The 57,671-nt window shown below is 39.7% G+C and carries 55 protein-coding genes (1 of these 55 only partly in view); 27 read left to right on the top strand and 28 right to left on the bottom strand.

Features of this window, described 5'->3' with window-relative positions:
• Both B4N43_RS20040 and B4N43_RS20035 read left to right on the top strand, forming a co-directional pair.
• Positions 1 to 415 carry the final stretch of a DUF4886 domain-containing protein gene (locus B4N43_RS20040; protein ID WP_244294465.1) on the top strand. The gene continues 476 nt to the left of window position 1, outside the view, so 415 of the gene's 891 nt are visible here — the last part of the coding sequence; the start codon falls outside the window, past its left edge; its stop codon occupies positions 413 to 415.
• 7 nt (positions 416 to 422) lie between these two features.
• The gene (locus B4N43_RS20035; RefSeq protein ID WP_145328157.1) at positions 423 to 923 is read left to right on the top strand and encodes a DinB family protein; all 501 of its coding nucleotides are present in this window, start codon (positions 423 to 425) and stop codon (positions 921 to 923) included.
• A 78-nt stretch (positions 924 to 1,001) separates the two neighbouring features.
• On the opposite strand, the gene sucD is transcribed toward B4N43_RS20035, so the two are convergent.
• Both sucD and B4N43_RS20025 read right to left on the bottom strand, forming a co-directional pair.
• Positions 1,002 to 1,874 carry a succinate--CoA ligase subunit alpha gene (gene sucD / locus B4N43_RS20030; protein WP_070564656.1) on the bottom strand — a complete coding sequence of 291 codons (873 nt, stop codon included), beginning with the start codon at positions 1,872 to 1,874 and terminating at the stop codon, positions 1,002 to 1,004.
• A gap of 90 nt (positions 1,875 to 1,964) precedes the next feature.
• A complete protein-coding gene (locus B4N43_RS20025) occupies positions 1,965 to 2,498 on the bottom strand; it encodes an RNA methyltransferase (protein ID WP_070564659.1) in 534 nt (177 codons plus the stop codon).
• A gap of 113 nt (positions 2,499 to 2,611) precedes the next feature.
• On the opposite strand from B4N43_RS20025, the gene rpsT reads away from it, so the two are divergent.
• Positions 2,612 to 2,866 carry a 30S ribosomal protein S20 gene (gene rpsT, locus B4N43_RS20020; RefSeq protein WP_046671646.1) on the top strand — a complete coding sequence of 85 codons (255 nt, stop codon included), beginning with the start codon at positions 2,612 to 2,614 and terminating at the stop codon, positions 2,864 to 2,866.
• 148 nt (positions 2,867 to 3,014) lie between these two features.
• Here the strand turns inward: rpsT and B4N43_RS20015 are convergent, their stop codons facing one another.
• Both B4N43_RS20015 and B4N43_RS20010 read right to left on the bottom strand, forming a co-directional pair.
• Positions 3,015 to 3,866, bottom strand: coding sequence for a 3-keto-disaccharide hydrolase (locus B4N43_RS20015; protein ID WP_075991192.1), 852 nt, complete (start codon positions 3,864 to 3,866; stop codon positions 3,015 to 3,017).
• A gap of 39 nt (positions 3,867 to 3,905) precedes the next feature.
• A complete protein-coding gene (locus B4N43_RS20010) occupies positions 3,906 to 4,739 on the bottom strand; it encodes an AraC family transcriptional regulator (protein WP_075991193.1) in 834 nt (277 codons plus the stop codon).
• A gap of 433 nt (positions 4,740 to 5,172) precedes the next feature.
• On the opposite strand from B4N43_RS20010, the gene B4N43_RS20005 reads away from it, so the two are divergent.
• Positions 5,173 to 6,669: a succinate CoA transferase gene (locus B4N43_RS20005; RefSeq protein ID WP_070564668.1), complete on the top strand. Its 1,497-nt coding sequence runs from the start codon at positions 5,173 to 5,175 to the stop codon at positions 6,667 to 6,669.
• Positions 6,670 to 6,810: 141 nt separating this feature from the next.
• On the opposite strand, the gene B4N43_RS20000 is transcribed toward B4N43_RS20005, so the two are convergent.
• Both B4N43_RS20000 and B4N43_RS19995 read right to left on the bottom strand, forming a co-directional pair.
• Positions 6,811 to 7,536 (bottom strand): DNA alkylation repair protein, encoded by a 726-nt coding sequence (locus B4N43_RS20000; RefSeq protein WP_286735979.1) that lies wholly within the window; start codon positions 7,534 to 7,536, stop codon positions 6,811 to 6,813.
• Between the two features lie 16 nt (positions 7,537 to 7,552).
• Positions 7,553 to 8,050, bottom strand: a complete 498-nt coding sequence (locus B4N43_RS19995; protein WP_070564673.1) for a DinB family protein — start codon at positions 8,048 to 8,050, stop codon at positions 7,553 to 7,555.
• Between the two features lie 315 nt (positions 8,051 to 8,365).
• Here B4N43_RS19995 and B4N43_RS19990 point away from each other — a divergent pair, with 315 nt between their 5' ends.
• The 4 genes from B4N43_RS19990 to B4N43_RS19975 all read left to right on the top strand — a co-directional run bounded on the left by B4N43_RS19990 (position 8,366) and on the right by B4N43_RS19975 (position 13,292).
• Positions 8,366 to 9,412: an alpha-L-fucosidase gene (locus tag B4N43_RS19990; RefSeq protein ID WP_286735978.1), complete on the top strand. Its 1,047-nt coding sequence runs from the start codon at positions 8,366 to 8,368 to the stop codon at positions 9,410 to 9,412.
• A gap of 83 nt (positions 9,413 to 9,495) precedes the next feature.
• Positions 9,496 to 9,903, top strand: a complete 408-nt coding sequence (locus B4N43_RS19985) for an EthD family reductase (protein WP_120335265.1) — start codon at positions 9,496 to 9,498, stop codon at positions 9,901 to 9,903.
• 184 nt (positions 9,904 to 10,087) lie between these two features.
• Positions 10,088 to 12,478 carry a PDZ domain-containing protein gene (locus B4N43_RS19980; RefSeq protein ID WP_286710365.1) on the top strand — a complete coding sequence of 797 codons (2,391 nt, stop codon included), beginning with the start codon at positions 10,088 to 10,090 and terminating at the stop codon, positions 12,476 to 12,478.
• 382 nt (positions 12,479 to 12,860) lie between these two features.
• Positions 12,861 to 13,292 (top strand): hypothetical protein, encoded by a 432-nt coding sequence (locus B4N43_RS19975; RefSeq protein WP_286735977.1) that lies wholly within the window; start codon positions 12,861 to 12,863, stop codon positions 13,290 to 13,292.
• Positions 13,293 to 13,381: 89 nt separating this feature from the next.
• Here the strand turns inward: B4N43_RS19975 and B4N43_RS19970 are convergent, their stop codons facing one another.
• The 8 genes from B4N43_RS19970 to B4N43_RS19935 form a co-directional block, all read right to left on the bottom strand.
• Complete coding sequence (locus tag B4N43_RS19970) at positions 13,382 to 14,674, bottom strand: hypothetical protein (protein WP_286735976.1); 1,293 nt, start codon at positions 14,672 to 14,674, stop codon at positions 13,382 to 13,384.
• Between the two features lie 268 nt (positions 14,675 to 14,942).
• A complete protein-coding gene (locus B4N43_RS19965; RefSeq protein ID WP_075991200.1) occupies positions 14,943 to 15,836 on the bottom strand; it encodes a discoidin domain-containing protein in 894 nt (297 codons plus the stop codon).
• Positions 15,837 to 15,858: 22 nt separating this feature from the next.
• Positions 15,859 to 17,691, bottom strand: coding sequence for a RagB/SusD family nutrient uptake outer membrane protein (locus tag B4N43_RS19960; RefSeq protein WP_286735975.1), 1,833 nt, complete (start codon positions 17,689 to 17,691; stop codon positions 15,859 to 15,861).
• Between the two features lie 50 nt (positions 17,692 to 17,741).
• The gene (locus B4N43_RS19955; protein ID WP_286735974.1) at positions 17,742 to 21,116 is read right to left on the bottom strand and encodes a TonB-dependent receptor; all 3,375 of its coding nucleotides are present in this window, start codon (positions 21,114 to 21,116) and stop codon (positions 17,742 to 17,744) included.
• Between the two features lie 217 nt (positions 21,117 to 21,333).
• A complete protein-coding gene (locus B4N43_RS19950; RefSeq protein WP_286735973.1) occupies positions 21,334 to 22,479 on the bottom strand; it encodes a FecR family protein in 1,146 nt (381 codons plus the stop codon).
• Positions 22,480 to 22,627: 148 nt separating this feature from the next.
• The gene (locus B4N43_RS19945) at positions 22,628 to 23,230 is read right to left on the bottom strand and encodes an RNA polymerase sigma factor (protein WP_070564694.1); all 603 of its coding nucleotides are present in this window, start codon (positions 23,228 to 23,230) and stop codon (positions 22,628 to 22,630) included.
• Between the two features lie 462 nt (positions 23,231 to 23,692).
• On the bottom strand, positions 23,693 to 25,096 hold the full coding sequence (locus B4N43_RS19940; RefSeq protein WP_286735972.1) for a M56 family metallopeptidase: 1,404 nt from the start codon (positions 25,094 to 25,096) through the stop codon (positions 23,693 to 23,695).
• Complete coding sequence (locus B4N43_RS19935; RefSeq protein ID WP_070564700.1) at positions 25,093 to 25,467, bottom strand: BlaI/MecI/CopY family transcriptional regulator; 375 nt, start codon at positions 25,465 to 25,467, stop codon at positions 25,093 to 25,095. Before B4N43_RS19935 ends, B4N43_RS19940 begins: the two co-directional genes overlap by 4 nt.
• A gap of 363 nt (positions 25,468 to 25,830) precedes the next feature.
• Here B4N43_RS19935 and B4N43_RS19930 point away from each other — a divergent pair, with 363 nt between their 5' ends.
• Positions 25,831 to 26,406 carry a 2,3-bisphosphoglycerate-dependent phosphoglycerate mutase gene (locus tag B4N43_RS19930; RefSeq protein WP_286735971.1) on the top strand — a complete coding sequence of 192 codons (576 nt, stop codon included), beginning with the start codon at positions 25,831 to 25,833 and terminating at the stop codon, positions 26,404 to 26,406.
• Positions 26,407 to 26,602: 196 nt separating this feature from the next.
• Here the strand turns inward: B4N43_RS19930 and B4N43_RS19925 are convergent, their stop codons facing one another.
• On the bottom strand, positions 26,603 to 27,262 hold the full coding sequence (locus B4N43_RS19925) for a metal-dependent transcriptional regulator (protein ID WP_075991207.1): 660 nt from the start codon (positions 27,260 to 27,262) through the stop codon (positions 26,603 to 26,605).
• Between the two features lie 116 nt (positions 27,263 to 27,378).
• Between B4N43_RS19925 and B4N43_RS19920 the strand changes: the two genes are divergently transcribed.
• Positions 27,379 to 29,694, top strand: coding sequence for a TonB-dependent receptor (locus tag B4N43_RS19920; RefSeq protein WP_286735970.1), 2,316 nt, complete (start codon positions 27,379 to 27,381; stop codon positions 29,692 to 29,694).
• A gap of 67 nt (positions 29,695 to 29,761) precedes the next feature.
• On the opposite strand, the gene B4N43_RS19915 is transcribed toward B4N43_RS19920, so the two are convergent.
• On the bottom strand, positions 29,762 to 30,286 hold the full coding sequence (locus tag B4N43_RS19915) for a hypothetical protein (protein WP_070564708.1): 525 nt from the start codon (positions 30,284 to 30,286) through the stop codon (positions 29,762 to 29,764).
• A gap of 224 nt (positions 30,287 to 30,510) precedes the next feature.
• Here B4N43_RS19915 and B4N43_RS19910 point away from each other — a divergent pair, with 224 nt between their 5' ends.
• Positions 30,511 to 30,966, top strand: a complete 456-nt coding sequence (locus tag B4N43_RS19910) for a hypothetical protein (protein WP_286735969.1) — start codon at positions 30,511 to 30,513, stop codon at positions 30,964 to 30,966.
• A gap of 21 nt (positions 30,967 to 30,987) precedes the next feature.
• Entirely contained in the window at positions 30,988 to 32,400 is a 1,413-nt protein-coding gene (locus tag B4N43_RS19905; protein WP_286735968.1) for an aldehyde dehydrogenase family protein, read from the top strand.
• A gap of 44 nt (positions 32,401 to 32,444) precedes the next feature.
• On the opposite strand, the gene B4N43_RS19900 is transcribed toward B4N43_RS19905, so the two are convergent.
• Positions 32,445 to 32,834 (bottom strand): response regulator transcription factor, encoded by a 390-nt coding sequence (locus B4N43_RS19900; protein ID WP_286735967.1) that lies wholly within the window; start codon positions 32,832 to 32,834, stop codon positions 32,445 to 32,447.
• Between the two features lie 487 nt (positions 32,835 to 33,321).
• Between B4N43_RS19900 and B4N43_RS19895 the strand changes: the two genes are divergently transcribed.
• Positions 33,322 to 35,835, top strand: a complete 2,514-nt coding sequence (locus B4N43_RS19895) for a cation-translocating P-type ATPase (protein WP_286735966.1) — start codon at positions 33,322 to 33,324, stop codon at positions 35,833 to 35,835.
• A gap of 61 nt (positions 35,836 to 35,896) precedes the next feature.
• On the opposite strand, the gene B4N43_RS19890 is transcribed toward B4N43_RS19895, so the two are convergent.
• The 4 genes from B4N43_RS19890 to B4N43_RS19875 are packed head-to-tail and all read right to left on the bottom strand — an operon-like array spanning position 35,897 to position 39,097.
• Positions 35,897 to 36,835 (bottom strand): glycerophosphodiester phosphodiesterase family protein, encoded by a 939-nt coding sequence (locus B4N43_RS19890; RefSeq protein WP_286735965.1) that lies wholly within the window; start codon positions 36,833 to 36,835, stop codon positions 35,897 to 35,899.
• A 3-nt stretch (positions 36,836 to 36,838) separates the two neighbouring features.
• Positions 36,839 to 37,354, bottom strand: a complete 516-nt coding sequence (locus B4N43_RS19885; protein WP_120335283.1) for a shikimate kinase — start codon at positions 37,352 to 37,354, stop codon at positions 36,839 to 36,841.
• Positions 37,355 to 37,359: 5 nt separating this feature from the next.
• Positions 37,360 to 38,547 carry a BT_3928 family protein gene (locus B4N43_RS19880; protein ID WP_120335284.1) on the bottom strand — a complete coding sequence of 396 codons (1,188 nt, stop codon included), beginning with the start codon at positions 38,545 to 38,547 and terminating at the stop codon, positions 37,360 to 37,362.
• 7 nt (positions 38,548 to 38,554) lie between these two features.
• Positions 38,555 to 39,097: a DUF1599 domain-containing protein gene (locus B4N43_RS19875; protein WP_088163452.1), complete on the bottom strand. Its 543-nt coding sequence runs from the start codon at positions 39,095 to 39,097 to the stop codon at positions 38,555 to 38,557.
• A 305-nt stretch (positions 39,098 to 39,402) separates the two neighbouring features.
• Between B4N43_RS19875 and B4N43_RS19870 the strand changes: the two genes are divergently transcribed.
• The 4 genes from B4N43_RS19870 (at position 39,403) to cysM (ending at position 42,370) form a co-directional block, all read left to right on the top strand.
• On the top strand, positions 39,403 to 40,200 hold the full coding sequence (locus B4N43_RS19870; protein ID WP_120335285.1) for a HipA family kinase: 798 nt from the start codon (positions 39,403 to 39,405) through the stop codon (positions 40,198 to 40,200).
• Positions 40,178 to 40,561, top strand: a complete 384-nt coding sequence (locus tag B4N43_RS19865) for a DUF3037 domain-containing protein (RefSeq protein WP_075991213.1) — start codon at positions 40,178 to 40,180, stop codon at positions 40,559 to 40,561. Before B4N43_RS19870 ends, B4N43_RS19865 begins: the two co-directional genes overlap by 23 nt.
• 121 nt (positions 40,562 to 40,682) lie before the next feature.
• Positions 40,683 to 41,492: a serine O-acetyltransferase gene (locus tag B4N43_RS19860; RefSeq protein ID WP_075991214.1), complete on the top strand. Its 810-nt coding sequence runs from the start codon at positions 40,683 to 40,685 to the stop codon at positions 41,490 to 41,492.
• Between the two features lie 5 nt (positions 41,493 to 41,497).
• Entirely contained in the window at positions 41,498 to 42,370 is an 873-nt protein-coding gene (gene cysM, locus B4N43_RS19855) for a cysteine synthase CysM (RefSeq protein ID WP_153847896.1), read from the top strand.
• A gap of 76 nt (positions 42,371 to 42,446) precedes the next feature.
• Here cysM and B4N43_RS19850 read toward each other — a convergent pair whose 3' ends face one another.
• Positions 42,447 to 42,806: a bleomycin resistance protein gene (locus tag B4N43_RS19850; protein WP_286735964.1), complete on the bottom strand. Its 360-nt coding sequence runs from the start codon at positions 42,804 to 42,806 to the stop codon at positions 42,447 to 42,449.
• 244 nt (positions 42,807 to 43,050) lie between these two features.
• Between B4N43_RS19850 and B4N43_RS19845 the strand changes: the two genes are divergently transcribed.
• Positions 43,051 to 44,025: a YeiH family protein gene (locus B4N43_RS19845; RefSeq protein WP_286735963.1), complete on the top strand. Its 975-nt coding sequence runs from the start codon at positions 43,051 to 43,053 to the stop codon at positions 44,023 to 44,025.
• On the opposite strand, the gene B4N43_RS19840 is transcribed toward B4N43_RS19845, so the two are convergent.
• The 3 genes from B4N43_RS19840 to B4N43_RS19830 all read right to left on the bottom strand — a co-directional run bounded on the left by B4N43_RS19840 (position 44,022) and on the right by B4N43_RS19830 (position 45,586).
• Positions 44,022 to 44,486, bottom strand: a complete 465-nt coding sequence (locus B4N43_RS19840; RefSeq protein ID WP_088160361.1) for a GNAT family N-acetyltransferase — start codon at positions 44,484 to 44,486, stop codon at positions 44,022 to 44,024. The two genes, B4N43_RS19845 and B4N43_RS19840, sit on opposite strands and share 4 nt — an antisense overlap.
• Positions 44,487 to 44,526: 40 nt before the next feature.
• Positions 44,527 to 44,985 carry a MaoC family dehydratase gene (locus tag B4N43_RS19835; protein WP_046673910.1) on the bottom strand — a complete coding sequence of 153 codons (459 nt, stop codon included), beginning with the start codon at positions 44,983 to 44,985 and terminating at the stop codon, positions 44,527 to 44,529.
• 169 nt (positions 44,986 to 45,154) lie between these two features.
• Complete coding sequence (locus tag B4N43_RS19830; protein WP_286735962.1) at positions 45,155 to 45,586, bottom strand: SRPBCC domain-containing protein; 432 nt, start codon at positions 45,584 to 45,586, stop codon at positions 45,155 to 45,157.
• 178 nt (positions 45,587 to 45,764) lie between these two features.
• On the opposite strand from B4N43_RS19830, the gene B4N43_RS19825 reads away from it, so the two are divergent.
• The 7 genes from B4N43_RS19825 (at position 45,765) to B4N43_RS19795 (ending at position 52,055) form a co-directional block, all read left to right on the top strand.
• A complete protein-coding gene (locus B4N43_RS19825) occupies positions 45,765 to 46,571 on the top strand; it encodes an alpha/beta hydrolase (protein ID WP_286735961.1) in 807 nt (268 codons plus the stop codon).
• A gap of 146 nt (positions 46,572 to 46,717) precedes the next feature.
• Positions 46,718 to 47,122, top strand: a complete 405-nt coding sequence (locus B4N43_RS19820) for a hypothetical protein (RefSeq protein ID WP_286735960.1) — start codon at positions 46,718 to 46,720, stop codon at positions 47,120 to 47,122.
• Between the two features lie 174 nt (positions 47,123 to 47,296).
• Positions 47,297 to 48,178, top strand: coding sequence for a DUF3347 domain-containing protein (locus tag B4N43_RS19815; protein WP_286735959.1), 882 nt, complete (start codon positions 47,297 to 47,299; stop codon positions 48,176 to 48,178).
• 11 nt (positions 48,179 to 48,189) lie between these two features.
• Complete coding sequence (locus tag B4N43_RS19810) at positions 48,190 to 48,621, top strand: hypothetical protein (protein WP_286735958.1); 432 nt, start codon at positions 48,190 to 48,192, stop codon at positions 48,619 to 48,621.
• Positions 48,622 to 48,633: 12 nt separating this feature from the next.
• On the top strand, positions 48,634 to 49,299 hold the full coding sequence (locus tag B4N43_RS19805) for a DUF3347 domain-containing protein (protein WP_286735957.1): 666 nt from the start codon (positions 48,634 to 48,636) through the stop codon (positions 49,297 to 49,299).
• Positions 49,300 to 49,303: 4 nt separating this feature from the next.
• Positions 49,304 to 49,768, top strand: coding sequence for a DUF2231 domain-containing protein (locus tag B4N43_RS19800; protein ID WP_286735956.1), 465 nt, complete (start codon positions 49,304 to 49,306; stop codon positions 49,766 to 49,768).
• 10 nt (positions 49,769 to 49,778) lie between these two features.
• Positions 49,779 to 52,055, top strand: coding sequence for a multicopper oxidase family protein (locus B4N43_RS19795; RefSeq protein WP_286735955.1), 2,277 nt, complete (start codon positions 49,779 to 49,781; stop codon positions 52,053 to 52,055).
• Positions 52,056 to 52,433: 378 nt separating this feature from the next.
• Here the strand turns inward: B4N43_RS19795 and B4N43_RS19790 are convergent, their stop codons facing one another.
• The gene (locus tag B4N43_RS19790) at positions 52,434 to 53,432 is read right to left on the bottom strand and encodes a beta-ketoacyl-ACP synthase III (protein WP_046673918.1); all 999 of its coding nucleotides are present in this window, start codon (positions 53,430 to 53,432) and stop codon (positions 52,434 to 52,436) included.
• 306 nt (positions 53,433 to 53,738) lie between these two features.
• Positions 53,739 to 55,172 (bottom strand): PLP-dependent aminotransferase family protein, encoded by a 1,434-nt coding sequence (locus tag B4N43_RS19785; protein WP_112373690.1) that lies wholly within the window; start codon positions 55,170 to 55,172, stop codon positions 53,739 to 53,741.
• 219 nt (positions 55,173 to 55,391) lie between these two features.
• Between B4N43_RS19785 and B4N43_RS19780 the strand changes: the two genes are divergently transcribed.
• On the top strand, positions 55,392 to 56,549 hold the full coding sequence (locus tag B4N43_RS19780) for an aspartate aminotransferase family protein (RefSeq protein ID WP_286735954.1): 1,158 nt from the start codon (positions 55,392 to 55,394) through the stop codon (positions 56,547 to 56,549).
• Positions 56,550 to 56,684: 135 nt separating this feature from the next.
• Positions 56,685 to 57,098, top strand: a complete 414-nt coding sequence (locus tag B4N43_RS19775) for an NUDIX hydrolase (RefSeq protein ID WP_088160369.1) — start codon at positions 56,685 to 56,687, stop codon at positions 57,096 to 57,098.
• A 14-nt stretch (positions 57,099 to 57,112) separates the two neighbouring features.
• Here the strand turns inward: B4N43_RS19775 and B4N43_RS19770 are convergent, their stop codons facing one another.
• Positions 57,113 to 57,640: a hypothetical protein gene (locus B4N43_RS19770; protein ID WP_112373688.1), complete on the bottom strand. Its 528-nt coding sequence runs from the start codon at positions 57,638 to 57,640 to the stop codon at positions 57,113 to 57,115.
• Positions 57,641 to 57,671 lie beyond the last annotated feature (31 nt).

Raw genomic sequence — 57,671 nt, 5'->3', positions numbered from 1 at the left:
TATATTGCATCAAACTTGGGCATATCAGAACGGTTCATCGCATGAAGGTTTTGTTCGTTATAACCGTAGCCAAGATAGTATGTATAGGGCTATTGCCAATACTTCGCAAGAGGTGTTTAACTGGGGTAATTTCGATCTGTTGATTCCTTCGGGTACAGCTGTTCAGAATGCACGTTCGAGTTTTGTGGGGGATAATTTTACACGTGATGGTTATCACCTAAATCTGAACTATGGACGTTTCGTTGCTGCCTGTACCTGGTATGAGGCGTTATTCCATGAAAATATACTGAACAATACATTTTTACCGCTCAAAGTAACCTATGTAGAGGGAGAAATTGCGCGAGCAGCAGCACATAAGGCAGTGGAATTCCCCTATGCTGTTACCGTATTAAAAGATTTTCAATTAATGAACTAGTATTTATATGAGTATCAAAAAGAGCTATTTGATCGAATTGGATCACGAAACAAAAAATACCAAACGTATTCTAGATCGGATACCGGACGATAAATTGGATTGGCGCCCGCACGAAAAATCGATGAGTTTGGGCGAATTGGCTGCTCATGTTGTCGAGTTACATAACTGGGTACACAAGGCAATACCAAAGGACGTATTTGATTTTAAAGTAGATTATAAGCCTCTCAAAGTATCCTCTGTCGAAGAGTTGAAAACAATCCTCACTCTTGGACTGGAAGAGAACAAGGCAACACTAGCGGATATCGCCGAATTGGATTGGTTTAATGAATGGGTGCTTAAAGCTGGGGACCATGAGATTGCCCGTTTGCCACGAGCGGGAGCGATACGTTTTATTGTCAATAATCATATCGTTCATCATCGTGGTCAGTTGACTGTTTATTTGCGATTATTGGATATTGCTGTACCGGGCTTATATGGACCGTCGGCAGACGAAGCAATGTCTAGTTAATGTTGTCATCTAATTATTAGGTATAAAAAAAAGGGAATCAAATTTGATTCCCTTTTTTTTATATGCTCGATGGTCTAATTATTTAGCCAATTCTTCTGCGATTGCTTTTCCAATTTCAGCTGGAGATTCAACAACACGAATACCACACTCACGCATGATTTTCATTTTTGCAGCAGCAGTGTCATCTGCACCACCTACAATTGCACCAGCGTGTCCCATACGACGTCCTGGAGGCGCTGTTTGACCTGCGATAAATCCAACAACAGGTTTAGTACCGTGTTCTTTGATCCAACGAGCAGCTTCAGCTTCCATTCCACCACCAATTTCACCGATCATGATGATCGCTTCAGTTTCAGGGTCATTCATTAATAATTCAACAGCTTCTTTCGTTGTTGTACCAATGATAGGGTCACCACCAATTCCGATTGCTGTTGTGATACCTAATCCTGCTTTTACAGTTTGATCTACGGCTTCGTAAGTTAAAGTTCCTGATTTAGAAACAACACCTACATTACCTTTTTTGAAGATAAATCCTGGCATGATACCGATTTTAGCTTCGCCTGCAGTGATGATACCTGGGCAGTTAGGACCGATCAAACGAGAGTTTTTGTCGCTCAAGTAAGATTTTACTTGGATCATATCTTTTGTTGGGATACCTTCTGTAATACAAACAATCACTTCGATACCAGCAGCGGCAGCTTCCATGATCGCATCTGCAGCAAATGCTGGAGGTACAAAAATAATAGAAACATTAGCTCCTGTAGTGTCAACTGCATCTTGCACAGTATTGAATACAGGACGGTCTAAGTGTTGTTGACCACCTTTACCAGGAGTAACACCACCAACTACATTTGTTCCGTACTCAATCATTTGAGTAGCATGGTAAGTACCTTCGTTTCCAGTGAAACCTTGAACGATTACTTTTGAATCTTTATTAACTAATACACTCATTTCTTCTTTAAATTTTGCACACAAATCTACTATTTTGCTTTCTAAAATGGAAGCAATGTGAATAGGAATGTGACCTTTATTGATAAATTTTTAATTGAAATTGCGTTTTTGGATAAAATCCCAAAGAATAATGCCAATTGCGACAGATACATTTAAGGAATGTTTGGTTCCGTATTGGGGGATTTCGATGCAGGTATCAATTTTTTCCATGACATCTTCATCTACTCCATTGACCTCATTTCCAAAAATCAATGCATACTTTTTGTCATTTTCTGGTTCAAACTGATGTAACATAACACTATCATCTGCTTGCTCGATGGCAATAATGACATAACCTTCTGACCGAAGCTGATCAACAACAGCTGTGGTATCTTTGTGGTATTCCCAAGCAACTGATTGAGTAGCCCCGAGGGCGGTCTTTTCGATTTCGCGATGGGGAGGTGTGCCCGTAATGCCACACAAGTATATTTTTTCAATAGCAAATCCGTCTGCAGTACGGAAGGCCGAGCCTACATTATGCATGCTCCGTACATTGTCCATAACGATTGTGATAGGAGTTTTTTCTTGTTTTTTAAACGATTCAACATCTGTACGTTGAAGTTCATCCATCGATAATTTTTGCATGTCGCAAATATACTAAACCTAAAAAATAAAATAGATTTTGAATATTGAAAATAAGGTGTTATTTTTGCAGTCCGAATTACAAGAAAAAATTGAATAAAAATTAGCTAAAAAAAATGGCAAATCATAAATCAGCGATCAAAAGAATTAGAGCAAACGCTACTAAACGTTTAAGAAACCGTTACCAAGCAAAAACTACACGTAACGCAATCAAAAAATTACGTCACACTACTTCTGCAGAAGAAGCAAAAACATTGTTACCACGCGTAATTTCTATGCTTGATCGTTTGGCAAAGAAAAATGTGATCCACAAGAAAAAAGCTTCTAACAACAAATCTAAGTTAACAAAATTTGTTAACGGTTTAGCGTAAGCTTTTCGTATAGATATAGAGGGGTACAGCTCGCTGTATCCCTTTTCTTTATGTTATATACTTTGGATTTCTCTTTCCAAGCGAATGGTAAATAAAAAAGCATCGATATTCGATGCTTTTTTATTTTAAAACTGACTTGGAGTGTTTTTTATTGTTGCAAATTTGGAAGTAGCTCCGCGATGACCTTTTTCAATTTGTTGGGATCTTTCATGTAAGGTTCTAAATCGTAAAGTTCCACTTTTTTAAAGTCAATGGGATGACTCTCACTCTGCAGTGAAATAGTCCCCTTACTTAAAAGCTGACCATCCTTTTTCACTTTAGGATCGAAACCACTTACATTGCCGCCACCAATTTGGGGTTTATTATACTGTAATACGACCTTGTTTTCAAGGATATGCTGCACAAGTGAGTCTCCCAATACTAAGAAATCAGCAGTTACCCATTGATCTCCAGCATAGGTTTTTGATGTTGAGCTGATGCAATGTGGTGTAAATAGCTTATTGTCGATTACAACGTTTGTGCCTGGTGTACAAAGGTTACTTGTGGTCCGTTCGTCCTTGCCATTTCCACCCAACAGTTGCCCTTCGATCGATATTGGAAAGTCTTGATCCACCCCCATGGTATTAGGATCCTGTCCATGTAGCATGGCTCCGCTATTACGCCAGGCCCAACCTTCTCCACCATTTACCTGTTCACCAACAAATCTGTAAGTGACGCGCAATAAATAAGCTGAGAATTCTTTATTGTAGAATAGATGGCCATACTGAAAATTAAAATTATCATAACCATCATATCTTACTTTGAGTAAACCGTCTTCTACACGAAATGTATTTTTATAATTATCCCCAACTTTGTGGTTTCTGATTTTTGGGGTCCAGTTCTTCAAATCTTTCCCATTAAATAACTGAATGGGTTTGGGTTTCTTATCTTGAGATTTGGCAAATAAAGAAGTGCTGAGCAATAAAATTCCAGCACTATAAATGATATGTTTGAATTTCATCCTGAATTAGGTTTATTGACCTAAATTAGGTAAACATTTTTAAATAAGCAATTCTTTTTGTTTGACATATTCGCTTGGACGGATACCGACGACCTTATTGAATGTGTTACTAAAGGTGGGGAGACTATTGTATCCAACTTTGAGTGCAACTTCATTTACACTTAGTTTTTCGTCTAAAAGGAGCTTAAGAGCAGTCAGCATTCTGAGAATCGTGTAGTACTGGATAAAAGACATATTTAATTCTTTTTGAAATAGTCTGGCTAATGTACGTTCACTAATGTTAAATAATCCGGCAAGTTTTTTAAAGCTGACATTTTCCTCTATATTCTCTTCGAGGTAAGTAACGATATCCTTTAATTTCTGATGATTAGGATAGGGTAAGGCCAATGGAAGCTCATGCAGCGATAATTCCGGCAAGATAAGTTTAAATGCTGTAGCGATACTATATTTAGGTTCTTCGACCGGAAAGATATTGCCATTCCAGCGGTTGGTAAACATAATCAGCTCTATCAAAAGATCATTTACTGGATAGATTCCCATTTTGCTATAGAAAGGTGCGTCATTATTGGTTTTGGGAAAGTACAAATTACGCATAACGACCTCCGGTGTACTTGGATGAATACTATGTTTTATTCCAGCGGGAATCCACAAATAATGTCGGGCAGGTAGAAAATATGATTTTTCCTCTGTCTTAACAAATACGACACCGCCTTCTGTATATAAAAATTGGTCCTTATCGTGGCAATGTTCGGAAATATGATTCTCTGCAATAATGGCGTGGTGACAGTAAATGCTATCTTCAAATGAGTCTACTTCCGTCATATAATAACGGTTGACATATTTAGCATCTGTCGTTATATCTTGTGTATTCATTTTAACCTATAATACTATGTCACAAAGGTAAGACTTTTTTACTAGACCCCACCTTTACTTCTTGAAAGTGAGTGTATGCTTACGTTAAAATGGCAATTAATCGACGAGAGAGTTAGTCTTTACTTACTTTAGTTTTGCCTTTGTTATTGTAAGTTGTTTGTTATCAGTGTGATATATATTATCGATCAGTGTGATATAAAATATTTTTTTATTATGATTTGTTGTATATTTTTGATTTATAGCTAGTTGTGTCTTTTTAGTCTCGTTTGGATAATTTTGTGTCGAATGGTAATAAATATGCAGTTTAAAAAAATGCTAAAATTGTTTGGTTAAGAGGTGGGAAAATATAACAAAGAACTTTACAAATAAGGGAAATATATAGGTTTCAATTTCTTAAGTTTACAATAATGGAATAAAATCAAACTATAACAATATGGCTTACGAAAGAATAAAAGTTCAAAGCTTACATGATAAAGTGATTACAGCGGAAGAAGCTGCTAAGCTATTTCAAAACGGAATGGTCGTTGGATCGAGTGGTTTTACTAAGGCTGGAGACAGTAAGGTTGTGTTACCAGCCTTGGCTGAACGTGCAAAAGTGGATCCATTGAAAATAACCTTGATTACTGGGGCTTCGTTGGGACATGGAACAGACGGTAAATTGGCGGAAGCGGGGGCACTATCCAAGCGGATGCCTTTTCAGGTAGATCGTATTTTACGTAATAAAATTAATGCCGGGGATGTGCTGTTTATTGATCAGCATCTAAGCGAAACAGCCGAATTGCTGCACAATAAGAATTTGCCTCAGGTGGATATTGCTGTTTTGGAAGTAGCAGCAATAGAATCAGACGGAAGTATTGTTCCAACGACTTCTGTGGGAAATTCGGCTACTTTTGCTGCATTGGCTAAGCAGGTTATTTTGGAGGTCAATACTGCGATACCGATGACGATTAAAGGGATACATGATATTTACCAAGCAGAAGATTACCCTCGCCGTAATGTTATTCCGATTGTAGCACCTGAAAATAAAATTGGGCGTAAAACTATTCCTTTGGACGCAAGCAAGGTGGTGGGAATTGTGTTTACGAATGAGCTTGATAGCCCAGCCGATATTGCTGAACCGGATACCAAAACTACAGCGATAGCGAAGCATATTTTACAGTTTTTCGAAAATGAGGTAGAGCTAGGTCATTTGTCAGAAAGCTTGATGCCCCTCCAAGCGGGTATTGGAAAAGTAGCTAACGCTGTTCTAACTGGATTTATACATAGTAAGTTCCGTAATCTAACGATGTTTTCTGAAGTGTTGCAAGATAGTACCTTTGACCTTATCGATGCTGGAAAACTGGATTTTGCTTCTGCTTCTTCAATTACTGTTTCGGAAGAGTGTTATTCAAGAGTGTTCGATCATTTGGATCGATACCGCGATAAAATTGTATTGCGCCCACAGAACATTTCCAATACACCTGGACTGATCAAACGTTTGGGAATTATAGCAATTAATACAGCCATAGAGTTTGATATTTATGGAAACGTAAATTCTACCCATACTTCGGGAACAAATATCATGAATGGTATCGGTGGATCGGGTGACTTTGCACGTAATGCTTATTTGAGCATCTTTGTTACACAGGCAGCCTCTAAAGGGGATGCAATTTCTCATATTGTTCCTATGGTTTCTCACGTAGATCATACCGAACATGATGTCGATATTTTGGTAACAGATTATGGTTTGGCAGATTTGCGTGGTTTAGCGCCTCGTGAGCGAGCGAAAGTAATTATTGAGAACTGCGTACATCCCGATTATAGGGAGCAGCTATCAGACTATTATAACCGCGCTTGTGAAAGGGGAGGGCATACACCACATTTGTTAGAAGAGGCTTTTAGCTGGCATATTAATCTTCGTGAAAAAGGAACAATGAAAAAAGATCACTAACCGAGGGCGCGCGGTTACATATAGATTAAATGTATAAAGAAAGGCGAGGCTTAATGGTAGACTTCGCCTTTCTTGATGTATAACTATCACAAAGAAAATCACGTATTCATTTTATTGGTTACAATGAGCCATTGTGGCTTCCTATTGGATCTGTTTAGCCCCCAATTTGTGGCGATTGAGACCAATCGTAATTTTTGTCCGAAACCATTGTTTGGTTTCTGGCGATTCAATAACTTTACTGTAGCAAGCAACTAGCTTAGGGTGAAACTTTGCGATTGTTTTGGCCCCCCAGCCGATTCCTTTCTTCACGTGGAAATCTGTCGTGTTTGACAATGAAATCAGCAGCTTCAACAAAATGTCTACGAATGTGGCTGGTAGTCCCTTTTTTACAGCATAGTGCGTAGCTACACCAATGGTACGAACAATCCATTTATCAGGATGATGAGCTAATTCTTCTAATAATGGTATTGTCTTTTTAGGTGAAGTCAACAGCGCATGACCAAGTACGCGTTCGCCGATGATATCACAGACGTACCATTGATTGCCCATGGTTATATAGGTGCAGGCTTTATGGATGGATTCTTCAAAGTGTTCGGGGAGACGTTGCTGAAGAATTATTCCCGTTAAAACATAACTTCCCATTTCTGTTGTGGCAATGAGACGATCCGTCAAGTGTAACTGTTCGGCCTCAGGCACGAATAGCATAATTTCCCTGGCCGCAAACTCCAGAAGTGGAAATCGAACTTTCTTTTTCAGTAAACACTCTTTTAAGCTTAATATAAGGCATTCAATACCGGATTGCCGTTCTTGCTGTTTCGCAGCCGCGACAATTTCTCGGATCTGTACTTTACTGGTAATTTGGTCCATAGCGCTGCTCGAATCCCTATTGTTGATCTTTATAAATATTCCAATAATTAAAGTCTGTCATTGGGGCATCCGTAATTCCAATAGCTCGACCCATTGTAACGATTTGTCCCCTATGATATGTTCCGTGGAGGATCAGCTGTTGTATGTATTCATACTTCGTGAAATCGCATTGAAACCATGGTGATTCCACTTTGATATTTTTTTCAAGATCTAGCTCCGATAGCTTGTTTATATAATCCACAAGTTGGACTGAACTTCTTCTTAGCGCTTCAAATATTTCTTCTTTTGTGGTTCGCTTTTTTTCAAAATCGAAATCATTGCTTTCTGAAATGTGGCTCCACCAATATTCCTGTGTCTGCAAGATGTGGTTTAAGGTTTTCAAAATGGTCGGGAAGCTTGAAGGTACCTCCTGGTTAAGTTGGTCGTCCGATTTATCAGCCAGCCAATTGATGTATTTATTGACAACCCAGTCGTTATACTCGGCACTTTTTGTAATTAAGGTCTTTAAACTCATAATTTCAATCTATAGTATGGTTTTTAATGAAATATTTACTAAATATAAATCCTTTTTGGAAAGAATTTATATTAAATTTCATAGCAGATAGACTGTTTGATAAGCTGCTTTGGAAGTTTTCATTTTTGTAAAATTGAGGCAGGTATAGCCCTGTACGCTAAGCGTAACTTCTTTGCAATAAATAAAAAGTGTTGTTCATATTTTTTATATTTATTTTGCAATAGCAGAATGGTTTAGCATTTGTCGAATGCGCAAGATACCGATAGAAGATTTGACAGCCGCTTGAGCTTGTTGGATTAACCAATTATAATAAATATGATAAAAGCAACGCATTGTATTCTTTCTCTACTAGCCATGTTGTTTATGAACATGGGAAACGCCCAAGTTAATAATTTAAAGGAATCCAAAAAGGATTTTGATGAACGGATGCATTGGTTTAGGGAAGCAAAATATGGAATGTTTATTCATTTTGGGCTTTATAGTCAACTTGGAGGGATATATAAAGGGAATTCAACGAAAGGATATGCCGAGTGGATACAATCGGAAATGAATATTCCGAAGGCAGCCTATTCGGAGCTGATTAACACATGGAACCCTAAGGACTTCAATGCAGATCGTATTGTTCAATTGGCTAAGGATGCTGGAATGAAGTATATTGTCCTGACGACCAAACACCATGAGGGCTTTTGTCTGTGGGATTCCCCCTACACAGATTATGATATAGCTTCGACCCCAATGAAAGGAAGAGATCTCGTGCGGGAGTTGTCCACAGCTTGTAAGAAAGCTGGGATTAGATTTGGTACCTACTACAGTATTATCGATTGGCATCACGATTCGCAATATGTCGATCCCAATGGTAAAGGCGATTGGGGCCAGATCCTCATCAAGCCAGAACAGAAAGCTGCTTATATTCAATACATGAAAAATCAATTGAAAGAATTGGTTGTAAAGTATGATACCGACATCCTTTGGTTTGATGGGGACTGGGTGAACTGGTGGGATATGGCGGCAGGGGAAGATCTTTATCAATATCTACGCAAATTGAAGCCCTCTCTTATCATTAATAACCGCGTAGCAAAGCGTGATCAATTTAAGCGAGATTTTGGAACGCCTGAACAAGAACATCCTGGAGCATTACTGGATTACGATTGGGAAGCCTGCTATACCCTGAACAATTCTTGGGGATATAAAAAATCAGATAATAATTGGAAATCTCCCACAGAAGTAAATACTAAGCTACGAGAGATAAATGAAAAAGGTGGAAATTTGCTGCTCAATATTGGACCTGATGCTAACGGAAACGTGCCGGTTGCTAGTAAAGAAATTTTGTTGAAAGCAGCCGCAGAGCGCAAAAAGAACTAATCTAAGCAATATTCGCTGTTTATTGACTCATGGCAAATGTTTTTGGAAAAAAGAGTGTTATTTAATCTTACTTATCAACAAATATGAAAACAAAGATCATTTTAGTTATGGTTTTGATAACCATGCTGTTGGGGTTTCAGTGCAATGTAAAGGCAGATCCACCTTTTCATAAAAAAGGGATGATCAAGGTATCGATCTTTTATCGTAATGGACCTGGAAAGACATTTGATTGGGATTATTATCTCCCTAAACATATTGCGCTTGTCAAAAAAGTTTACGGTAAAGCACTGAAAGGCGTAACCATTGATAAAGGGCTTTCGGGACGTAGCTCAGCAGAAGGTCCGATCTTTTTGGCCATTTGCCATTTGTATTTTGATTCTGTTGCAGCCTATCAGGATCCTTTAAAAGAAAATGGGAAAAAGTTTGCCGAAGATTTTCCAAAGTACACGAATATTACGCCAGAGGTACAGATCAGTGAAGTGATTCAATAGACCCTTCGTTAATTAGGCGAAATACTATTGTTTTGTGAAATATAAATCTGATTGAATGAAACACGAACTGAAAAAGTCGTTTGTGCATAGCAAACGACTTTATTTTTATGGACTTATAGACCTAACTATATAGCAGGTTTATAGTCGATGTAATCTAGCTAAAACTATATGAACGATTAAAATTATGAAGATATCTTGTATGCTATTTCCTAAATTATTATTTATTGGCCTTACCGGTGTCACTTCGCTTAGTGTGCATGGGCAACAGGCTGGCTCGGTCAAACGTATTTATGTCAGTACAAAAGGAAGTGATAGAAACCAAGGAACTATGGCCAGTCCCTATGCCACAGCTGAAGCCGCATTGCGATCGGTAGAAAAACAGAAGCAAGGGAAAAATACACCAGGCATCGAAATCATCTTTATGGCAGGCACCTATCAGCTGGATAAACCGATTGAATTGTCTGCTGGGATATCGGGTACAAGAAGGCAACCCTTGCGGATTAAAGCTGAGGATGGAGCACAAGTTACGCTGAGTGGTGCCAAATCGCTTAACCTCAAATGGAAACAGGGCGATCATGGTATTTGGGAGGCTAAGGTCCCAAGAGGATTAAACTTCCAAAGTCTATATGCTAATGATAAGCATCTTGTCCGAGCACGTTATCCAAACTACGACCCCACTGTCTTGCCATTTCAAGGCTATGCTGCAGATGCATTAAGTCCCGAACGTGTTGCAACCTGGAAAAACCCTAAGGGGGGAATTGTACATGCTTTGCATGCTGGTCGCTGGGGAGGATTCCATTATAAGATTACCGGAAAAGATGGCTTATCAACAGTTACACTTGAAGGTGGACAGCAAAATAATCGTCCCAGCAAAATGCACGAGACCTATCGCTTTGTAGAAAATATCTTTGAAGAACTCGATACCTTTCAGGAGTGGTATTTGGATGAGGAGAAGGCACTCTTGTATTATATGCCTGCTAAAGGAGTTGATCCCAACCAGCTGAAGTTTGTAGCGCCACAATTGGAAAATCTAATCTATCTTTCAGGTTCATCTTCCAGACCAGTGCATGATATTGAGGTTAGTGGCCTTCGCTTCATGTATACTGCTCCTACCTTTATGAAAACAAGCGAACCACTCTTACGTAGTGATTGGACGATCTATCGACAGGGAGCCGTAAAGATTGAAGGTGCGGAAAACTGTATCTTCCGCGCGAATGATTTTATCGCTTTGGGTGGCAATGCAATATTTGTTAATAATTACAATCGCGGGGTCAAAATCGAAGGCAACCGGATTGAACAGATCGGTGCCGGAGCGATCAATTTTGTAGGAGATCCAGCAGCAGTACGCTCACCGGAATTTCGATATGAAAAATTTGTTCCGTTTGACCAAATGGATACCATCAAAGGGCCAAAAACCGATAATTATCCTATGGACTGTGAGGCGAGTGACAATCTGATTCATAACATTGGATTGATCGAAAAACAAGTAGCAGGTGTACAGGTCTCTATGGCTGAATCTTTACGAATTTTGCATAATACCATTTACAATGTGCCTCGAGCAGGTATTAATGTAGGTGATGGAACCTGGGGCGGTCATGAGATAGCTTACAATGATGTTTTTAATACAGTCCTGGAAACCAGTGATCATGGAGCCTTCAACTCATGGGGGCGCGACCGATTTTGGCATCCCAATCGAAAGGAGATGGATGAACTGACGGGGAAACATCCCAATTTAATATTGCTGGATGCAGTCAAAACAACTAAAATTCATGATAATAGATTTCGCTGTGATCACGGTTGGGATATTGATTTGGACGACGGATCGTCCAACTATGAAATTTACAACAATCTTTGTTTAAGTGGGGGACTAAAACTAAGAGAAGGATTTTATCGCAAAGTGTATAACAATGTGATGATCAACAATGGTTTTCATCCACATGTCTGGTTTCAGAATAGTCACGATGTATTCCGTAATAATATTGTGATGGAGTCCCATCAGGATATACAGGTCAAGTATTGGGGGGAAGAGGTAGACCATAATATCTACGGAAGGCAGGATGACCTAGACAAGGATCGGGCGAAAGGCATAGAAAAACATGGTCGTGTTATTCAATTGAACTTTACGAATCCTGCAGATGGCGATTTCCGATTGAAGAACTGGAAAGATCAGGATTTTAAAAATTTTGACATGCTGCATTTCGGGGTTATGAGTAAAAGACTTAAAACTCTTGCCGCTAGTCCTGAAATACCTCAGTTGATCCAATCCGAAGCAGAGGAACAGGGGAGCAGATGGGCCTGGAAGTCGGGCTTATTTAAATCAGTGGAGACTTTGGGAGAGCAGTCGGCTGCGGGCCTACCCTCGATAAACGGCGTGCTGCTACTTCAGTTGGATGAAAAAGGCAATCTTTATAAAAGCGGTTTGCGTGTCGGTGATGTTGTGTTGAATTACCAGGGCGAGAAAATAGATCAATTAATAGACTTGCAACAAGCGATTAAAAAGCATGTACACGCAGACCAGCCGAAGGTGTTAATTTTTAGAAACCAACAGCAGCAGGAATTAACGCTGCAGCTGTAGCAAATAGTTTTTATTTCCATTAGGACTATTGAGCATCTTGGTCGTCATTATAACAGTGTGTTATCATTTAATGGAGTAGACACATGATATTAAATTCTTATTCGTATTAATTGATGTATAAGGCTGTACAGCACCCATGTGCTGGCAGCCTTATTGATTTAACTGTGCAATGGATTTAACCACAGGTGATCGCCGAACGATGAGCGAGGAAGTTAAGGTACAACACCGGTATGACAATGAGGGGAGTCTTTGTGGGTATGGGATGGTTGAAACAAGTTTCTTAAACTGGTTTAAGTTTGGACTGTTTTTGTTCTCTTAAATTTGATTTATATCGTTTATACCATATTTATATAATTTATACCATATTTATATAATTTATACCATGTATAATCAACTTTTTGTACGTATAGCTGTATCGACAGCATTTTTGTCTGCTGTTGCAGATCGTTTGGGACTGTGGGGGGCACCGGGGGCATCATATGTTTCCTGGGGAAATTGGGCCAATTTTGTAGCCTACTCAAATACCCTTAATTTTTTTGTGCCTGAATCTTTCGGTAATATACTTGCTATAGGTGCAACATTATTAGAGGTTGTCTTAGCAATCCTATTGCTGATCGGCTATAAACTGCGTTTTACTGCATTCGTTGCCGGGATTCTACTGATCAGCTTTGCAATAGTGATGACCCTCTCGTTAGGAATTAAATCGACCTTCGATTATTCAGTCTGGGTGGGAGCAGCGGCATGTTTTCTTCTGCGTACTGCCGATAATTTTCCCATTAGTATAGACCGCTATATTGAACTTCGAAAAAAGTAAATGGATAGATGATCTTTTCATTTTAGGAATAGATCTCAAAAAAAATAAAAAATGCCGTTAAACGAGTTTGTTTAAGGGCATTTTTAGGATTACATTTCCTTTAAGTTTACCTCTTTTTTTTCGCCGTCTTTGTCGATGGTGACGTGTTTCTCAATATTGGCTTTGTCGACATAAGACGATCTTGCCGTACCGTAATTTGTCGTGGAACCTGTATACCCCCAATAGTTATAATAATTGGTGTAGCCCGATACATAGGAATAGTTGTAAGAATTGGTGAAATCAAAGCTCGCCATAATCACGTATGCACCTGGCATGAGGTCTGCAAATTCGAAATGCCCCTCATCATCATATACTTTTGCTTTTTTAACCGCATAGCCAAAATCAGCGTCTAATGGAACTTCCTGGACCTTTTTCTGTTTTCGGATCTTTTTATTGACTTCAAGCCATTCTTCGTAATAGGCAGAGTTGGCGAATAGCGTAATTTCTGTTCCTTTTGGAGCATATTGCTTTTTTGCAGTATTCACGAGCCCGCCAAGTTTTTTTCCGGAGCTAGATCGTGCGTAAGCCGTCCCGATAATAACACTGTTCCCTTGAGAAATCTGTTGGGCTGCCTGTTCTTTGTTGAATCTATTTTTAATAGGTTGATAGTCCAGTTCTTCGTTTACGGTAATTTCCCACTTTCCGTTTCCCATGGACATTTCCCTTTGCCATAATCGGCGATCTTTCTTATCGATGACATAATTGTAGATGGCTCCGGTACTTTCTTCTAAAAGTGTAACCAGCCAACTGTCGTGCTTACCTGTTTTTGGGGAACCATAACTGTAGCTTTTTACTTCCTTGATGGTATAGTCTTCGACAAAAATGTCGGAATCACTATTGTAATAAAATTGCGGGATGCGCGCTTTATACCCTAGATCTAAAGGTAGAGTTGAAATCAGATGATCTGTCCAGTTAAAATCTACAAAAGGCCTAGTTGGCTGTAAGTTGATTTTTTTTTCCTTTTTAGTTTTCTTCGAATAATAATTACCTGTAATTGTTTCTGCAAAGTTGAGGTTTACTTTTGTTTCCTTGCCATCGCTCAAGTAGCTGATAGGCCGAAGTGTTTTTGCGTCGGCAATCGTCGTGCGGATCGAAGTCCAAGCATTGTCTTTCGGAACATAGGTATTGGTTAAGGTCAGCTGATTGTTGGCCGCTACGATATCGTAGGTCAATGATCCTTGTTTGTCCCAGGTATTATCTTTAACATAATATACCGTATACAGTGATTTCTCCGGTTTGATATAGTTGGTATTGATATCGCTGCTACCAGGGGTGACGGTCTTTTGACATAATCCTACGGCCGGAAGTAAGCCTACTCCCAAAACAAAGGCATATAATTTCATATATGTAAACTATAGTTAATGAAAAACAAGTTGTTTTCTTGTTCGATTTATTTATCTAAGATAATAAAAAAGTTTTTTATTTTTTGCTGGGGATAGCCTCGTCGAATAGGCTTATGCTATAGCGGGAATTTGACGCTGTAACCTTTTGGAGCTTGTTCGGATATTGATGATATACCGATGGAAAAAATAAAACGGAGGTATTTCTACCTCCTTCGTCATGCTCTTTTGAGCACCAGTGATGATTAGAAAACAATCTTTGTGATGACGATCAATAGTTATCTTCAGCTTCTTTTTCTTTGTCAATGATAGAAGAGCGCATCCGGTAGACATTCATTTCACCTAGATGGGTGTAACTTTTTCCACCGTTTTTAAGGATCATTAGCCGGAAAAATTTGGACTTATAGTTTTTATCAAAAGCCAAACTTTGCTCTTCAGCAACATTTGATGTGGGAAGATTATCTTTTGATGTAAAAACTCTGGTCCACTGCTTGCCGTCTGAACTTATTTCTATTCCCCATTGTTTCGGACGTCCGGCTTCATCGCTATTGTTTTGTCTGAAGAAGTATTTTATGGCGCCAATCTCTTCTTCCTGAGGGAAATTGAGTTGGATCCAATGCGGAAGCGGGGCTGTATTTGCTGACCATGCTGTATGCCAATATGTATTTTTATCGCCGTCAAATAAATTCTTTTTTGGGCCCTCGCTGCTCTCCTGTGTATAGGTTTCTACCATATTATCGGTCACCTGTATTTTAGTTAACTCGTTCGGGAAATAGGTCACTTCCGAAGGCCTGACGATTGGCCTAACACTATTGCTGCTTATGATATCTCCGCCAATGCTTGTTTTCTTGTCTTGATTGAACAATTGGACGTTGAAGACATATTCATATTTATTGATCAGCCCATCTATACGCATCGTGTCGGCAAAAGAACTTATATTGATTTTATAGATTTTATCGGGATCTTTTGATCCCGCTTTTTTATATGTAATCTGTCCATAAAGATAATTGTTGTCTGAAGGAAGTTTCCATTTCAGGAGAGTCCCGCCAATACGTGGTTCTGCTTCAACCGAAACCAGTTGTGGTGGTTTGGTCATTTTTATTTCTTCTTTTTTACACGCTATTGCTAAAAAGAGTAGAGCGAATATTCCGATATTGTATTTCATCTTGTGCAATTCATTAAATTAATTAATAACCGGGATTTTGTACCAATTCCTCGTTTTTATTGATCTCTTCCTGTGGTATAGGCATTAAATAATTACGCTGACTAAAACTACGTGGAAAAACGACCGTTGTTATTTTGAAAAACTCTGTATCGGTAGCTCCTTGTATATTCATTCCTTTCGCCTGTTGGTTGAGGTATTGATCGGCGATCATCCAACGTCTTAAATCCCAGAAGCGATGGCCTTCCAAGTAAAGTTCAATGGTACGTTCTTGTCTGACGATGGAACGTAGTGTTGCCTGATTATTTGCGCCGCCAATTGGAGCCCATGCGACATCAATTGTTGGAATGCCCGCACGGACCCGAACGCGGTCAATATATTGTTTGGCAGTATTCAGATCCTGACCATATTCGATTAGCGCTTCCGCGTAGTTCAGATACAGTTCTGCTAGACGTATCACCGGCCATGGATAATTGACGGAGACCTGCAGTCTGCTTTGGTTCAATTCAGGTGCAATACCTTTTTTGTTGAGATATCCTGTTGGAGAGTAGTTATTAGACCGTCCTTGGATACCGCAATTGTCATTTTTCCTAAACTGAACAAGGATTTGATTGGCACTCCCCCTAACCACTTCATAGTAGCTGTTGTGATAGGCAATCCAGGCATTAAAGCGTGGTTCTCTGTTTAGATTTAACGATAATGTATTACCATTTGGCGTATTTGTTACGCCGTATCGTCCATTATAGTCGTAATTGGGATCTTTGTCAATCGGTAAACCATTTTTACTATAAAAGGATTCTATCAGGGTGAGGGTCGGGGATACACCATTATAGGACTCACCTTGTGCGCCACTGAGAAATGGAGTAGATTTATTTTGAAAATCGTAAAGACCTTCCCGACGTGTTTCCGCCCAAATCACTTCCTTGGTATTGGCTTTGTCAATAAAAGTAAGGCGTAAGTCCTTTTCAATAGGATTGGCTGGTAGTGCAGTATTGTAGGTACTGTTTTTATACAGCGAAGCTCCACTTTGTTCAGCTGCATCAATGGCTTCTTTAGCCGCTAGAGCTGCACGACGCCATTTTTCTTTGTCGAAGGTTGTACTGATCAACGCTGTGCCATCCAAGTTTTTGAAATCGGCATAGAAGCTCTGTTTTTCACCTCCACCACCATTAAAGAGCGGTGAAGCTGCGTAAAGCAATACTCTAGCCTTTAGCGCCTTGGCAATAACCGAGGAAGCACGACCCCATTCATCCGCGGCTCGAAGAGCAGGTAACTGTCCAGCTGTCTCATCCAGCTTTTTGATAATAAAATCCACACAAGCATCATAAGTCGAACGTTTGGGATACGCTGAAGAAGGTGCGTTGACATCAAACTCTTGGTCTGCAATAACAACTGGGCCGTACATGCGGACTAATAGGAAATGATAAAAGCCGATCAGGAAGTTGGCTTCAGCTTTATATTGTGCCGCCTCCTGTGGATCTATCCCGGGAACTTTATCTACATTGCGAATTAGGATATAGCATTGTCGTATTCCTTTGTAAAGGTTATCCCAGTAGGAAATGACAGGACTTGAGGCTGTATATTGTCCACGGGGAAATCGGGCAAAGGTTTCATGTTCAAAAGCAGTTGTTACTTCGTCGGAAGTCATCAAATCAATGGAAGAGGTACCTACCCGAGAATTTGGAATCCACGCATAGCAGGAATATAAATAACCTTTGGCTGAATTTGGATCACGAAAGGCGTCTGCTTCCGAAGGACGTTCATCAGGGACGATATCCAAGAATTTACTGCAGGAAGTGGTGGTCAAAAAAGTCGCGCATGCGAATAATGCAAGGTAGCCTATATATTTTCTTTTCATCTGATAAATCATTTTAAAATTCTATTGATAGTTTTAATCTCGAAGTTGTTTTAATTGAAACGAAGTTGGACTCCGAGATTGAATACTTGCTGTGTCGGATATCCCAAACCATTGCCTCCACCTTGTTCAGGATCCCAAAGTTTGAACTTAGAGAAGGTCAATAGATTATAACCACTTAGAAAAATGCGTGCAAATTTGTGCGAATATCCAATCTCAGCACTTCTGAGTTTTAGGAATGCCCCATTTCTCAGCCAATAAGAAGAAGCTTCAGTATTGTTGAGATTGTCCAATTTGCTCAGTCGTGGATAGGCAGCAAATATGTTAGGATTTTCAGGACTCCAGCGGTCCTCGGCTATAAACTGCAATACATTGCGTACACCTTGATTTCCAAATGGATGGAAGCCGCTGATCATAAAAGAAGTTCTATCAACTCCCTGTAGGAGGAAAGAAAAATCAAATTTTTTGTAATTGATGGAAGTACTCAAACCATACACAATTTCAGGTGTTGTTGGATACCCCATTCGAACTCTATCATCGCTATTGATGAGATTTAGACCATCAATATCATTGGTTAGATCTTTATATTTGATGTCTCCCGGAGCGACAAAACCCCCTAGCTGTTGTAATGGACTGTTATCTATTTCGGCCTGATCAATAAATAAGCGTTCAGCAAGATAGCCTAGGTTTGTGCCAATAGAATACCCAATCTGCGAGAGGTTGCGGTATTTGGTAAAGGCTGGCTCATTATTTTTCAGTACGGTATTATGTGCATATGTAAAGGTTCCACGCATAGATATTCCCCAATCTTTTTCACTTTTGTTCCATTCTAGGGAGAAATCAAATCCCCTATTTCTTACCTCACCAACGTTGCCATACACTTTCGTTCCTGCAGTACCAAATACGTTAGGGATTGTTGCCGAACGATCAACGAAAATATTGGTTCTATCTTCCTGGTATAGGTCGAAAACAATATTGAACTTATTGTTAAGGATACCGAGGTCCACACCAATGTTTTTCTTCTCTGCAACTTCCCATGAAATCAATGGGTTTGCAAATTGTAAGTAAGTAGGTCCTGTATAATTCGTATTCTGATCGATACCTGTTGTAAACGATGCTCCGTCCAATTTGAGGTCCGAAAGATAAGGAAAACGTCCTCCGCCAATCTGATCATTACCAACCTTACCCCAGCTCCCTCTAATTTTTAAATTACTGACAGCAGGAAATAAATCTGTGAAGAACTTTTCGTTACTGAGTACATAGCCCAAACCAACGGAAGGGAAGAAGCCAAAGCGACTTCCAGTGGCAAAGTTTTCGGAACCATTGTAGCCAAAGTTGACTTCGGCAAGATATTTATTGGCGAAACCATATGTTGCACGTCCCGTAATGCCCTGGCGTCTACGCGGTAGCGAACTGATTAGATCAGCCGGATTATTGACATTGAAATCCGTGGTATTGTAAAGAAATAAACCTGATACGGTGTGATTACCAAATGTTCTATTGTATTCGATGGAGGGCTGGAAATAGATTTCGCGATCACCGCTAGTGCCCGTTTCGGTTCCCAGGGAAAGATTTTGTGGCTGCCCCACCATGACTAGATCGTAGGTATATCCACCTGCAGGATCGGGTGCATAGCTGTTAATCATGTACTGATTGTAGCCACTGGTTCTTTTTGTTGTTGTGTTGCTCCAGTTTTTAAAGGAAACCAAGGCTTTAAATTCTAGCCCTTTTGTAATGAAATCAAGTTTTTGCGCTCCATCAATTGTAGTCAGTAAGGTACTTTGGAAACCATTTTGATAGCCATTGACCATGCGGGCAAAGGGATTGATAAAACCATTGTTGACTGTACCACCAGCTTTTCCTCCGTATTGAACGTCTCTTCTGTCAATACCAGTAAATGGAAACATAATAGGGAAGTCTACTGGATTGGCATTCATGATGTCGCCAAATACGCTTGGAGCATCTACACCGGCACCGTAGTAGTCACGAAGTTGTGCATTGAGCTTTAAAGCTATTTTGGTGGTTGAAGTAAGGTTGACATTGATATTGTTCTGAAAGCTATACCGTTTGACAGAGACATTATTGTCAAAAGAGTTGAGGTCAAATTTACGTAATAAACCGTTGCTAATGTTGCCGGTTGCACTGAGGAAATAGCCTATTTTGCTGCCACCACCTTGTACATTTAGATTGAGCTCGTTGTTGATGGTATGGGACTTAAACATTTCATTATACCAGTCAACATTAGGATATACATAGGGATCCAAGCCTAATCTTGTGCCGTTTATTTTATCTTGGGAATATAAAATTTCACCAGTACCACGACCTGTAACCGCTTCATTGAACATCTCCATATAACTTACACCATCAACAAATTTTGGTATGGAAGTAGGTCTTGAGATCTGTGATTGTGCACGTGCTGAAATACGCGGTTTATTGAGGTCTTTACCTGTTTTTGTGGTGATAATTAGGACGCCGTTTGCTCCCCTAGTACCAAATACGGCGGTGGCAGTAGCATCTTTAAGGACTGAGAAGCTTTCGATAACTTCTGGTGCCAATGCGTCCAGGTCGCCTTTGGAGATTGCTACACCATCCAATAAGATCAGGGGATTGGTGGCTCCGCTAAATGTCGATACACCACGAATGAAAAAGCTAGCCCCATCTGCACCGGGTTCGCCCGAACGTTGTACTGCGATTACCCCCGAAAGTCTTCCTCCCAATGCATTGGAGAGGTTGGCCGTTGGGATACGTAAGGTTTCTGGTTTTACTGATTCCAATGCTCCCACGACACTGGTTTTTTTCTGTGTTCCGTAACCGACAACAACCACTTCACTTAAGCTCTGATCGGGACTTAGCTGCACATCAATGCGACGTTTGTCGGCAATGGCAATTTCCTGATTGGCGTAGCCGACATAGGAGAATATTAGTGTCGAATTTGTGGGAACCACAAGAATGTATCTTCCATTGCCATCTGTTGTTGTACCGATTGACGGGCTGTCTTTAACCTTGACACTAACACCATAAAGATTGTTTCCATCATTTTTCACTGTACCCACGATCTCAACCTTACCGTTTTTTTGAACGGTGGGGGTGAGAGGCGTTTTTTTTTCTCGGTCCGAAATCACAATGATGCCATTGTCAATTGTAAAGACCAAAGGCTGATGTTCCAATAATTTTTCAAGGGCCTGTTTTAGTGGCTTATTCTGGATATCTATATTTTGAATAGGCCTTACTTTGTCGAGTTGGCTTGTCTTTATGATAAAATCGACATTAGTCTGTTTTCTGATTTCTTGAAATGCTTCGGACAATGTAATCTGCTTGTGTTTAAGGGTAACATTTTGAGCAGAGGAGACATGTGTTAAAAAGATAAATGCTGTTAAGAGGACCGCAACTTTTGTAGATGTGTTGCATAATGATCCGATGTATCGCATAGCTTTAATAAAAAAGACAATGCAATACTTACTACATAAATAATAATGCATATATTTATAAATTGGTTAACTGGTTTGATGTTGAAATGAATTCTTGTTTTCCAAGTAAAAAATTAGTCGAGAGTGCTGGCAGGCATTTTCGGCTATTTTTTTGGAAGAAATGTTTAGGCTGGACTGGTTTCTTTCATAATCAGTGGTTATTAATGTGTGTTATAGTTTATTGCGATATGTACAGTTTATTGTTTCGTATGCTATACTTGATGGAACCGGAAAGCTGAAGTGCTCTTAATACATCGTTTAATCGTTTTTTTCTAGAAATTTGAGCGACATAGGTTTCCTGTGAAATGGGACCTTCAAAAATTACTTCAATGTTATACCAGCGCGAAATTTTACGCATGATTTCCTTTAAGTTGTTATTGGAAAAGTTGAAATCACCATTTTTCCAATCTAATACTTGATCCAGGTTTATTGATCTTACTGCGATATTTTGATCCGTTAACGTAGATTGTTGACCCGGTTTTAGTATGGTTGTATTATTTTTGCAACTTACTCTTACAGATCCTTCTGCAAGTGATGTCTGTGTGGAAGATTCATCATCGTAGGCATTGATATTGAATTTAGTCCCTAAGACTTCGACCTTTTGAAGCGAAGTTTCGACAATAAATGGTTTTTGTTTATTTTTTGAGACTTCAAAATAGGCTTCACCCGTTAGTTCTACACGGCGTTCTGAGGCTGAAAATGCACTTGGATATTTGAGACTGGAATTTGAGTTCAGCCAAACTTTTGTGCCATCAGAAAGGGTTATCTGAAATTGTCCGCCCTTTGGTACATTCAAAAGATTCATGGCGATGCGTACATCGGTATTTCCCTCAATTTTATAATTAATTCCGCCTTTTTCTGTTTTTTCAATTGTTGTGCCGAGCTCTTCCGTTAATTTTCCATTCGCAACATCCTCCAGTACGATCGTTTTACCAGAAGAAAGCACAAGTGTTGCTTTATCGCGACCAGGTTCGATGATGGTAGCTGTATGATCATTATATGTGCTGCGGTTAAGAAATAAATACGAGATAGAGATAATCAGTATGATGGCAGCTGCAACGCCTGTAGTTTTATACCATGTAGGACTTTTGAAATTTTGTGGTTCCGTGTCAAGATCAATTTTACCAAAAACACGGTCTAAAATCATCTTGTCTATAAGTTCTTCCTTATCCCGAGATTCAAGTTGGTTCTCGATCATCTGTTCAAGCGCCTCCTTGTTATTCGTATCCTGAAAATATTGAAATAGCTCCGCCGTCTCTTCTCTTGAAGCGTGGTTATTGAGATATCTTTCAAATAATAGTTTTATATGTTTTGAATCTTTCACTGAGTAGCTATTTATATATAATACGGAAAATTAGAGCCTGTCCTCTGCTCTGATTTTAAAAAAAAGTAAAAAAAATTAAAAGTGTTTAAAAAGGGCTGTTTGAATACCTATGGGAGTGACCTGTTTGTCGATAGAAACAGCGAGTGTCTTATTTTTGATTTAATACGGCACTGATAAGAGCAATTAACAGGGACGGTGTAATTTCCTTGCTCAAACAGAAGCTCTGAATCTGTTTTGTAGCCTTCACGATATGGTCACTGATCGTAGAAGTGGAGATACCTAAGGAACTACTGACCTCCTCATAGGTTTTCCCCTCTATTTTGCATAAGGTATAAATGAGTTTGCGTTTTGGAGATAAGTTTTCAATGGCTTGATTGACAATTTTTTTAGACTCTTTGTACGCATATTCCTCCTCAATGTGGGAATAGTCTGATGTTGAAATGGAAATAATCAACTCTTTTAGATTTCGATTTTTGATCTCTTTATGAAAGAAATCATACACGAGGTGTTTAGCAATAGTGAAGAGATAAGACTGAAAGGACTTGTCGGGGTCTATTTCACCGCGCCTCTCCCATAATTTCTGAAATACATCCTGAAGGATTTCTTCTGCACAGGCAGGTATTTTGACTAGGTTAAGTATATGACGGTAAAGTCTAGGGCTATAGCGATAGTAGAGCACCTCAAATGCCTTATGATTGCTTGACTTAAGAGCGAGCAGTAAGGCCAACTCATCATTTTTACATGCCTCCATAATTTAAACTTGTATTTAAAACCAAATTCCTCCTGATCAGAATTTAATAATTGGGTATCATACCGTATAGTAGCAGTATTATCTTAATGATAGCAGATGAATACAACAAGTATATTAGAAGTATATTGTTGGTATACTACTGGTACTCTTCTACAATGTTACCGATTTGTTATTTGGTTTTTATACAATTTTTTTACGCAAACGATTGCTTTAAAAATAAACTATAGTAGAATTTATCGTTTTTTAAACCCGAATCCAATCCTTAATTATATTTTGGAAAATACTGATGTTTGTTTTTAACTTGATTTTAGATTATATCACTATCTATAAGAAGAGTTGGTACATTAAATTTTGAATGATCTAAACAACATTCTGGTTTATAGGTGAGTAATTGTGAGGGGGAGACATATCGCAATAAGAGGAATTGTATTCCTCTTATTGTATTCCGAAAAATTCTGCTATCTATTTTTTATTTACAGATTTTACTTCTACTTCGGGTTTCATTTTTAGAACGATCCTTACGGGTGTTTCCTCCTTAACTTGAATATCTTTTTGATCTTGATTTGAACTTACATTGGCATTGGCGGAAAGATTGATCCGCTTTGGTTGACGCAATTGAATATCTTCGACCCTTACTTCCTCAATTTTAGGTACTACTTGCACTTCTTCAATTATCGCTGAAGTTTTTTTTGATGGGGTAGATTTTTTTTTAGGTTCCGGAAATCTGACCTCTTCAACACTTACTTCCTCGATTATTTTGGATGATTTTTGAGGTGGGGCAGGTCTTTTTCGAGGTTCCGGGAAACGTACATTACCTTCTTGTTGGGAAGAAGACCTGCGCTGGGATATCATTGGCGGAACCATTTCTTTTGTCGGTGATTTGGGAGATCTTCCACTATTTTTAGGAGCGGCCGGTTGCTTTGATGCAGGCGGCGTTATTGCGGTGTTGGCAGCCGCTGCTTTTTTTGTCGTGGTCGGCGTTGTTTTCTGTGCTTCCACATGTGTTGAAAACAACGTAGATATCGCTACTGTCAGTAATAAAGTAAGCCCGGGCATTAGCAAGAGTTTACTTCGGGTTGTTCTTTTTTGTAACATAATTAATCGTTTTTTTGTTGTTAAGAAATTAAAATTACTGGCCGGTAATGTGTTTATATCAGGGGTGGACATGCTCCACTCGATAATCAAATGTTGGTATCTTAACTTTTCATGAATCTTGACTACGACATCATCTGCAAGGTATTCATGAGTTTGTCGGATCGATTTCTGAATGAGATAAATGAAGGGATTGAACCACAAAAATATACCCAAAATCTGTATGAAAAGTACATCCATCGAATGGCGTTGATTGGCATGGGCCCGTTCGTGAGTTATAATTGACTGATCAATACCGCCCTGTTGATAGGCATCTTTGGGAACATAAATTTTTTGAAAAAAGGAAAAGGGTGTTTTTAAACCATGTATACAATAAATGGATTGTTCATGGGTTGGTGTGGCACTTCGGATATAATATAGGAATTTGCGGTATAACCATACTTGTTTCAGAAGTAATGCAATGGTGACAATTACATACATCAGCAGAGCGACATCGTACCAATCGACGTAATAATTATTGAAGAGTGCTGAATCTGTTGCGGGCTGTTTAATGATCGGCCCCGCAGGGGTAACATCACTGTTTCTGTCGTTCAGGAAGTTGAAAACATCAAATGGGACAACGATTTGCAACAATGGAATGACGACAGATAGGGGGATAATCCCGAGTAAATAAAAACGGTTGAATAGCAGTAGTTTTTGGTTGCGTAGTATTGACCAATAAATAAGATAGAGTAAACCCGAACAGGCTATCAGTTTTCCAATATATAGCATCATGTCTCTTTGTTTTTAATTTCGGAATCAATTATATTTTTCAGTTCCTCCAATTGCTCTTTGCTCAGCTGAGATTGTTTAGTGAAAAAAGAAGCAAATTTTAATGCTGAATTGTCGAAGTAGCTTTCTACGATATCATTTACATGTGCTAAATAATAGCTGTCTTTATCAATTAGTGGATAATACTCTCTCGAATTTCCATAAAGCACATAAGATATCGCTCCCTTTTCAGTCATTCTCTTCAATAATGTAGCAACAGTTGTTGGCGCCGGTTTAGGTTCAGAATACGCTTCCATAAGATCTTTCATAAAAGCTTTTTTCATGTCCCAGATGTAGCCCATCAATTGTTCTTCCGTAGCTGATAATTTATTCATACTACAAATATAGAATATATTCTACATGATGTAGAATTGAAATATGTTAAATAATTTATTCTGATTTATTTTGTTGATTTACAGGTGTTTATTTTTTTGAGAATGAGGATAATTTTCACCGTAAAATTAGTTGCTGTTCCCAGATATAACCGATAAGCTTATACAAATAATAGGGGAACTGAATATGTCCGTATATTGTTTTAACTAATGGATCTGTCGTTTGATATTGAAGTACTTCGATCCCAGGTTTAGATGATTAGACAAGGACTAAGTGGTATAAATAAAACAAAATAGAATCTATCGCTATTATATATGATGTTGGGTGCGTAGTGAGAGACCGTTTAGAAAAACTTTGGATAAATAATGGCAAAACTTTTTTTAGTCCGGCATGGACAGTCGCAATGGAATTTAGAAAATCGCTTTACGGGATGGCAAGATGTGGATATTACTGAATTGGGACAAGAGGAAGCTCGACAGGCAGGACTGGCTTTGGCAAATGAACCAATTGATATAGCGTATACCTCAACACTTATAAGAGCGCAGCATACGTTAAGGATTATTTTGCATGAAATGGGCGATCCTCACATCCCCATTGTTATAGACGCTGCTTTGAATGAACGAGGTTATGGAAAGCTTGAGGGCTTGAATAAGGCCGAAACAGCCGAAAAATATGGTGCTGAACAGGTGCATATCTGGCGCAGATCTTTTGATGTGCCTCCGCCTGGAGGTGAGAGCCTTAAAGATACATACGAACGTGTTATTCCATATTATGAACGTTTTATAGCACCCAAACTGAAAGAAGGTAAAAATGTACTCATTGTTGCGCACGGCAATAGCCTAAGGGCGCTGATTATGTTTTTGGAACATCTTTCTCCGGAACAGATATTGGAACGGGAGATTGCTACCGGGCAACCGATCAAGTATCAAATTGAAGAATAAACGCTCAATTTTTACAAATTGATAGTTGAACTGTAGAGACTGATAATTTATCGTATTTCTATAGATTCTCCGGGTTTAGCATTTTAAAGATTTACTTGTTTTTGTTAGTTGTATCTAACAATTGTTTTCTTAACAAAGAGAAATAACAGTAGATTTCATTTCAAAAAATAACATTTTGATCTCATTCTCTCCTAGTTTAGGCGATAAGGCGTACAAGTAGTGTTGCGGTGACTTTGCTGCTTAGGACTTCTATTGGCCTGTCTTTGTATTCCACTGTGATGCTAGCATCGAACGGTTCTATTGATTTGATTGTTAAAGTCGTACCGAGCTCGAGATTTTTCGCTGTCAAATATTGTAAAAGCTCCTTAGAAGATGGCTGAACCGCCATTAATGTAACTATATCACCTACTTTACAACTATTTAGAAACACATAGTTTTCCAAAGGCATAACCCCATTAGAATCGGGAATTGGCGACCCGTGGGGATCTACCGTCGGATAACCCAATAACTCATCCATTTTACTGAAAAATTCGGGCGAATGTATATGCTCAATCTGTTCAGCAATCTGATGGACTTCATCCCAGGCAAACCCCATTTTCTCAACCAGATACATTTCAGTAAGTCGATGTTTCCGGATAATAAGGGCGGCTTCTTTCTTTCCTTCTTCAGTTAGCCGCAATGGTTTATAGCTTTCATAATGAACGAAACCTTTGTCGGCTAGTTTTTTCATCATACTATTTACTGTGGGCATCTTGATGTCGAGCCTTTTACTTATTTCATTGACATTCGCATCACCCTTTAGGTAAGTGAGGTTATACAATGCTTTTAAGTAATTCTCTTCGGTCTGTGAAATCATAAGACAAATTTATTAAATATTAGCCGTGTCTAATAATTATGTTATAATTATTTTGTTAGTCTAATCTAACTTGTTAGATTTGCTTATCTAAATTTATAAATATAAAAAAGCAAAACATGATGAAAGTGTACAGTGCTCATTTGACAATTGCCATGGTGCTTACAGGATTTATTTCCTTTGGACAGACAGGTAAGATTAATGGTAAGGTTTACGATAAGAATGGTATGCCGTTAGGAGCAGCATCCGTTGTTATTCCAAAATTACAGATAGGTGCCAAGTCGAACAATTCGGGAAGATATATCGTTGAAAGTATCCCCCATGGTACCTGGGAAGTGGAAGTAAAACACATTGGATTTAAGGAATTCCGTGATTCAGTAAAAGTCGGTCCAGGGGTATTGACCAAAGATATTCAGTTAGATGGGGCTGAACTTTTACTGGATGAAATTGTGGTAACGGGTACCAAAACATTTAAACGCAAAACAGAGAGTCCTGTAATGGTAAATGTTTTAGATAGCAAGACTTTGGACAATCTACAAGTGTGTAATCTTTCGGAGGGTTTGAAGTTTCAACCCGGATTGCGCGTAGAAACAGACTGTCAGACCTGTAACTATACGCAATTGCGGATGAATGGACTTCAGGGTGGTTATTCACAGATTCTGATTAACGGTCGCCCAATTTTCAGTCCGTTGATGGGACTCTATGGTATGGAGCAACTACCGGTCAATATGATTGAAAAAATTGAAGTCGTTCGCGGGGGTGGCTCTTCATTGTATGGTTCAAGCGCAATTGGCGGAACGGTGAATGTGATTACAAAGCTCCCACGGGCAAACAGCTATGAAATCAATTCTTTCTATCAGCGTATAGGTGGGGGGACAAATGATTTTAACCTCGGGGGTAATGCAACATTGGTCAACGAGAAAGGGAATGCCGGAACTTCATTCTTCTTTAACAAGCGGGATCGTGGTTTCTACGATGCAAATGGTGATAATTTTTCTGAAATGCCCAAAATTGAAAATACCTCTTTAGGAATTAATTCATTCTATCAGTTTTCAGATAATCAAAAATTAGAAGTCTCCTTAAGCAACCTGAATGAATATCGGTTCGGTGGTGAAATGACCGATAAACCTGCGTATTTAACACAGCAGTCAGAAGAGCGACATCATAAAATTTGGATGGGAAGCACGGATTATCAGATTAACTTCAATCAAGATAAATCGGCATTCATCGTCTATACTGCTTTTCAAAATACCAATAGAAAACATTATACCGGCGTATTTCCAGATGATCCTGAGGCGATTGAAAACCATCTCAAGCATCCACCTTATGGGGATTCTAAAACAACAACACTTCAGGGAGGTTTTCAATTGAATCATGAGATCCGCAATTTCTTTAATGGTCGTAATGTATTGACTATTGGGTCGGAGTATGTTTCTGACAAAGTTTATGACGAAATTCCGAGTTATAATTATCTCGTGGATCAGCATACCAAAGATTGGGGAAGCTTCTTTCAAAGTGATTGGGATTTGGCTGCTAAGTTTAATGTATTGTCGGGTGTTCGGGTTGACAAACATAATTTATTGCATAAAGTTGTTGTCAGTCCGCGAATAGCACTCCTTTATAAATATGCCCCTACAACACAATTTCGATTAAGCTATGGAACCGGCTTTAGAGCGCCACAGGCATTTGACACCGACCTGCATATTGCGTTTGCTGGTGGCGGCGTATCGCGTGTACAGTTATCCCCTGATTTAAGGGAGGAGCGTTCAAAAAGCCTGAGTGGTTCGATAAACTACGACAAAGCAACTGAAACGTGGATAGCAGGCTTCACCTTGGAAGGATTTTATACGCATCTGAATAATGCATTTGTACTTGAGGAAATCGGTGCAGATAATTTTGGGAAGATTTTTGAAAAGCGAAATGGAAACAATGCAACAGTAGCCGGAGGAACATTGGAATTACGTGCAAATTATGCTAAGAAGATTCAGTTGGAAACTGGATTGACAGTGCAGCAAAGCAAGTATGATAGTCCGGTGTCGTATTTGGAAGGAGTAGCTCCAATTCGATCATTTTTGCGGACACCCAACGAATATGGTTTTGCCAACCTCAATATTACAGCAAGTAAACCCTGGACAGTCAATTTAAACTATGTTTACACGGGAAATATGCGTATTGCCCATGTCGGGGGAGCAGATAATTTTCCTGACGATCAAATGGTACGGACAGGAGCCTTTTCGGAGCTCAATAGTAAAGTAGCTTATGCATTTAACTTACCGAAATACAAAAATATCATTGAGCTTTATGCAGGGGTAAAAAATATTTTTAACGCGTATCAAACTGATTTTGATACCGGGAAAAATCGCGATAGCAATTACATTTATGGGCCCAACATGCCAAGGACATACTTTGTCGGTGTAAAGATAAAAACACCTTAATGGTGAAAACAAAAAATCCTGCACACCGATGATGAGCAGGATTTTTGTTATTTGTATTCGCGTTATGCTATTTCAAAACGAATTTAAATCCTAAAGAAAAACGCGATGGCTCGAAATTAGAACCATGAGAAAGATTCCACCAAGGTTTCCAGTCGAAATGCATGGCCAATGGTGCAGAAGGTATTTTGAACTCTAGACCCAAAGCTGGACGGATCGCAAAATCAGTATGTGTTTTTCCATCTTTCCAATGGTAGTCGTCATACCAGTCGTCGTGCCATTTACCATAATCAATAAATGATACTTGTGGACCAACACCAATGTACCATGAAAGACCTCGAGATCCAGGAATACGTTTGTTGTATGAATAATCTACGCCGATAACAGTAATATTGTCTCCAAATAATACTTGTGCATTTCCAGCGTCATTTCCACCAAAATTGTGTTTTATCTGTGGACCGAATAATGTTTGACCATCGCCGACGTCTATTCCAAGACCAATGGCTGTCCGATAGGGAGTTTGTGCGTTTGCTTGCTGATGAGCAACAAATAGTAGCGTAAAAAGTGTTAGAAAAGGTAGAATTACTTTTTTCATGATAATTTAAAAAAATATAAGTTGTGTGTTTCCGATTAGAAAGCTTTCGCTGTTCAAACAAATAGTTTGCCAAAGATTTTTTTGATATTTTGACAAACAATAAATGATTTGTAACTGCTTCTCTTTTAGTGTCCTTTTTTTAGGATAATCTAAAAATAAATCCACCCTTATATTCTAAGGTATTGTTCTACTCAAGGTGTGCTAAAGCCCGAAACCTCAATTTTGTGCGATTAGGTGATTCGATCAACCAACTAGCCAAATGGCTTTCCCTTGGCCGGGTGTCCAATATGCCCGATCTAAAGAAAGTACCGCAATTGCCTATATGGACCGATGAAAACAAATTCAGTTTGGAACAACGGGCAAGAGCCTATTTAGATGTGAATTGTGCGCATTGCCATACCAAAGGGGGAGACGCTTATAATACGGGGCTTTTCCTGGATTATGATGTGAAAATTCCTTCTCACCTTGGTATTGGTAAAGCTCCTGTTTCAGCTGGAGGTGGAGCAGGTGGCTTGGATTTTGATGTAGTTCCCGGAGATGCCAAGCATTCTATCCTGCTTTATCGGATGAACAGTGTGGAACCCGGTACAGCGATGCCGGAGTTGGCCAGAAGTATAATACATAAAGAAGGTGTGGATCTGATTCGCCAATGGATCGATAATATGCCATCAAAAAAATAATAATATTGATCTTCAATTGGTATGAACATAGAGACGTTAACGGATCAGATAGGTTTCATATTTAAACAGCAGCAGCTTTTTAAATATGAATTACGGTCTAGCAGTGCACAGGAGCGTATAAAGAAACTCTATAAGCTAAGAGCGCTTATTGAAAGTCATGAAGATTTAATCTATGCGGCGCTCGAAAAAGATTTACGGAAGTCAAGAAGTGAAGCCGCCATAAGTGAAGTATTGTTTATTTACGGTGAAATAGCATTTGCAATACGACATTTACGAAAATGGATGAAGCCTAAACAGGTTGGCCGCTCGATGACCAATTTTCTTGCTAAAAGTACAATTACCTACCAACCTAAGGGTACGGCGCTCATTATATCGCCTTGGAACTACCCTTTTCAGCTCACAATGAGCCCTTTGATTTCAGCTATTGCAGCGGGCAATTGTGTGATTTTAAAACCCTCAGAGCATAGTCCATTCACGTCTGCAGTTATTGGGGAGATCTTGACCAAAGGATTTGATCAACGGGAAGTGGCCTGTATTGCAGGTGAACAGCCTGTTTCCGAAGCACTATTAGCGCTTCCCTTTGATCATATTTTCTTCACCGGGAGTCCAGCAGTAGGTAAACTGGTTATGCAGGCTGCCTCCCGCAATCTCAGTTCTGTAACCTTGGAGCTTGGAGGAAAATCACCCGTTATATTAGATGCGACTGCAGATTTGGAAATGACTGCCCATAAAGTTGCTTGGGGAAAATTAATCAATGCAGGGCAAACCTGTATTGCGCCAGATTATGTTCTTTTGCCTAAAGATAAGCAAGATGAATTTGTAGACTATTATCTAAAAGCGGTTAAAAGTATGTTTTTTACGGAAGATGGACAGCTGGATCGAACAGTTTACGCAAAGATCATTAACCAAAAGCACGCTAATCGTCTTGTTTCATTAATCGCCAAGGCAACAGCATGTGGGGCAAAACTGTGCGAAGGTGGCCAATTAGACGATGATCTGACATTAAGTCCGGCATTGTTGATCGATGTAAAGGCCGACAACAGTATTATGCAAGAAGAAATATTTGGTCCCATACTTCCCATAGTAACCTATGAAGACCTACAAGAGGCTCTAGCACTCATTAATCGCGCTGAAAAGCCTTTAGCTTTATATATATTTAGCAATAACAAGTCTAATATTCAATATATCCTGAAACAGGTGTCCTCAGGAGGGGCTTGTGTGAATGATGTTTTGATTCACGTTTCCAACCCGCATTTGCCTTTTGGTGGTGTCAATGGCAGTGGCATGGGCAGTTGTCATGGGCAGTTTGGCTTTAAGGCATTTTCACACGAAAGGGCTGTCATGTTTCAATCTAAATTTTCAGTTTCTACGTTGATTTATCCACCCTATGCTAAAAAGAGCAAAGTTTTTAAATTATTGAAGAAATGGATTTAGTCAATTGAAAGCACGCTCAAGTAAAGAAAACTACCCGTTCTTCGTTACAGGCGATCTGGAATGGCTCTAGCTGAAATGTTGTTGCTCGTCAGTCGTTTGACCCGCAACAGGAGTTCTTCCGGACTAAACGGCTTCACCATAAAATCTGAAGCGCCAAGGTCAAAAGCTTCAATGACGACTTCCTCTTGTCCCATGTTGGAAAGTACAATAACGGGGATTTTTTTCTCGATTTTTTTTATGGAAGAAAGTACTTCTATCCCCGAAGCAAATGGCATCATAATGTCGGTAATGATCAGATCTAGATCCATTGTATTGAGCTTTTCAATTGCATCTTTTCCATTGGTGGTAGTGATAACCTCGTGACCTGCCTTGATCAGTTTGTATTGAACTGTCCGTAATATCAACTCATTATCTTCTGCAATTAAGATGACCATCTTGTTTTTATTATTAATATACTATTATGGAGGCCACAACAAGTTTAGATGCTATTCCATATCTAACGATAGGTACAGAAATATTTTAACAATATGTTTAGTTTCCAGCTTCTCTTTGTGTTTTACATGATCTGAAAACATAGGTAGCAAAGAAGGACTTCAATAGCAAGAAGCTGTCTTGGCATTATTGGAAAAATGATCGTAAAATTGCTTTTGGCTAATATAAAATTCAAAGTCCCCAAATGAATTTCTGCGCAAATATATCATTGTAATAGAAATATTCAATAAAAGAAAAGTATTAGAAGGTAAATTTTATGCTAATATGTTGCTGATAAGTCATGTAGACTTTCTTTTTTACAAAAAGTAAAAGTTGTAAATAAAAGATTGTAACATGATGTTACATGTGAAGGAGATGATCGTCGACAGATGATTTAACTCCTGGATACAAGAATTATTCATTATATTTAGGTAACCTAGTTCATTCGATATGTCATATAATATTCCCGATAATCTGAAAGGTCTTTCCGCAGCTGAGGTTAATGCCTCTCGCGCTAAATATGGTTGGAATCAATTGAGCAATAATCACAAGAATACATGGTTTGAACTGCTTGTGGATATTTTGAAGGAGCCTATGCTGATTCTGTTGATTATCATCTCGATGATTTATGTTTTTGTGGGGAATTACGGAGAGGCTGTATTTATGTTTGTTGCTATTGTTGCTGTTACGGCAATTTCTTTTTATCAGGATAATCGTAGCAAAAAAGCGCTGGAGGAATTGGAAAAGCTGAATGAACCATTAAGCACCGTGATTCGAAATGGGAAGGTTAGTGAAATTCCAACACATGAGATTGTTGTGGGGGATCTCTGCATTACAGAGGAAGGTCGAATTATAAACGCTGATGGTCGTATTCTACATAGTAACGATTTTTCTGTCAATGAATCTTCGTTGACGGGGGAGAGTTTTTCCGTCTTTAAGGACAGTAAATCTGAAGATAATCTGGTCTACGGCGGGACGGTTACGGTCTCAGGCCTGGCTGTGTTTGAAGTTACTGAAATCGGTAAAGAGACCCGTGTTGGGAAAATAGGTGAATCGATCAAAAATATCAAGGAAGAAATTTCACCGTTGCAGGTGCAAATCCAAAAGTTTGTAAAAGCAATGGCCATTGTCGGTATCCTAATTTTTTTAATCGTATGTCTATACAGTTTTATTGACAGTGGTAATTTAGTGGCGAGCTTGCTCAATGGACTTACTTTGGCCATGTCTGTATTGCCGGAAGAGATTCCTGTTGCGTTTACAACTTTTATGGCGCTTGGCGCATGGAAACTCATGCGGGAGGGGATTATAATCAAAAGAAGCAGTATTGTTGAAACTTTGGGTAGTACAACGGTGATCTGTACAGATAAGACCGGGACCATTACAGAGAATTCCATGCAATTGAAATACCTCTATAATTATGCTACGGATTCATCTTATGATCAGGAAAGGTTTGATGAGTCCGATTTAAGAGAGCTTATCGATTATGCGATGTGGAGCAGTGAGCCTGTGCCTTTTGACCCCATGGAAATTACGTTGCATAAAATATATGAAAAAACGCAAAAGCAGGACCTCAGAAAGGAATATGCATTATTTCATGAATATCCTTTAGATGGTAAACCGCCGATGATGACCCATCTTTTCGAAAATACAGGAAAAGATCGGATTATTGCTGCCAAAGGGGCACCGGAGGCTATACTTAGCGTATCCAAGCTGCCCGATAGTGAGAAAGATAAAATTAGGGCTATTGTTAAATCCTATGGAGAGCAGGGCTTTCGTCTATTGGGTGTGGGGAAAGCGAAATTCGAAGGCAATAATTTCCCCGCGAAGCAACAGGATTTTGAGTTCCAATTTTTAGGGTTGACCGTATTTTATGATCCTCCCAAAAAAGGTATCCAGGAAGTGTTCCAAGATATTTATGATGCCGGGATTAAAGTCAAAGTAATTACTGGCGACAATGCCGATACGACTAAAGCAATAGCGGCTCAGGCCGGAATTCGTATTTTGTCTCCGCCGATCAATGGCAGTGAAATAGTCAATAGGTCCGAGGATGAAATTATGTCGATAGCGGAGCAAACAACTTTATTTACCAGAATGTTTCCGGATGCTAAATTGGCTATTGTAAATGCCCTGAAAAAGAAAGGTGAGGTTGTGGCGATGCTTGGCGATGGGGTAAACGATGGCCCAGCATTAAAAGCGGCCCATATCGGCGTTGCTATGGGCAATAAAGGTACTGAAATAGCAAAATCAGCCGCGGCATTGATTATCACAAATGACGATCTACAAAAGTTAATCATTGGTATAGCGGCCGGAAGAAGGATTTACGCAAACATCAAGAAGGCGGTTCAATACATCATTTCTATTCATATCCCCATTATTTTGACCGTATCACTACCTTTGTTTTTAGGCTGGGTATTTCCGCAGATTTTTAGCCCTGTGCATGTGATCTTCCTCGAATTGGTCATGGGGCCCACCTGCTCGATTGTATATGAAAATGAACCTATTGAAAAGGATACGATGAAGCGACCTCCTAGAGCTATGGGTGACACTTTTTTGAGTATAAATGAGCTCGGAATAAGCATTGTTCAAGGTCTGATAATCACCATAGGTATTCTATTTGTTTATCAGTTTACTGTTCAGCAGGGGGGAACTGAGGAAAAAACGAGGGCTATGGTTTTCACTACTTTAATCTTTGCCAATGTTTTGCTGAGTTATGCTAACCGATCTTTCCACTATAGTATCCTTGAAAGTTTTAAAAACCGAAACTTGCTGCTCGTGGGTATTTCGATCGCTGTGCTTCTATTTTTAGCCCTGATATTATATGTTGCTCCGGTCGCCCAATTTTTTGCTGTAGCAGCCCTGAGCGGATATGAATTGGGGATAGCGCTCTCCGTGGCTGCTGCATCCGTGTTATGGTTTGAGGTCTATAAATTGATCGGGAGAATTGTACGTGCTAAAAAAGATTGAAGGGATATATCGAGATAATCCAAGTATTAAACGAATAGAATTAGGCGCAAGTCCAGGAATCTTACTGAATAAATTTCGAAGTAATTCCTCTTTTCTTGATGTAGAAATTCAGCGCTCGCCCTGCCTCTGTAGGTCGATCTGTACTTAATATATCTGCACCGCGATCAATAAATCCAGCATAAACTTGAAAGCCTTTTTTATCGGCCTGTCTGTCTAAGTTTCCCAGTGTACCCAATATGCACATGATTCCATGGTCATGTAGTACTTTGGTTAATGCTGGGTCTGCTTCACGGGTTCCGACGAAGGCTAACAAGCGATTGTCGGGGATATCTTTTTCATTTAGACGAGCAAGGTCATCTAGGTTATTGACCGAGGCCGAAATCATGATGTCGCTAGCCAGACTGTGCACTTTGGCCGCCTGGTTGGCACTATACGTGATGATGACTACGCTAGATTCTGCCCTTTGTTTGCGAATAGCATTGATAACGGCTTCATAAGGGACATCATTTTTAATGTCTAAGGTGAAGATTACCTTTCCTTTTCCCCAAGAAAGTGCTTCTTCCAGCGTGGGGATCCTATATGGCGTTATCTTTTTGTTATTGTCCAATAGACGAAGCTTTTTAAGCTCAGCTAAACTGCTGGCGTTCACGGGCCCTCTGCCGGTGGATGTTCGGTTTAGCGTATTGTCATGCATTAATATCAGCGCTGAGTCTTTACTGATGCGAACATCACATTCAACAAGGACTGGCTGCAAGCTCGCATTATAGGAAAACGTTTCGATTGCATTTTCGGGGTATCCAGATGCGGGGCCGCCACGATGCAAACTGACCAATGGATAACGATTATCGTCATAGGTCAAAAACTGATATAATTCCTCCACATTTTGGAGCTGTATACGTTTACCCACTGGCAAGCCATCCGTATTGGCTCCGTTACGAAAGCAACTGCTTACGATAAAGCAGATCAATAAAAGGAAGTAGTGGCGTATACGTATATTCATTGTCTATCTATTGTGCTGATTAATCAGATCGGCTAGTGCCTCGACACTGGTATTTAATTGGTCGACTGTCAGATGGGCCTGCGTATAATAAGGTTCTCTTTCGATCAACTTCTCTTCAATAAATAGCCGTAGTTCCTCAGGTGATTTTCCGATTAGAATGGGCCTTTTGTGTAGTTTAGATTGAGAAAGACGGTCAAAAAGCGCTTTGGGTGACATCTGTAAATAGACGGCATATCCATTCGCCCTGATCCATTCCATGTTGTCAAAGAAACAGGGGGCACCACCACCGGTAGATATTACGGCAGCATTCTCAGAAAATTTACGCAATTGCTCGCGTTCTAATGCCCGGAATGCGTCTTCACCATGTTGACTAAAATATTCGGTAATGCTCATGCCAATTTGTTTTACGATCTCCTCGTCTGTGTCGATAAAAGGGAGTTCGAGTTTAGTGGCAAGTTTCTTACCCAGGGTAGTTTTTCCACTTCCCATATAACCAATCAAAAATATAGGTTTAGGCATAGGTACTATTTGTCTTTACTTAGAAATTTATCTTCAATGGTTTTGGCATCCGGAAAGTTATTATAGTGCCATTTTCCGACGACGTTGCCTCCTTTTAGGAGCAGTACACCAGGATTTGCTCTGACCATGCTTTTTAAAGGAATGAGATCGGCATAGAATATCTCCGCAATTAATTGCATTTTATCACTCAGATATTGCGCATCTTTGGATGCCGAAGCAGTCAATAGCACAACACGAAGCCCATTATAATCTTTTGTTAATTGGATGGCCGCCTGATTGATCTTTTGGATAGCATCAATGTTGGTCGAAGAAAGATCCTTTGCAACGATAACAAGATTGTAATAAGGATTAGCAATGATTTCTTGCGTATGGTCTGCTCCGTCGGCATCCGTAATCAAGAGGTCAGGAATAGGAATATCATATCCCTTTTTGACCAATTTACTCTCAGGTTCACCTATAATTTCCCACGATTCATCTTCCCATAGCTTGTCAGCCATATAGACCTTGTCATTGACCTTTTTTGTTTCACCCGTCTTTTTGTTTTTCATGGTATAGATTTGCTCAAACAAATCGCCTTGTTTGCCTTCAGGGAGCACCATTAATGAAGGTAAGTTGTTGCCAACTTTGTAGGGTAAGAAATCAATAAACGGGAGGTAGTTTACGGTATAGATACCAATACCTAAAGAGATAATCGCTGTAATCACAGTAGCAACGAATTGATTGCCTGATCCTTTGATAATTGATCGTAATTGCTTTCGGTTAAAAAATATAATAAGGATCAACGCCAAGAGCACCAGATCTTTAGAAAATGATTGCCAAGGTGTAAGTGGGATGGCATCCCCAAAACAGCCACAAGAGGTCACAACCTCAAAAAATGCCGAATAGAAGGTTAGAAAAGTGAAAAATAGAATCAGTAGTAGCAGGCCCCAGGCGACGGTATTCGCATAGACCCCCAGTAATAACAGTGCTCCTAACAAAATTTCAAAACCACAGATTACCACAGCGATGGCAGTAGCGTATTCATTAAAAGCTGTGAGATGAAAGACCTCAAAGTATTCCTGAAGCTTATAGCCAAACCCTGTCGGGTCATTTGCTTTAATAAAACCTGAGAATATGAAAAGAAGTCCCGTAAAAATCCGGCAAAATCCTAAAAGATAATTTGTTTTGGTACGCTGCTGCTGTATAGCTGTCATAATCCGATTATTGTTGTGCGATTCCTAATTTAATTAATGCAAAAACTGCGTAATTGAGCATATCCTGATAGTTGGCATGGATGCCTTCAGAGACCAGGGTTTGTCCATCGTTATCCTCAATTTGTTTGACGCGATGTATTTTCATTAAGATCAGATCTGTCATGGAAGAAACACGCATATCGCGCCATGCCTCACCGTAATCGTGGTTTTTGGCAAGCATGAGATCTCTGGTCTCGGTAACCTTTTCTGTATATTTCTGATTCACAAAGGTTGGATCCAAATTTTCTTCACCATCTTCACCCAAATCAATCTGAATCATGGCCATGACACAGTAATTGATAATACCGATATATTCGTCAACAATTCCTTCGCCCACTTTGGAAACCTTTTTGATTTCTAGCGTGCGTATACGTTGTGCTTTAATGTAAATCTGATCCGTAATGGAAGATAGGCGCATAATCCGCCATGCCGTTCCATAATCTTTTGTTTTTTTAATAAATAAATCCTGACAATGTTTGATAACACTGTTATATTCCTGAATGGTATCCATATCGTTGATTGAAGAAACTTGATGAGACAAGTTGTGATTACACTACAAATATAATTAGAAAATAATACTTCCAACGGTCAAATGAATGTACAATTTGTGCTTTATTGCTAAAATATAAACAATAATTTTGGATATTACCACAATTAAAAGTTCGCAGGGGCTAGGGGCAACAGCATCGTGCAAGTGCATGACGTGAATTTCTCGTTTCCTATATCCTCAAACGTTTAAATATCGGTAACTTTAGATAAGTTTGATCAGTTTGCAAGGTGTATTGCCAACTTTGAAGATAGTAAAAATATAAATTCATGGATTTTCAACAACCTGTTATTAGAGAAGTAGAGATCATCCGATATGTTCAGCCATTTCGGGAAGGGGGGTCTTTACCCGCATTAGTCGATGCCGATGATGGCTTTAGTTATGTTATAAAATTTAGAGGGGCAGGTCAGGGACGAAAAGCATTGATTGCGGAATTGATCGGTGGAGAGCTGGCAAGATTGCTCAAATTAAGAGTTCCCGAAATTGTATTTGCGGAGTTGGACGAATCCTTTGGCCGTACAGAACCCGATGAAGAAATTCAGGATCTGCTCAAATTTAGTGTGGGCAAAAATCTGGGACTTCATTTTCTGAGTGGAGCCATCACATTTGACGCGAATGTCGATGCTATCGGCGCGGAAGAAGCATCGAAAATTGTTTGGTTGGATTCACTCTTGATGAATGTAGACCGTACTGTGCGGAATACAAATATGCTGATATGGCATAAAGAACTTTGGTTGATAGATCACGGTGCATCCTTATATTTTCATCACAGTTGGGATAATTGGGAAGAACAATCCCTAAAACCATTTGTTCAGATTAAAGATCACGTACTGCTCAAAAATGCTAGTATGGTGGAGAAAATAGATCAGGAATACCGTTCCGTTTTTACGGAGGCGGTATTTCGCGGAATATTGGCGGTGGTACCCGATGAATGGCTGGAAGATGCCGAACGTGAGCTCTCTGCAGCCGATGCGCGCGAAGTGTATGTTTCTTTCCTGAAGCAGCGTGTAGCCAATTCATCCATTTTTGTAAAACAAATAGAAGATGCCAGAAAAGACCGTATATGAGTATGCTGTGGTACGTTTGATACCACGGGTGGAGCGAGAGGAATTTATCAATGTAGGCGTAGCTCTTTATTGTCGTAAGTATCGTTTTGCGAAGATGGTTTATCTTGTCAATGAACAGAAGGTACGGTCGCTTTGTCCGGATATTGAATTGGAATTGATCGAAAATCATCTTTCATCTTTCCAACGAATCTGCCACGGCGAAAAAGATGCCGGCAAACTTGCTGCACTGGATATCACCGAACGCTTTCGATGGCTGACTGCAAAGCGGAGTACCCTGATTCAATGTTCGGCGTCACATCCCGGATTATGTGAGGACCCCGAAGCAACATTGAAGGAGCTGTTTGAGCGTCTAGTTCTGTAAATTAAAAGATGTGCTCCCTTGATCAGGGGACAATACGTGATGGTCAAAGGGGCTAAGTTTTGATAATAAGGCTTAATCTATCAATATTGTATAGTATATTTGTTTTAATAAACTAGTGAAGATGCATGATTTTTATCAACATATCTATGAACAGCAACTTGCTGTTCTAGAAATGCCTTCTAACAAGAAGATCTGTGGCTGGGCTATCCGAATTGTGGATGTGCTCTTCCCCGAACGAAATTCTAGCGAGATGAAATCGGTCGATGATGTGAAGCTCGCTTTTGAACAATTTGAATTAGAACTGGAGCAGCTCCTGAGCAAATCCAAAGCTTGTCAAAGCTGCAATCACTCAGAAGTAGCGCACAAGTTTTTTGAACGGATTCCACAGCTTTATGAATTGATGTGCTGGGATGCGGATGCCTTGATGGATGGGGATCCAGCAGCACAGAATAAAAGAGAAGTCGTGCGTACTTATCCCGGTTTCTTTGCCATCTGTATCTTCCGGATGGCCAATGAACTGCATCGCTTGGGTGTTCCTTTGATACCGCGCATATTGACGGAACATGCCCATTCCAAAACAGGCATTGATATCCATCCCGGAGCAACGATAGGCCATCATCTGCATATTGATCATGGCACCGGATTAGTCATCGGTGAAACCTGTACCATTGGTAATTACGTGAAGCTTTATCAGGGTGTAACCTTGGGCGCGCTGAGTGTTGATAAGGTGTTTTCCAATGTAAAACGCCACCCGACAATCGGTGATCATGTCATTATCTATTCAGGGGCCACCATCCTCGGCGGTGAAACACACATCGGCCATCATTCGGTCATTGGCGGGAATGTTTGGTTGACAAGTTCTGTAGAGCCTTACACCACCGTATATCATCAGGCCACCTCAAAATTTATAGATTCGAAACCAATAATATAGATACCATGGGAAATATCATAGATACCATAGGAAATACGCCTTTAGTCGAGATAACACAATTTCATACAAATCCCAAGGTGCGGATATTTGCGAAAATGGAGGGGAATAATCCTGCTGGTTCAGTGAAAGATCGTGCGGCACTAAATATGATTCGCTCGGCGATGGAACGCGGTGACATTACAAAAGATAGCAAATTGATTGAGGCAACGAGTGGAAATACCGGAATCGCATTGGCTATGATTGCAGGTATATATGGACTTAACCTTGAGCTTGTAATGCCGGCTTCTTCAACACGGGAGCGAACACTTACGATGGAGGCTTATGGCGCTAAAGTTACCTTATTGGAATCCATGGAAATATGCCGCGATTATGCAGAAGAAAAGGCCGAAAAAGAAGGTTATTTTATATTGAATCAATTTGCAAATCCGGATAATTACGAAGCACATATCAAGACAACGGGACCTGAGATCTGGCGTGATACCGAAGGAAAGATTACACATTTTGTAAGCGCTATGGGCACTACAGGTACAATTATGGGAAACTCCATCTATCTGAAGGAGAAAAATGCAGCTATTCAGATTGTAGGTTGCCAGCCTACTCCGGAATCCTCGATACCAGGTATACGGCGTTGGCCCGAAGCGTATCTGCCCAAGATTTTTGATCCGAGCAGGGTAGATCGTGTCATCGATATATCCCAACAGGAAGCAACCGAGTTTGCGCGGGAGCTTGTCAAGCGCGAAGGTGTTTTTGCCGGAATGAGTACCGGTGGAGCTTTTGCAGGAGCACTTAAAATTGCAAATGAAATCGAAGCAGGCCTTATTGTCTTTATTGCCTGTGACCGAGGTGATCGTTATTTGAGTTCAGACCTTTTCGGCTAAGAACCCATACAAACAATACCAAGCCCACTACGGATCCTCGCTGATTTTTAGCAATCTTTAGTGGGCTTTTCGATGTCTAAGCATCGGCGCCAAAGGTTAGTAGATTGCTGTCGGGATCTAAAATAGAAAACTCACGCTGACCCCAAGGCTTCATCTCAAGTTTACCATTGGGATGAATCTCAACATTATTTTCTTTAAAAGATTCATACAGACAATCAATATCGTCTGTGCGTATATAAACCATACCATAATTTTCTTCGGGTGGAAGTTCTTGGAATTCAAAAAAATGAATTTCAATATCATCTTTCTTCAACATCAGATACCCTTCATAGTCGGCAGTGCCACATAATGAAAATCCAAGTTTATGTAGATAAAAATCCTTTGTGATGGTTTTGTTGCGCATGGGCAGTTTGGGATGAATGGCTGTCAGTTTCATCGGTATATAATTATTAAGTCGAGTTTAATCCATCTGTTTAGTAACCTATTTGAAATATAATCATTTATCGTAGTATTTTAATGTTCTACCATAAGGATTATTTCGTTTTTATAGCGTATTCTTTAGCTAGTTTGACTAAAATGTAGTTGTTTGTTATAACCAATTGTTATGACTTATTTATAATTGTGTCTTTTAAAATAATTGAGAGTTATTCAATTTTGTGCCAAATCAATGTATCATTGTCATGGACAAAAAAATAAATACGACAATTCGTTATAAGCAGCTGCTCAATCGAAAGATCTCCATTCGGGAAATCATTTTTATATTCTTATTTGTATTATGTCTTACCCCATTTGTTTCAGCCCCGCTTGCCTTACTTTTGGGTATTATTGTGGCACAATGGATCGGTCATCCCTTTCTGGCAGTCAATCACAGGGCAACACAGATTTTGTTACAGATTTCTGTCGTTGGACTTGGCTTTGGAATGAATATCGATACGGCTATCCAAACGGGTAAGCAAGGGTTTGTGTTAACCGTTATTTCTATTCTCGGAACATTATCATTGGGCTATCTATTGGGTAGGTTACTCAAGTTGGAAAAGGTAACCGCTTATTTGATTTCTGTCGGCACTGCCATTTGTGGTGGAAGTGCTATTGCGGCGGTTTCACCAACTATAAAAGCCAATGAGAAGCAAGTAAGTGTGGCGCTAGGGACCATATTTGTACTGAATGCCATTGCTTTATTTGTATTTCCTGTTGTCGGTCATTTGCTTGATCTCAGCCAGACGCAATTTGGCTTATGGTGTGCTGTTGCTATACAGGATACCAGTTCTGTCGTTGGTGCAGCGAGTAAGTATGGTAATGAAGCACTACAGGTCGCGACAACCGTAAAATTAACTAGAGCTTTATGGATTATTCCGATCGCCTGTTTAAGTGCTGTAGCATTCAAGACCAAAGGGACGAGCATAAAAATACCATATTTTATTGGTCTATTTGTATTGGCGGTTATCTTAACAAGTTATATCCCTTTTTTTCAGCATATAGGAGGCTATGTCGTTCCTATTTCAAAGATGGGGCTTACCTTAACTTTGTTTTTAATTGGAGCAAGTTTGTCTAGGGAGGTTTTGTTGGCAGTAGGTTTTAAAGCAATACTACAAGGAGTAGTGCTGTGGTTGGGATTATCAATACCGGTACTTGTCTATATTTATTTTTGTCTTTAGGCATTTAAAGTATACTTCAGCATAATCATATCTTTCAACAGTTGACCATTTTCATAAATAGGCAGCTCATAATTTTCGATGAAAAAATCTTTACGGATAGCGTATTTAACAAAGCCATTTCGTTCATAAAAACGAATTTGAGCCAGACCACAATCTGCGGTACCCACAATCAGGTTCGGGTATTGCTGGTAGTTCTCCTTGATAAAATCAAGTAGTTGACTTCCGAGGCCCATGCCTTGAAACTCTGGTGATACGGCGATGTTTTTAATCTCTAATGTTTCCGTATTGACCGGATATAAACAGAAAACAGCGATAGGTTTTACCATTTCATAGACAACATAAACCATCGATTCATAGAGGTATTTGTCGATTGCATGAATGGTTTCGTCTGCTAAAAGCAACAAATCATAAGGATAATCCTTATGATTTGTAATAAGTTTTATTTGAAAGCTATTGCGCATGTATAAGAATTCGCTAATGGCCTATAGTCTAATGTTGGAATTAATTGAAATGATATAAAAAGATAACATCACCCACGTAAGCCGGTTTTGCACTGTCTTTAATTTTCAATGTAGCTTCAATGGTAACTTTAACAACCCCTCTCAAATTGACCACCGATTTTACTTGTGTATGTAGCTGTACAGCATTGTCAACCAAAACGGGTTGTGCAAAACGTAGGTTTTCAATCCCATAATTGATTTCCATTTTGACATTTCTTACTTCAGCAATTTGTTTCCATAAATAAGGAATGAGGGACAAGGTCAGATAGCCATGGGCAATAGTTGATTTGAAAGGACTATCCGTTTTGGCCTTTTCGCTATCTAAATGAATCCATTGGTGGTCAAGTGTTGCATCCGCAAATTGATTAATTTGTTTTTGATCAATAACATGCCATTGGGATTCGCCTAATGATTTTCCTTCAAAGGCTTTGTACTCTTCATAATTGTTAATTATTGTCATATGTAATCTTTTTATCGCGTTTTGTTGGTATCGTTCCCCGCTTTTAATGGAGAAGGGAAGATGAATTAGTGGCTAAATATAACTATACTTTTAAGAATCCTAAGCATATCCTTTATTTAAAAGATGATCGCATGAAAAGACAAGCTAAGTTCGTTCATCATTCATACGATTACCCGAGTTGTGTCGTTGCATAGGTGTTTTCAACGTAGGATCTAAAGTTTTCGAGTATGGCTTGCCATCCATTACGTTGCATATCAATTGGATTTTCCGATTCTGCATCAAAAATTATCGTGATATCCGTAGCAGACTTTTTTGCATTGAAGTTGACTTCTACATGACGGCCATCTGGCATAACATAGGCTATTTTTTTAAAGGGTTCAAGTGCGGTATAGCTGCCTTCAAAATCAAAGCCCATAGATCCGTCTTTTGCCTCCATGCGGTTTTTGAACTTTCCGCCAATGCGTAAATCATTGATTGAACTTGTACAGTGCCAATCGTCTGAAGCATGGTTCCATTGCATGATATCCTCGGCTGAGTTATACGCATTCCAGATCGTTTCTACGCGTACGTTGATATGGGTTTCAATCTTTATCTGTTCCATATAATGTATGATGTTTTCTAAGTTAATAACAGGAAAATTTGGGTTTTGTTATATCTATCGCCAGATAATTATCAATATATAATAAAAAGTGTAAAGTTGAAACTTATTTTAGCTCAACCAAATAGTTTTGATTGAGTTTTGTTAACTTTAAGCTATTTAACACTTAAATACGATTTATATGTCCTCCAAATTGCTTGTTATCTTCTTTTTTCTGTTTTCACCAAGTTTGATTTTTGCGCAGCAATATAAAACGACAACCGACGTTGCCTATTGTAAACCTGATGAACCAGATTCTTATAAGAAAGAACGTTGTAAATTGGATATCTATATCCCGACTGATCGTAAAAATTTTGCTACCATCGTATGGTTTCATGGAGGTGGACTAGAGGAGGGAAATAAATTTATTCCACTTGAACTTAAAGAGAAAGGTGTAGCGGTTGTAGCGGTAAATTATCGGCTAAGCCCCAAAGCGAAAGCGCCGAGCTATATTGAAGATGCTGCTGAGGCTGTTGCATGGACATTTTCACATATTGCCAGCTATGGTGGAGATCCCTCAAAAATTTATGTGTCGGGGCATTCTGCAGGCGGATATCTGGCTTTAATGGTTGGTTTGGATAAGCATTACCTTCAAAAATTTGGTGTTGATGCAAATAATATAAAAGGACTGGCCCCGATTAGTGGGCAAACAAATACGCATTATACAATTAAAAAGGAACGTGGTCAATCTATGGTGATCCCCCAGATTGATCAGTTTGCACCACTTTCTTTTGCACGGAAGGATGCACCGCCAATTCTCCTGATCACTGGCGATCAACAATTGGAAATGGCCGCACGGTTTGAGGAAAACGCACATTTGGCAGCGATCTTAAAACAGGTTGGGCATACCAAAACCTCGTTGTACCAACTGCAGGGTTTTGATCATGGAGGAGTGTATGCACCCGGCTGTCTGTTGATGCTTAACTGGATCAAAGGACTCGAAAAATAGTTTTTATGTGGTCAGGCCGAGAATCGGAAATACAGCAAATCAAAATATTATAAACAAAATAGGAAATATTACAATTGTACATTCGTAAATTCTACCGAACTTTACCTCCAAAGTAGCACATCTCTACTTATCAAATTTAATCCGTTATGTGGGCAAAACGCAATATCGTATTTATAATCTGTATGCTGGGGCTTTTTTTAGCACCCTATAGGTTATTTGCCTGCCACGAACCGTCCGAAAAGCCAAAACAGGAAGAAAAATCCTGTTGTCTTGATGAAAGACAACAGGTAAAAGACGTCGGAACAGAAGATTGTTGTAAAGATGAAAGAGCTGAATCGCCAAAATCAGATCACCATGGGGACGACTGTGGTAAACATTGTGGCGAAAAATCATGCCGCACCTCCCTGCAATGTAATCCCATTGTTTCAGTTATAGAAGCTCAGCTTATTTTACCCTTGCATGCTGATGCATTAAACGCTTATGCGCGTTATAAACAACCTTATTGCGCAGATGCCTATTTTTCCATTTGGCAACCTCCTCAGATCGCGTAAAGTTAGACTGCTAGCCCATGCTATGTCTTTTTGGATCGGTTTCTCTATCCAAAACCCCGTTTATTTAGCTTATGAAAATCCCCTTTGAATCTATCGGATTCAATACGCCAATACAGTGAATCGCTGTAGAAGGGTTTTTCGTCAGTATTCTTTTATATACTACATATCATAATCATGAGATTAATTTCATTACTTGGTTTGGTAATCCCTGTATTACTATCCACCCAACATACACATGCACAAATTAAAAATGCAAAGACAGCGACTGTAAAGGTTTTTGGAAATACTCCGGCTGTTAAAACGATCATTGAAAAAGAAGGTAAGGACGGACAATTTGCTAAAGTTGACTGGAATCAGACAACCAAGCTAGCAGTTGTTACCTACGACTCTTCAAAAACAAGCGCGGATGAGGTCCTTAAGCGTATTGCATTGGCGGGGTTCGACAATGAAAAATTTCTGGCCCCAGATGATGCTTATATTCAATTGGCAAAAGCTGAACAGTATGAACGAATCTTAAAACCCGCATTAAAAAATGGCACTGAACATCAGGTCGATCATACGAATCATAGCCAGGGCGTACAAACGATAATTCAACCTTCGGCGAATACAAAATCAGCCGATGAAAAGACCGCGTTTGCGCTGTTGACAAATCCTTATTTTGCGCTAAAGGATGCTTTGGTGAAGACAGATGCGGTGGCAGCTGCAGCTCATGCAGCGGCATTTCAAGCAGCAATCAAAGCTGTCGATATGAATAAACTTAGCCATGATGAACATACGGTATGGATGAAGGTTATGAATAAGCTGGCAACTGATGCGGCGGGTATAACTAAAAATAAAGATGTGGCTAAGCAACGTGTGGCTTTTGCATCTCTTTCAAATACGTTGTATGAGCTTCTGAAGGTGAGTAAAGTGGATGGACCTATTTATTATCAGCATTGCCCCATGTTTAATGAAGGCAAGGGAGCGCATTGGTTAAGTAAGGAGAATGCCGTGAAAAACCCATTCTTTGGTGCACAAATGATCAGTTGTGGAAGTACAGTAGAAACGTTAAACTAATCGGCTGCGTTATGAATTATTTCCTAGCTATCCTATCGGTTGTTGTGTTGTCTTTAACGGCCTGTGGTGGTTCAAAAACGAATGCCCAAGCTGAAGATCGAATAGTTTCGACTGATCCTGCTATCAATTTGCCTGTACAGTCCGTTCAATACAAGGTAGGCGATCTTGTGCCTACAGCACAAGTTTGTATGGTGAATGATGCTTTTATGGGGAAAAAACAATTGCTGGTCAGACACGAGGGTAAGGATTATTATGGCTGCTGTGAAATGTGTAAAAAGCGCATACCCCAAGAAGCTGCGGTACGTGTAGCCATCGATCCTTTTTCAAAAAAAGAAGTGGATAAGGCGACGGCTTCCATCGCAATTACCGGCGATCAGGGTGAAGTTTCCTATTTTGAAAACGAAGCAAACTATCGAAATTACATTAAAAATCTAAACCTATAAATACACTTAATTATGAAAAAGTTTATGCCAATTGTGGCGACGGCTTTGATATTCGTTGCATGCAACAATTCAACATCGAAAAATACACATGCAGATCATATGGTCGCTGTTGCCGAGGATACCGCGACGATAGCTGTAGACAATGGCAAAGGCGATACCGCTTTGACTAAAGAAGAGGCGGCCGGCGTAAGTAATACCGCTGCAAAAATAGAATCATCCACCGAGAAAGTTAATCTTAAAACGGCTAGCAGTCCTTTTGCAGGCTTATACAGTGCCTATTTCGAACTGAAAGATGCATTGGTTAAGGATAATGGAGCGGCTGCACAGGCAGCTGCGAAAGGAATCCAGGCCGCCATTGAAAAAGTTAATAGCGAACAATTGGATGCTGTTCAAGGAAAGCTTTGGAAGGAATATCAACGAAAATTGGCTTTCGATACAGAACATATCGCTGGAATTAAGGAAAATGAACATCAGCGGGAGCACTTTGTGACCCTTTCCAAAAATATGTATGTGTTGATGAAATCTCTCAAACCTCAAGTTACGGTCTATTATCAACACTGCCCTATGTATCGTGATGGAAAAGGAGCCAATTGGTTGAGCACACAAAAGAAAATTGAAAATCCTTATCTAGGTCAATCAATGCCCACCTGTGGATCTATCGTAGAAACAATACAATAAAACAATGAAAAGCTTATTCGAAGGACTGCCCAGTTTACATCCGCTATTGGTGCATTTTCCGATAGTACTCTTGTTGATGGCGTTGATCAGTCATATTGGTGCCTTATTGTTAAAAAAACATCGACGTCCTTTCACTGTACTGACTTTTGGATTGTTGTTATTGGGAACACTTGGAGCGCTTGCTGCAATTCAGACCGCAACCCATATTTCAGGCGATGCCGATGAAGGTGCCTTTGCGGTTTTTGAGATCCATCAACGTTTTGCCTGGATCAGCTTTTGGCTTGCAAGTAGTACAACAGTCCTGCATTTTGTTGGTTTGCGGAAAGGTGCAGGTGCTTGGATAAACTATTTGATATTGATTTTGTTGATAAGTTTATCGGTGACACTATTTATCACAGGGCATCACGGGGCTAGACTGGTCTACCAATATGGCGTAGGACCGATGGGAAATGGAATACTAATCAATTAAATGAATGAACATGCGTAAAAAGAGTAATATATTAACGGTTGTTTTACTATTGATGACACAACTGACAGTGCTGGCCCAGAAAGTGGTTCGTCATGACCTTTATGTACGGGATACCATTGTCAATTATGCCGGCAAATCAAAACGGGCAATCGCTGTAAACGGACAGATTCCGATGCCTACCCTGACTTTTACTGAAGGAGATACGGCAGAAATTGTTGTTCACAATGAGTTAAAGGAGAGTACGTCGCTACATTGGCATGGTATTTTTCTGCCGAACAAAGAAGACGGTGTACCACACCTGACGCAGGAACCTATAAAGCCGAATTCGACTTATACCTATCGATTTCCAATAATCCAGCACGGTACACACTGGTATCATTCGCATTCCGGCCTGCAGGAACAGATCGGTATGTATGGTAGTCTTATTCTCAACAAGCGTGCAGATGATAAGACTTTCCGGAAAGGAATTGATGATTTACCCACGATTCCGGTCATATTGAGTGAATGGACAAATTATAACCCCAATAACATTCAGCGGATGCTACACACGGCCAACGATTGGGCCGCAATAAAAAAAGGCGCTACACAATCGTACGTTGAAGCTATTAAAGAAGGGAAGTTTAAGACGAAAGTTACGAATGAATGGAAACGTCAGCTGGCAATGGATGTCAGTGATGTGTATTATGATAAGGTCTTGATGAACGGGGCTCATTCCACGGATTTAAAATCGGTGAATGGTAAAGCTTTGAAAGCAGGAGATAAAGTGCGTTTACGAATTTCCAATGGTGGAGCTTCGTCTTATTTTTGGCTGCGTTATGCCGGTGGCAAAATTACCGTTGTTGCCAATGATGGGAATGATGTGGTACCGGTGGAGGTCGATCGATTGATGATTGCCGTATCGGAGACTTATGATGTCGTTGTAACAATCCCAAATGAAGGTACAGCTTACGAATTTATGGCAACGACAGAAGATCGAACACAATCTGCAAGTTATTTTGTCGGAAATGGCATCAAACAGTTGATTTCTCCACTTCCCCGCCTTAAATATTTTGAAGGCATGAAGATGATGAACGATATGATGAAGATGAACGGGGATCTCAATGATATGGGTATGAAGATGAGTCTGAATCAGATGGATATGAATGCGGTGATGTATCCCGAAATTACAGGTGATGGAAAGAAAAAAGAAGATCACAGTAAACATAGCGGTATGGATCATGGACAAATGAAGATGGAAGAAGATCCCAATCGTTATAATGCCAATGCATTGGGCGATATTGTAACGCTAAACTATGCGATGTTGGAGTCTCCTCAAGCGACTGAACTGCCTAAAGAAGCGCCGATACGAGATCTTAAATTTACGCTTACGGGAAATATGAGTCGTTATGTATGGAGCATGGACAATAAAATTCTCTCTGAAACGGATAAGATACCGGTAAAAAAGGGCGAGGTATTGCGCATTACCATCTATAATAATTCGATGATGCGTCATCCAATACATCTGCATGGCTTTGATTTTAGACTGTTGAATGGAAAAGGATCGAAAGCGCCATTGAAAAATGTGGTAGATATTATGCCAATGGAGACGGATACGATCGAATTCTTAGCAAATGAAGAAGGGGACTGGTTTTTTCATTGCCACATCCTGTATCATATGATGGCTGGGATGAATCGCGTGTTTGCTGTGGATGATTATAAAAATCCCAATCTTCCAGACAAAGCCAAAGCCTACAAGGAATTGCAAATGGAAAGTAATATGACCCATTTTATGGCGCAAAATGATTTTGCGACCAATGGAAATGACGGTCAGGCCATGTTTCAGAATGCGCGTTGGCAGCTCGGTTCCGAATGGCGATTAGGTTATAACGATATGCATGGCTATGAGGTGGAAACTCACCTGGGTAGATACTTTGGGAAGATGCAATGGTTTATGCCATTTGTAGGTTTTGATTATCGTTATCGCCGTATGGGGGAGGATGAACATGAGAAAAATATCTTTGGGCAGGCCAATAAAAAAGATAGTCGCAAAGCTTTGAGTATAGGTTTTATGTATACTTTACCCATGTTGGTCAATTTTCAGGCGGAGGTGTATCACGATGGTATTGTCAGATTGCAGCTGATGCGAGAAGATATTCCGATCGCTAGAAGAATCCGTGGTGATTTTATGGTTAACTCGGACCTTGAATATATGGCGGGACTAAATTATGTCATCACCAAAAATATGGCATTTAGAACGCATTATGATAGTGATATGGGCTTTGGTGTGGGCCTGTCATTAAATTATTAAGGCGTAGATCTTATTTGAGTTAGGGGGCTTTGCAATGCAAAGCCCCCTTTTCTTTTGCCATTAAAAGAGAGGATAAAGGGAGGACATCTTCTTAAATGATACAAACTTTATTGGCACTTCATTGGAAATTAAATCGGACTTTAGACGCTTTTATCCGAATGAGGTCCCTATAAGGTCCGTATAAGCTCCCTATAAACTCCCTACTATTTATTCTTTTCTTCTTCACGGTGCTGCCTGTAAAAAGAGGATAGGTTCGATTCTTCTTGCGCAATGGCGAACCTGTTTTTGGTAGCGGGAAATAAAGAAAAACCCCAAAAATCATTGATTCCTGAGGTTTTATTTTAGTGTGAATTTATGACGACTAAAGTTTTTGATCGCTTAAATCATCCATTTAAATATGCTGGCTCCCCAAGAGAAACCTGCACCAAAGGCGGTTAACATGACTAAATCACCGGTATTTAATTTTTTAATATTTTGCCAGATACATAGTGGAATCGTGGCAGCAATGGTATTTCCTAGGTATTCTATATTACTTAACGCTCTATCTTCTGGTATATTAAGACTACGCCCAACGGCATCAATGATGCGCTGATTAGCCTGATGTGGGATTAACCAATTGATATCTTCAATCTGTAGGTTGTTGCGTTGCAAAACCGTATTACAGGCATCGCTCATAGACTGCACAGCATGTCTAAATACAGTTTTACCATCTTGTTTCAGGAATCTGTTGTCGTTAACAGGAAGATTGCTGTCGATTGGATACAAAGAACCGCCGGCTTCAATTTTTAAAAATTCTTTTCCCGCTCCATTGCTACATAGATAGGCATCCATAATTCCACCTTCTAAAGATGGCTCAAGCCATATCACACCAGCGCCATCACCGAAAAGAATATTGGTTGAACGGTCTTTTAAATCGACATAAGTACTGATGTTGTCGGCTCCGACTACGAGTACATTTTTATAACGTCCAGTCTCAACGAGAGCAGAAGCCATATCTAAGGCATATAAAAATCCTGAGCAAGCAGCATTGACATCAAAAGCCCAAACATTGGTAAGACCTAATTTTTCTAAAATGATATTTGCTGTTGCCGGCATAGGCATATCAGGTGTAGAAGTCGCCACAATTAGGGCATCTACATCGTTCAGATTTTTATGATATTGTGTTGCCAAATCTTGTATAGCTTTTACAGCCATGTCTGATGTGGCAAGATTTTCTTCTAAAATTCTCCGCTCCTTAATACCTGTGCGTTTGATAATCCACTCATCGGATGTATCGCAAAACTGCTCCAAATCTGTATTCGATCTTTTATTCGGTGGAATATATCCGCCAATACCAGTTATTGCTGCATATGGCCTGCTGGGTATTCTCTCAGTCATAAATTAATGTACTCTATTCTCTCTCTTATTATATAGCTATCCTATTAGGAATTACTCGTGTGTCTTTTGCGCCGTAAAACTACGGTTAATTTATGCGATTAATAAGTGAAAAAGTTGATTTTTGACAAAATAATTACGTTTTATCAGCATTTTTAACTGTTTTTTACGTATTACCTATACTAATCTTTTAATCGGTCTTTATGAGACGGAATTAAATATTGAATGTGCTTGTTTTTTCAGAATTTTAATCTAATGAAGTCCGTCCGAATTGGAAAATAGTCTAGTTGTTTTTTGGGTTTCAAACCATTAAGTGGAGAGTTTTGCCTGTTCCAAAAGTTCAGCCAAAATGACTATTCCTTCTTCGATCAATTCCTCTGATAAGGATCCGTAGCCAAGCCGTATTCCGCCAAAAACATTTTCTCTGCTGTAGTTTTCGGGATGCGGTATATGTACTGATCTTTCCTTTAATTTTTGGAATAAAAATGCCCAGTCGATTTGATGTTTAAAAGATAGCCAAACCGCCAATCCCCCTTGTGGAGAAGTGTAGTTCACATGATCCTGCAGATGTTTGTCCAATTGGGCAATCATAAAATCACGTTTCCTTTTGTAAAGCTGTGTTGCTTTTCGGATATGTCTACGAATTGTTCCATCCTGAATGAGTTCCAGTACAGCTTGCTCCATAATATTGTCACCTTGGATATCGATGATATAGCGAAGTTCGGTAATCTGCTGGAGCAAATGCTCGTTTCTCGTCGCAAGATAACCGATACGGAGTGCTGGTGCGACAACTTTGCTCAGCGTACCAATGTAAACTGTATTGATCAGCTCCTGCTGTGAAGCGAGCGGGTAATAGGGAGCTTGTTCAAAATGAAATTCGTAATCGTAATCATCCTCAATGATCGTGAAGTTATATTGGTTGGATAATGCTATTAATTGTGATCTCCGTTCTTTGCTTAATGTGACAGTGGTTGGATACTGTCGATGTGGGGTAAGGTACAGCGCCTTAATATTGCTCTTTTTCAATAAATGAGGCAGCAGTTCTTCAACGAGAAGACCATCGGCATCGACAGGAATAGGAATCAATTTCGCGCCGGCTTTTTCAAAGATCTTCCAGGCTGAATGGTATCCAGGAGACTCTACAAAGATATAATCATCGTGCTGTAATAGGCATTGGGCGACCAGGTACATGGCCATTTGGCTTCCACGACTGATGCATAGCTTATTTTTATCGATGTGCATGTTGCGTTCGATGTTGAGCATATTGGCGATTTCTTCACGAAAATCTAGATGACCTCGGGGATCGGCATATCCCATCATTTTCCAACGTGCGCTGCGTTTAAAAATTTGGCGATAAGCCCGTCCGAGCTGTTCTACCGGGGCAATCTTACTGTCTGGATTACCGTCATCGAATATAATACGTGTTGGAGGCTGAAGATCAGATAATTCGATCTTTTGTGCAACATATAGGTTCGAGCCATAAGGTAATTGGGCCGCTACAAATATACCTCTACGTGCTTGACTAACCAGCCAGCCTTCACTCAACAGCAACTGTATGGCATCAATTACCGTGTTTCGGTTTAATTTTAGTTGGGCTGCAAGAGATCTGCTACTCGGTAAGGCCGTTCCTTTCGGCAATCTACCTGATTGAATATCAGCAGCAATGTTATCCGCTATTTGGATGTAAATCGCTTTTGAAGAGGATCTGTCAATATCTATCGTTAAATTCCAAGGTCTAAGCATGAGGCTGTTGTATCGGGTAATTGTTCAAATATACAATTGTTCTGCAGGATTAAAATACATTCGATAGATGGCGCATGAGCAGTGCTGCGCTATTCTATTTAAGATGAGTTATTTTGTTTATTGCCTGTGTCGGCTGGACTAGGAATAAATAACCATCTTGGACTAGGAATGAAAGGGGATTTAAGTGGATTTTTGAGTTTTACTAATTCTAAGTCATTCATGAAACCATTTCCCGTTTTTGAGAAAGTTGATATTGCGATCGAACGAGCTCTTGGTTGCTTTGTCTATGATAAACAGCAGCAGGCCTATCTAGATCTCTATGGTGGTCATGCCGTTATTTCTGTTGGGCATAGCCATCCGCATGTTGTTGAGGAAACTATACAACAGATGAACAAGATCGGATTTTATTCAAATGCAGTTACAAATGATCTTCAGGATCGTTTGGCCGAACGCTTAGGCACTGCCTGTGGCTATCCGACCTATGCTATTTTTTACAGTAATTCGGGAGCTGAAGCAAATGAAAATGCACTGAAGTTAGCTTCGTTCCATACGGGAAGGAGGAAAGTATTGGCGATGTCCAATGCGTTTCATGGGAGAACCTCAGCTACGGTTGCGGCAACGGATATCCAGTCAATTCGTGCACCATTAAATGAAAGTGAACAATTTGTCTTTACACCTTTCAACGAGATCTCCAGTTTGAAAAAACAATTGGAAACGGAAGAATATTGTGCGGTCATTATTGAACCTATTCAAGGTGTCGGGGGAATTCATCGGGCAAGTCCTAGTTTCTTACAGGAAGTAAGAGCAATTTGCACGAAAACTGGGACCATGCTTATTTTGGATGAAATTCAATGCGGGTATGGGCGCACGGGACTTTTCTTTGCACATCAGCATGCAGGGATAGAAGCCGATCTAATTACGGTGGCCAAAGGGATTGCAAATGGGCTGCCGATGGGGGCAACAATTATTTCGCCTAAGATAAAGCCGGTCATAGGACAATTGGGGACTACTTTTGGTGGTAGTCATGCGGTCTGCGCGGCGGCTCTGGCTGTACTTGATGTAATTCAAAAGGAGCAATTGATTGATAATGCCGCAGCTGTAGGTGAATTTTTGTTGACAGAATTAAGAAAAATTCATGGGGTGAGTGAAGTTAGGGGGCAAGGTTTGATGATTGGCGTAGAGTTTGAAAACGATATTCGACATCTGCGCAAAGAACTGCTGTTTTCTGAAAAGATTTTTACAGGATATGCAGGACGCTATACGCTCCGTTTATTACCGCCGCTTTGTTTTACCATGAATCATGCGGAGACTTTTTTGAAGAGCCTACGGAAGCTTGTGCTCAAAGAGAAACTAGCCTATGATGTTTCGGGATATTGATTAGCCTCTCTATTGATTTTGTGCAAAGTTTTAATGCAGGATTCTCCAAATTAGCTGTCGCGCTTTGATAAATGTCGTAAAAGAAGTAATTTCACATCTAGCGTATTTAATCAGTAATAGTTTATAATAGATTTCATGACAACAACAAAATGTTTGCCTACAGCGGGTTTAGTGAGTATTAAGGAGGATAAATTATTATTAGCGTATAGCAACAATAGAAAGGCATGGTATCTGCCGGGTGGAAAGATTGATGCGGGGGAGGAAGCTCTGCAGTCCCTTCGTCGTGAAATTTTGGAGGAGCTAAATATCAATCTGGATCCGGATAAAATCTCCTATTATTGCCATGTTACAGCCCCGGCATACGGGCTTGTGCCAGAGGTTATCATGGAACAAGATTGTTTTCTGTATCCATTAACAGAGCAGATCGAACCCAGTAATGAGATTGGTGCCGTTCGTTATTTTTCACACCAAGAGTACCAGGAAGAACCGATCCAGGTCATTGGCGTTTTGCATGTGTTTGACAAGTTGAAGGCTGACGGATTGATTTAAAAACCCTGTCGCTACTAGATGCCATAGCCTTCATTGAGACAGCTTATACCTTTTGTGTCTTTTAAAGGTATAATTTTCTGGCTTTTGGTATCCATACGCCATGCCTTGACGATTTTGTCGAAATATTCTTTGCTTTCATCGACCCGGCTAATGGCTATAATTTCACTGTTTGGTTTGTCTCCTTGCTTGCAGTTGCATAAGCTAAGCTGCTCGTTGGACTTCAGTTTTTGGATATTGATGGTATCCAAAATCTTGTATTTGACTTTACCTTTGCTATCATCGGGTAACAATTCCTCTAAAATACAAACACCATTTTTGGCATTTGTAAAATAGCCGGCAGCAAAGCGATAATCGCCCTGTGCATTCTTGTCGGTTTCAATAAGTGCGCCAGTTGTGTAGGTATAAGATTTTAATTCAGCAATTTCATTGATCTCACGGAATACTTTCCCATATAAGGGGTTTTTCTGATCGTTAACGGTATTGAAACTGGACCAACTGCAGATGGATAGAACCGCAATCGGTATAATTAGTATATATCTCATAGTTTTCAACAATTAAAAACGTTATTAAGTT

Source organism: Sphingobacterium sp. UBA1897 (assembly GCF_002337775.1).
Classification (GTDB): Bacteria; Bacteroidota; Bacteroidia; order Sphingobacteriales; family Sphingobacteriaceae; genus Sphingobacterium; species Sphingobacterium siyangense.
This window is presented reverse-complemented; position numbering and strand designations above follow the sequence as displayed.

Bases quoted from the DNA above. Each gene is read 5' to 3' on its own strand.
- B4N43_RS20035 (WP_145328157.1), top strand. From the start codon at position 423: ATGAGTATCAAAAAGAGCTATTTGATCGAATTGGATCACGAAACAAAA.
- sucD (WP_070564656.1), bottom strand. From the start codon at position 1,874: ATGAGTGTATTAGTTAATAAAGATTCAAAAGTAATCGTTCAAGGTTTC.
- B4N43_RS20025 (WP_070564659.1), bottom strand. From the start codon at position 2,498: ATGCAAAAATTATCGATGGATGAACTTCAACGTACAGATGTTGAATCG.
- rpsT (WP_046671646.1), top strand. From the start codon at position 2,612: ATGGCAAATCATAAATCAGCGATCAAAAGAATTAGAGCAAACGCTACT.
- B4N43_RS20015 (WP_075991192.1), bottom strand. From the start codon at position 3,866: ATGAAATTCAAACATATCATTTATAGTGCTGGAATTTTATTGCTCAGC.
- B4N43_RS20010 (WP_075991193.1), bottom strand. From the start codon at position 4,739: ATGAATACACAAGATATAACGACAGATGCTAAATATGTCAACCGTTAT.
- B4N43_RS20005 (WP_070564668.1), top strand. From the start codon at position 5,173: ATGGCTTACGAAAGAATAAAAGTTCAAAGCTTACATGATAAAGTGATT.
- B4N43_RS20000 (WP_286735979.1), bottom strand. From the start codon at position 7,536: ATGGACCAAATTACCAGTAAAGTACAGATCCGAGAAATTGTCGCGGCT.
- B4N43_RS19995 (WP_070564673.1), bottom strand. From the start codon at position 8,050: ATGAGTTTAAAGACCTTAATTACAAAAAGTGCCGAGTATAACGACTGG.
- B4N43_RS19990 (WP_286735978.1), top strand. From the start codon at position 8,366: ATGATAAAAGCAACGCATTGTATTCTTTCTCTACTAGCCATGTTGTTT.
- B4N43_RS19985 (WP_120335265.1), top strand. From the start codon at position 9,496: ATGAAAACAAAGATCATTTTAGTTATGGTTTTGATAACCATGCTGTTG.
- B4N43_RS19980 (WP_286710365.1), top strand. From the start codon at position 10,088: ATGAAGATATCTTGTATGCTATTTCCTAAATTATTATTTATTGGCCTT.
- B4N43_RS19975 (WP_286735977.1), top strand. From the start codon at position 12,861: ATGTATAATCAACTTTTTGTACGTATAGCTGTATCGACAGCATTTTTG.
- B4N43_RS19970 (WP_286735976.1), bottom strand. From the start codon at position 14,674: ATGAAATTATATGCCTTTGTTTTGGGAGTAGGCTTACTTCCGGCCGTA.
- B4N43_RS19965 (WP_075991200.1), bottom strand. From the start codon at position 15,836: ATGAAATACAATATCGGAATATTCGCTCTACTCTTTTTAGCAATAGCG.
- B4N43_RS19960 (WP_286735975.1), bottom strand. From the start codon at position 17,691: ATGAAAAGAAAATATATAGGCTACCTTGCATTATTCGCATGCGCGACT.
- B4N43_RS19955 (WP_286735974.1), bottom strand. From the start codon at position 21,116: ATGCGATACATCGGATCATTATGCAACACATCTACAAAAGTTGCGGTC.
- B4N43_RS19945 (WP_070564694.1), bottom strand. From the start codon at position 23,230: ATGGAGGCATGTAAAAATGATGAGTTGGCCTTACTGCTCGCTCTTAAG.
- B4N43_RS19940 (WP_286735972.1), bottom strand. From the start codon at position 25,096: ATGATGCTATATATTGGAAAACTGATAGCCTGTTCGGGTTTACTCTAT.
- B4N43_RS19935 (WP_070564700.1), bottom strand. From the start codon at position 25,467: ATGAATAAATTATCAGCTACGGAAGAACAATTGATGGGCTACATCTGG.
- B4N43_RS19930 (WP_286735971.1), top strand. From the start codon at position 25,831: ATGGCAAAACTTTTTTTAGTCCGGCATGGACAGTCGCAATGGAATTTA.
- B4N43_RS19925 (WP_075991207.1), bottom strand. From the start codon at position 27,262: ATGATTTCACAGACCGAAGAGAATTACTTAAAAGCATTGTATAACCTC.
- B4N43_RS19920 (WP_286735970.1), top strand. From the start codon at position 27,379: ATGATGAAAGTGTACAGTGCTCATTTGACAATTGCCATGGTGCTTACA.
- B4N43_RS19915 (WP_070564708.1), bottom strand. From the start codon at position 30,286: ATGAAAAAAGTAATTCTACCTTTTCTAACACTTTTTACGCTACTATTT.
- B4N43_RS19905 (WP_286735968.1), top strand. From the start codon at position 30,988: ATGAACATAGAGACGTTAACGGATCAGATAGGTTTCATATTTAAACAG.
- B4N43_RS19900 (WP_286735967.1), bottom strand. From the start codon at position 32,834: ATGGTCATCTTAATTGCAGAAGATAATGAGTTGATATTACGGACAGTT.
- B4N43_RS19895 (WP_286735966.1), top strand. From the start codon at position 33,322: ATGTCATATAATATTCCCGATAATCTGAAAGGTCTTTCCGCAGCTGAG.
- B4N43_RS19890 (WP_286735965.1), bottom strand. From the start codon at position 36,835: ATGAATATACGTATACGCCACTACTTCCTTTTATTGATCTGCTTTATC.
- B4N43_RS19885 (WP_120335283.1), bottom strand. From the start codon at position 37,354: ATGCCTAAACCTATATTTTTGATTGGTTATATGGGAAGTGGAAAAACT.
- B4N43_RS19880 (WP_120335284.1), bottom strand. From the start codon at position 38,547: ATGACAGCTATACAGCAGCAGCGTACCAAAACAAATTATCTTTTAGGA.
- B4N43_RS19875 (WP_088163452.1), bottom strand. From the start codon at position 39,097: ATGGATACCATTCAGGAATATAACAGTGTTATCAAACATTGTCAGGAT.
- B4N43_RS19870 (WP_120335285.1), top strand. From the start codon at position 39,403: ATGGATTTTCAACAACCTGTTATTAGAGAAGTAGAGATCATCCGATAT.
- B4N43_RS19865 (WP_075991213.1), top strand. From the start codon at position 40,178: ATGCCAGAAAAGACCGTATATGAGTATGCTGTGGTACGTTTGATACCA.
- B4N43_RS19860 (WP_075991214.1), top strand. From the start codon at position 40,683: ATGCATGATTTTTATCAACATATCTATGAACAGCAACTTGCTGTTCTA.
- cysM (WP_153847896.1), top strand. From the start codon at position 41,498: ATGGGAAATATCATAGATACCATAGGAAATACGCCTTTAGTCGAGATA.
- B4N43_RS19850 (WP_286735964.1), bottom strand. From the start codon at position 42,806: ATGAAACTGACAGCCATTCATCCCAAACTGCCCATGCGCAACAAAACC.
- B4N43_RS19845 (WP_286735963.1), top strand. From the start codon at position 43,051: ATGGACAAAAAAATAAATACGACAATTCGTTATAAGCAGCTGCTCAAT.
- B4N43_RS19840 (WP_088160361.1), bottom strand. From the start codon at position 44,486: ATGCGCAATAGCTTTCAAATAAAACTTATTACAAATCATAAGGATTAT.
- B4N43_RS19835 (WP_046673910.1), bottom strand. From the start codon at position 44,985: ATGACAATAATTAACAATTATGAAGAGTACAAAGCCTTTGAAGGAAAA.
- B4N43_RS19830 (WP_286735962.1), bottom strand. From the start codon at position 45,586: ATGGAACAGATAAAGATTGAAACCCATATCAACGTACGCGTAGAAACG.
- B4N43_RS19825 (WP_286735961.1), top strand. From the start codon at position 45,765: ATGTCCTCCAAATTGCTTGTTATCTTCTTTTTTCTGTTTTCACCAAGT.
- B4N43_RS19820 (WP_286735960.1), top strand. From the start codon at position 46,718: ATGTGGGCAAAACGCAATATCGTATTTATAATCTGTATGCTGGGGCTT.
- B4N43_RS19815 (WP_286735959.1), top strand. From the start codon at position 47,297: ATGAGATTAATTTCATTACTTGGTTTGGTAATCCCTGTATTACTATCC.
- B4N43_RS19810 (WP_286735958.1), top strand. From the start codon at position 48,190: ATGAATTATTTCCTAGCTATCCTATCGGTTGTTGTGTTGTCTTTAACG.
- B4N43_RS19805 (WP_286735957.1), top strand. From the start codon at position 48,634: ATGAAAAAGTTTATGCCAATTGTGGCGACGGCTTTGATATTCGTTGCA.
- B4N43_RS19800 (WP_286735956.1), top strand. From the start codon at position 49,304: ATGAAAAGCTTATTCGAAGGACTGCCCAGTTTACATCCGCTATTGGTG.
- B4N43_RS19795 (WP_286735955.1), top strand. From the start codon at position 49,779: ATGCGTAAAAAGAGTAATATATTAACGGTTGTTTTACTATTGATGACA.
- B4N43_RS19790 (WP_046673918.1), bottom strand. From the start codon at position 53,432: ATGACTGAGAGAATACCCAGCAGGCCATATGCAGCAATAACTGGTATT.
- B4N43_RS19785 (WP_112373690.1), bottom strand. From the start codon at position 55,172: ATGCTTAGACCTTGGAATTTAACGATAGATATTGACAGATCCTCTTCA.
- B4N43_RS19780 (WP_286735954.1), top strand. From the start codon at position 55,392: ATGAAACCATTTCCCGTTTTTGAGAAAGTTGATATTGCGATCGAACGA.
- B4N43_RS19775 (WP_088160369.1), top strand. From the start codon at position 56,685: ATGACAACAACAAAATGTTTGCCTACAGCGGGTTTAGTGAGTATTAAG.
- B4N43_RS19770 (WP_112373688.1), bottom strand. From the start codon at position 57,640: ATGAGATATATACTAATTATACCGATTGCGGTTCTATCCATCTGCAGT.